A 56157-nucleotide genomic window follows, 5' to 3' on the forward strand; every position below is an offset into this window, starting at 1 on the left:
CGACAGCGTGCGCTGCCTGCTGATCGCCGGCGCCGGGCGCGGTTTCTGCGCCGGGCAGGATCTCAACGATCGCAACGTCAGCGCCGATCAACAGGCGCCGGATCTCGGCCTGTCGGTCGAACGTTTCTACAACCCCCTGATCCGTCGCCTGACCGCCCTGCCGAAGCCGGTGGTGTGCGCGGTCAACGGCGTGGCGGCCGGCGCCGGCGCCGCGCTGGCCCTGGCGTGCGATATCGTCATCGCCGCCGACAATGCCAGCTTCATTCAGTCGTTCTGCCGTCTGGGGCTGGTGCCTGACTCCGGCGGCAGCTGGTTCCTGCCGCGGCTGGCCGGCCACGCCCGCGCGATGGGCATGGCCATGCTGGGTGACAAAATCAGCGCCCAACAGGCGCTGGCGTGGGGCATGATCTGGCAGGTAGTGCCGGCGGATGAATTGACTGACCGCACGCAAACGCTGGCGCGCCATCTGGCTACCCAGCCGACCTACGGCCTGGGGCTGATCAAGAAAGCCCTCTACAGCTCGGCCACCAACAGCCTCGATCAGCAGCTCGATCTGGAGCGCGATCTGCAACGCCTGGGCGGCCGCAGCGACGACTATCGCGAAGGCGTCAGCGCGTTCTTTGCCAAACGCACGCCCAACTTCAGCGGGAAATAGCCATGAACGCGCCCCTTATTAACGGCCAGGTGGCGGTGATCGGCGCCGGCACCATGGGCATCGGCATCGCCCAGGTGGCCGCCGCCGCCGGCCACCCGGTGCGGCTGTTCGATATCGCGCCCGCCGCCGCCCAGCGCGCGATCGACGATCTCGCTCGCCGCCTGCGCCAGCGGGTAGACGGCGGCAAGGCCGACGCCGCGCCCACCGAAGCGCTGCTGGCGCGCCTCGAACGCGCCGACTCGCTCGAGCAGCTGGCCGACTGCACGCTGGTGATTGAAGCGGTGGCGGAAAATTTGGCGATTAAGCAGAGCCTGTTCCGCGATCTGGAGGCGATCTGCTCGCCCACGACGCTGTTCGTAAGCAATACCTCTTCGCTGTCGATCACCGCCATCGCCGGCGCACTGCAACACCCGCAGCGCATGGCCGGGCTGCACTTCTTCAACCCAGCGCCGCTGATGAAACTGGTGGAGATCGTCAGCGGTCTGGAGACCGGTACCGAGACCCTCGCCGCGCTGCAGGCCCTGGCGCAGCGCTGGGGTAAGCAAAGCGTCGTGTGCCGCTCGACGCCCGGATTTATCGTCAACCGCGTGGCGCGGCCGTTCTATGCCGAAACCCTGCGCGCGCTTGAGGAACGGGTGGCCGACGCCGCCACGCTGGACGCGGTATTGCGCGACGCCGGCGGCTTCGCCATGGGCCCGCTGCAGTTGACCGATCTGATCGGCCAGGACGTCAATTACGCCGTGACCGAATCGGTGTATCAGGCCTTCTATCAGGATCCGCGCTTCACGCCCTCACTGGTGCAGCAGGAGCTGGTGGCGGCCGGGCGCCTCGGCCGCAAGTCCGGCCGCGGTTTCTACCGCTACGACGCACCGCGATCCGCCGCCGCGATCGCCTTTGCGCCTCCGGCGCAGGCCGCATTGCCGCAACGCGTTACGCTGCACGGCGACTGGTCTTCGCTGGCCGATTTGGCGGAACTGTTGATCGAAAATGCGGGGGCGATCAAACAACCCGGCCAGACCAGCCCGCACGTCACGATCGACGACGTTACACTGATGTTAACCAATGGTAAAACCGCCAGCCAACTGGCCGACGAACGTGGAACGCCCGTGGTGCTGTTCGATCTCTGTGCCGACTATGCGCACGCTTCCGCCATCGCCATCAGCTGCGCGGCGCAAAACGATGCGCAACACAATGCCAAAGCGATTCGCCTATTGCAGTCCCTTGGCAAGCAGGTCATTCAACTGCCGGACTACCCCGGCCTGCTGACGATGCGCACCCTGGCCATGCTGGCCAACGAAGCGCTCGACGTGGTGAACAAAGGCGTCGCCAGCGCCGAAGATACCGATCTGGCGATGCTGCGCGGCGTCAACTATCCGCGCGGCCCGCTGGCCTGGGGCGCCGCGCTCGGCTGGCGCCACATTCTGGCGACGCTGGAAAACCTGCAACGCTATTACGGCGAAGCGCGCTATCGCCCAATGCCGCTGCTGCGCCGCTACGCTTCCCCCGCCTCTTTCCCAGGAGCCGAACGATGAACGCCAATACGCCGCGCGCGCTGGCTCAGCGCTGCGCCGAACAGATGTTCCAGCAAGATACCTGCGCTCAGGCGATGGGAATGCACATCGACGCCGTCGACGCCGGATACGCTCAGGTCAGCATGACCGTCGGCCCGCAGATGCTCAACGGCCACCAGACCTGCCACGGCGGCCAGCTGTTCAGCCTGGCGGACACCGCCTTCGCCTACGCCTGCAACAGCCAGGGGTTGGCGGCGGTGGCCTCCGGCTGCAGCATCGACTTCGTCCGCCCGGCGCTGGCCGGCGACCGCCTCACCGCCAGCGCGGCGGTGCGCCATCAGGGCAAAGCCACCGGGCTGTATGACGTCGAGATCGTTAACCAACGGGGCAAAACCGTCGCCTGGTTCCGCGGCCGCGCGCACCGCCTCGGCCACAGCATTTTAGGAGATCAGGCATGAATCAGGCATTTATCTGCGACGGCGTGCGCACCCCGATCGGCCGCTATGGCGGCGCGCTGGCCCAGGTGCGCGCCGACGACCTGGCCGCCCTGCCGCTGCGCGTGCTGTTGGAACGCCATCCGCAGGTGGATTGGGCGCAGCTGGACGACGTGATCCTCGGCTGCGCCAACCAGGCCGGGGAAGACAACCGCAACCTGGCGCGCATGGCGCTGCTGCTGGCCGGATTGCCGGTCGGCGTGTCCGGCACCACGGTGAACCGCCTGTGCGGTTCAGGCCTGGATGCGCTGGCGATGGCGGCGCGCAGCATCAAAGCCGGCGACGCCGGGCTGCTGCTGGCGGGCGGCGCGGAATCGATGACCCGTGCGCCGCTGGTGATGGGCAAGGCCGACAGCGCCTTCAGCCGCCAGGCGCAGCTGTACGACACCACCCTCGGCTGGCGCTTCGTCAATCCGCGAATGCAGGCCGAGTTCGGCACCGATTCGATGCCGGAGACCGCCGAAAACGTCGCGGCACAGTTCAACATCAGCCGCGCCGATCAGGACGCCTTTGCGCTGCGCAGCCAGCAGCGCGCCGCCCGGGCGCAGGCGCTGGGCCACCTGGCGCAGGAGATAGCGCCCGTCAGCCTCAGCGGCAAAAAAGGCGCGGTGACGCTGTTTAGCCAGGATGAACACCCACGCCCCGACACTACCCTCGAGCAGCTGCAGGCGCTGAAAACCCCGTTCCGTCAGCCCGGCAGCGTCACCGCCGGCAACGCCTCAGGCCTGAACGACGGTGCGGCGGCGCTGATCGTCGCCTCCGAAGCGATGGCGGCGCGCCAGGGGCTGACGCCGCGCGCGCGCATCGTTGCCACCGCCACCTGCGGCGTAGAGCCGCGGCTGATGGGCATCGGCCCGCTGCCGGCCACCCGCAAGGTGCTGGAAATCGCCGGGCTGAGCCTGGCGCAGATGGACGTTATCGAACTGAACGAAGCGTTCGCCGCCCAGGCGTTGGCGGTGATGCGCCAGCTTGGCCTGCCGGACGATGCCCCGCAGGTCAACCCCAACGGCGGCGCGATCGCTCTGGGGCATCCGCTGGGGATGAGCGGCGCGCGCCTGGCGCTGGCCGCCCTGTTTGAACTGGAACGGCGAGCCGGCCGCTACGCGCTTTGCACCATGTGCATCGGCGTCGGCCAGGGCATCGCCATGATCATTGAGCGTGTCTGACCCCTGAGGCTAACCATGACAATAAATCCACAGCCCCTCGAAACGATCGAATTCGCCTCGCGCGATGAGATTGAAGCGTTGCAGTTGGCGCGTCTGAAGTGGACGCTGCACCACGCCTACGACAATGTGCCGATGTACAAACGCAAATTCGACCAGGCCGGCGTGCACCCCGACGATCTCAAACAGCTGAGCGATCTGGCGCGCTTCCCCTACACCACCAAGCAGGATCTGCGCGACAACTACCCGTTCGACACCTTCGCGGTGCCGATGGAACAGGTGGTGCGCATCCACGCTTCCTCGGGCACCACCGGCCGCCCGACGGTGGTGGGTTACACCCAGCGCGACATCGATAACTGGGCCGATATCGTCGCCCGCTGCCTGCGCGCCGGCGGCGCCACCGCCAAAGACAAGGTGCACGTCGCCTACGGTTACGGCCTGTTCACCGGCGGCCTTGGCGCGCACTACGGCGCGGAGCGGCTCGGCGCGACGGTGATCCCGATGTCCGGCGGCCAGACGGAACGCCAGGCGCAGCTGATCCTCGATTTCAAACCCGACATCATCATGGTGACGCCGTCCTATTGTCTGACGCTGATCGACGAGCTGGAACGCAAGATGGGCGGCGACGCGCGCGGCTGCTCGCTGCGGCTCGGCGTGTTCGGCGCCGAACCCTGGACCGAAGCCCTGCGCCACGAAATCGAAACCCGCATGGGCATCAAGGCGCTGGACATTTACGGCCTGTCGGAAGTGATGGGGCCGGGCGTGGCGATGGAGTGCCTGGAAAGCGGCGGCGGCCCCACCATTTGGGAAGACCACTTCCTGCCGGAGATCATCTGCCCGGAAACCGGCGTCGTCCTGCCGGACGGCGAGCACGGCGAACTGGTGTTCACCACCCTCACCAAAGAGGCGCTGCCGGTGATCCGCTACCGCACCCGCGATCTCACCCGGCTGCTGCCGGGCGACGCACGCCAGATGCGCCGCATGGGCAAAATCACCGGCCGCTCCGACGACATGCTGATCATCCGCGGCGTCAACGTCTTCCCGTCGCAGGTGGAAGAGCAGATCATGCAGTTCGAGCAACTGTCGCCGCACTATCAGCTGCAGGTCAGCCGCAGCGGGCACCTGGACACGCTGGCGGTGCGCGTCGAGCTGAAAGAATCGGCGCTCAGCCTCAGCCACCAGCAGCGTTGCGACATCTGCCACCAGCTGCGCCACCACATCAAATCGATCGTGGGCGTCAGCACCGACGTCAGCATCGCCAACTGCGGCGATATTCCGCGATCGGAAGGCAAAGCGCAGCGCGTGGTCGATTTGCGGCCGCGCTAAGGCGCACGGCGTCACGGATGACGCCGCCCCAAATTAAGCGTAATGTTATGGCTCATCGAATGCTAACCCATGGAAAAATATGGAACATAAACTGGATGAGTTCATTCGCCATGCCGTCGACGCGCAGCCGATCAGCGGCACCTCGCTGATCATTTCGCTGTACGGCGACGCGCTCAGCCACCGCGGCGGCGAAGTGTGGCTCGGCAGCCTGAGCGCGCTGCTGGAGGCCTTCGGCTTCGGCGATCGCTTCGTGCGCACCTCGGTGTTCCGCCTGCAAAAAGAAGGGTGGCTGGCGGTGGAGAAAATAGGCCGCCGCAGCTTCTACCGCTTGACCGAGCAAGGGATGCGCCAGTTCCGCCACGCCGAATCGAAAATCTATTTGCGTGAGCAGCCCGCCTGGGACGGCAAGTGGGAGCTGTTGCTGCTGGAAAGCGCCGAAAAAAACGCGCGCGCGCGGCTGAAAAAAGAGCTGGGCTGGCTCGGGTTCGGGCAAATCGCCAGCAACCTGATGGCCGCTCCTACCCATGCGCAAACCGACGTAACGGCGCTGCTCGGCGAGCTGAACGCCAGCGAGCAGGTGATTTATTTCCGCGCCGATTATCCCTACAACCGCTCCGAGCAAACCCTGCAGAAATTGGTGGCCGACTGCTGGTCGCTGAGCGAGGTGGCGGCCGGCTATCATGAGTTTATCGTCTCCTTCCGGCCGCTGATGGCGCTGCTGCGCGAAGTCGACCCGGCGGCGCTGACGCCGCTGCGCTGTTTCCAGATTAAGCTATTATTGATTCACTTCTTCCGTCGCGTGGTGTTGAAAGATCCGCTGCTGCCGGACGCGCTGCTGCCCGCGCAGTGGGAGGGCCAGATCGCCCGCAATCTGTGCATCAATCTCTATCAGCAGGTCGATCGCGCCGCGACGGAGTACGTCAGCGCGCTGGCGGAAACCACCATCGGCGCCCTGCCCGCGCCGGCCGCCGGCTACTATCGGCGCTTCGGCGGCCTGCCGCGCGACCCTACATATTAAGGAACTCACGCTATGCCTGTGTATCAGATTGACGGCCTGACGCCGGTCGTTGACCCCAGCAGTTACGTGCACCCGACGGCGGTGCTGATCGGCGACGTGATCGTCGGCAAACACGTGTACATCGGCCCGAACGCCAGCCTGCGCGGCGATTTTGGCCGCCTGGTGATCTGCGACGGCGCCAACATTCAGGACAACTGCGTGATGCACGGCTTCCCGCAGCAGGACACGGTGGTGGAAGAAGACGGCCATATCGGGCATGGCGCCATCCTGCACGGCTGCCGCATTCGCCGCAATGCGATGGTGGGCATGAATGCGGTGGTGATGGACGGCGCGGAGATCGGCGAGAACACCATCGTCGGCGCGATGGCGTTCGTCAAAGCCGCGGCGACTCTCGAAGCCAACAAGCTGGTGGTCGGCAGCCCGGCACGCGTGCTGCGCGATCTGACCGAGCAAGAACTGGCCTGGAAGATCGCCGGCACCCGCGAATATCAAGATCTGGTTCAGCGCTGCAAATCCTCGCTGCGCGAAGTGGCGCCGCTGACCGAAATCGAACCGGGCCGCCAGCGCCTGAGCTTCGGCGACCACCTGATCCCGAAAAGCCAGCTGTAATCCCCGGGGCTGAGGCGCGCCTCAGCCCCTCTCCCGCATTACTCCACCTCCGGCGCCTTGAACGGCGACGGCGCCGCCGCGCGGCGGCTTTGGAAGCGGTAGGCCGCCACCAGCAGCAAGGTGAACGGAATACCGAACCACAGCGTCATGCGGAAGAATTCGGTAAACGCGGTCGAGATCATCAGCGCCGCCATCAGCCCGGCGCCCAGCAAGGTGGTATAGGGGAACCCCCACATGCGGAATTTCAGGTGGGTCTGCCGATGCCGGCGGCGGAAGAACAGATGGGTGACGAAAATCATCAGCCAGGTAAAGCAGGCGCCATACACCGAAATGGACATCATGGCGGCGAACGAGGTTTCCGGCGCCACCAGGCTCAGCACGATAGACACCACGATGCCGATGCACGACATCGCCAGCGCATTGACCGGAATGCCGCGCCGGCTGACGCGCCCCAACGCCGCCGGCGCCTGCCCGGCACGCGACAGCGAGAACATCATGCGGGTGGTGATATACAGCTGGCTGTTCATCGCCGACAGCGCCGCCACCAGCACGATAAAGTTGAAAATACCGGCGGCGGCGGGCAGATGGATGACGTTCATCGCCATCAGGAACGGGCTTTCACCGGTGCCGGACTGGCGCCAGGGCACGATGGCCAGCATCAGGGCGATCGACAGCATGTAGAAGATGAACAGCCGCACGAGGGTGCCCTTGAACGCCGCCTTCACCGCAATCACCGGATTTTTCGCCTCGCCGGCGGCCACCGCGATCATTTCAATGCTCAGGTAGCTGAAGATGGACACGATCGTTGCGAACCACATGCCCTTGACGCCAAACGGCATGAAGCCGCCGGCGGTCAGGTTGCGCAGGCCGTAGGCCGGGTTGCCCGAGAACGCCAGCATGCCGAGACCGATCAGAATGAACGCCACGATCGCCGTCACTTTGACGGTGGACAGCGCGTATTCCACCTGGCCGAACGACTTCACGCCGATCACATTGACGACGATCACCGCCGCCGAGAACAGCAGCACCCACGGCCAGGTCGGCGTCGCCGGGAACCAGAACTGCATGTACATGCCGATGGCGGTAACTTCGGTGCCCACCGCCAGCACCACGCAAGACCAGTAGGAATAACGCACCAGAAAACCGAACAGCGGGCCGAGGTAGAATTCGGCATAGTCGCCGAACGAGCCGGGCGTCGGGTGTTCGGAGGTCATTTCCGCCAGGCACCCCATCAACAGCAGCGCAATAACGCCGCCGATCAGGTAGCTCAGCAATACCGCCGGCCCCGCCATCTGAATGGCGTAGGCGCTGCCGAGAAACAGCCCGGTGCCGATGGCGCCGCCGATCGCCAGCATCGACATCTGCCCGGCGGTAAGATGCTTGTTCAACCCGCCCTGACGGCGGGCGATATGCTCAAAATCATTCATCTGTGGCATGGCTGTGTTCCCGAGCGAAGTTAGGCGGTACGGGTGACGTCGAGAATGGCGGCGGTCACGTAGTCGATATTGCCGGGGTTGAGCCCCGGCAGGCACATGCGGCCGGGCGAAAATCATTCTGCCGGTCGTAATAGAGGCCAATGCCTAAATTCACTTTTTGCGGATTGGGATCCTGCAAATAGACACCCATCAGCGATGGAACAGAATCGGCCGCGGAAGGTGCAATCTGTTTAAACATGACGCATCCTTAACTCGTTATTGAATTAATATGAAGACGGACTTAATGAGAAATTAAATCAGGCGATGGCGCTGACGGTAATTTCTATTTTCATTCCCGGCACCACCAATTTTTCGACAATAACCGTGGAGCGATTGGGATAAGGATAATTAAAGTATTTCCGGTAAATATCATCGAGCAATTTAACGTCGTTAACGTCGGTGAGATAAACCATTACCTGCAGCACCTTATCGCTGTGGCTGCCCGCCGCCTTCAGCGTCTGGGCCAGGTTGTCGAAGGTTAACGCAATCTGTCGCTCCGGCGCGCCGGTCTCGATGCTGCCGTCCGCCCGCACCGGGCCGTGGGCGGTAAACAGCATGCCGCCGCCCCGGGTAGCCCAGGAAAAAGGCTGGCCGATCTCCGGCAGCCCGGTCGCTACGATTTCGCGCATGTCAGTGGTTCCCGTGGTGGTCAAGTTGGCGAAGCAGCGCGCCGTCGGCGGCGAACAACGCATCCAGAATGGTGAAATGATTGGCGCCGGGCACCGCGACCAGATCGGCCGGTAGCCCGCCTTGGCGCAGCGCCGCGTGATAGTGCTGCGACTGGCCGATCAGTTCCGGCAGCTCATCAGCGCCGTAATACAACGTGAGCGGCTTACTGCGCGCCGGCGGGTGACGCGCCGGGCTGAGCGTTTCAATCTGCCGCGCGGTCAGCTGCAGCGCCCGGTTGACATAGCTCTCTTGCAGCGGCGCCAGTTCGAACAGGCCGCTGACGGGAAAGACCGCATCCACCAACGCATGCCGCTGCCAAAACGCCGCCAGATGCCCGCCGGCGGAATGGCCGCACAGATGCACCGGATGGGCATAGTGCGGCGGCAGACGGCGCTGAATAGCATCAAGCGCCGCCCCCACCTGGCGACAAATAGCGTCAAGATTAACCGCCGGCGCCAGCGCATATTCCACCAGCACCACGTCAAAACCCAACGCCAACGGCCCGGCGGCGATAAAGGCGAAATCTGCCTTATCGCAGCATTGCCAATAGCCGCCGTGAATAAAAATTAACGTGCCCTGGTGCTGCTTTGCAGAATAAAGCCAATCAAACGTCTCGCGTTCGCTTTCGCCATACGCAATATTCTTTTCATGCTTAGCCTGATGATAAATAGCCGCGCTGCGAGTTTGAAATGAAGTCAAAATAGCGTCTTCATTATCCACCGTGGCGCCGTTGTCATAGCTCCCCGCAAGTTGTTTCATATATTAAACTTCGTTTATTATTTAAGATATGAATTAACTATTAGCACCGGCAACATTATTGTCAAGATGGGCGCATCAGCAATGCGCGCCCGGTAAAATAAAATGAGACAGGCGGCGAAAAAGTTTAACCCATGAAACTTTTCGCGCTTATTTTCCCCGCCCGTCCGGCTGAATTTGCGGCAATGCGCTGAGCCGTTCAAACGCATAATCCCAAAAGGCGCGCACCTTCAGCGGCATGCGCTGCGCCTGCTGCGCCACCAGCTGTACCGGCATCGGCAACGGTTCATGGTCCGCCAGCAGCCGTACCAGCGTGCCGGCGGCCAGATCGTCCGCTACCTGATACGAGAGCAGCCGGGCGATGCCCTTGCCGGCGCGCACCGCCAGCAGCTGCGCCTCCACGTCGTTGAGCAACAGCCGGGGAGCCAAGCGCACGCGCTCGCCGTTTTCCTGCGGGCCGAAGCGCCATTCGCGCAGCGACGGCCGCTGGGTGCCAACGATGGTGGCGTGCTCCGCCAGCTGCGCCGGCGAGCGCGGCTCGCCGCAGCGCGCCAGGTAAGCCGGGCTGGCGACCGTCACCCGGCTGACCTGCCCCAGCCGCCGCGCCACGCGGGAAGAGTCCTGCAGATGACCGATGCGCACCGCGATATCCAATCCTTCGTCGATCAGATCGAGATTGCGATCGTTCAACACCATTTCGATCTGCATCTGCGGATAGTCATCGAGAAACGCCATCACCACTGGCGCCACGTAGCGGCGGCCGAACTGCACCGGCGAGGTGACGCGCAGCAAGCCGCTCAGCTGCGCTTCGGCGGTATCCTGCACCACCGCCTGATAATCCTGCAGCAGCTGTTGCGCGCGCTCCAGCAGCCGCACGCCCGCCTCGGTAGGCGCCAGCCGCCGGGTGGTGCGTTCCACCAGTCGGGTGCCGAACCGCTGTTCCAGCGCGGCGATCGCCCGGGTGATCGCTGGCGCCGAGCGCCGCAGTTTGCGCCCGGCCGCCGCCAGACTGCCCTGCTGCACCACCGCCACGAAGATGGCCAACTCGTCTAACCGATCCATAGACTCTTCCGAAAAATGAAATTATCAATTTCCACATTGCCGGATTCCGTTCATTCGCCGCAAGAGTATGCTGAAAAAAAACAGTGAGGAGAAACGCCATGTCCACCATCACCCTCTACGGCACCCCGCTTTCCGGCCACGTTCACCGCGTGGCGTTGCTGCTGCGCATGCTGGCGCTGCCCTATGAATGGGTAGAAGCCTCGGCGGAGGTACGCCAGAGCGCGGCCTTTCGCCGGCTCAACCCGTTCGGCCAGATCCCGGTCTTGCAGGACGGCGATCTGACGCTGGCCGACAGCAACGCCATTCTGGTCTATCTGGTGAAACGCTATGCGCCGAACAGCCACTGGCTGCCGGAACAGCCGGCGGCGGCGGCGCGAGTGCAAGCCTGGCTTTCCAAAGCCGCCGGTGAAGTGCGCTACGGCCCGGCCTCCTGCCGGCTGATCGCCCAGTTCGCCGTGCCGGAGGATTATCAGGCGGCGCGGGCAATCAGCGATCGTTTTCTGCCGCAGATGGAGCAGCACCTGAGCGAGCGCGGCTATCTGGCCGGCGAACAGGCGACCATCGCCGATCTGGCCTGCTACAGCTATGTGGCGGTCGCGGCCGAAGGCGGCATTTCGCTGGCGCCTTACCCCGCCATACGCCGCTGGGTGGCGAGCATCGCGGCGCTTCCCGGCTTCTTCGCCATGCCGGCCCTGCCGGAACCGGCGGCGAGCTGACGCCATGATCCCGCAACGGTTCCACCCCGATGAGCTGCGCGCGCAAACGCTGGCCGGTTTCGATCGCGTGGGCGGCGGCATCTACCCCGCGATGCCGGATCAGCACCGCGCGTTTTTCGCCGCGTTGCCCTACCTGTTCGTCGCCACGGTGGACGAACAGGGCTGGCCCATCGCCACCCTGTTCAGCGGCCCGCCCGGGTTTTTACGCACGCCGGACGACACGCACCTGCGCATCAGCGCGCCGCGCCGCAGCGACGATCCCGCCCAGGCGCTGTTGCTGCCCGGCAAACCGGTCGGTGCGCTCGGGCTCGACTTCAGCAACCGGCGGCGCAACCGCGCCAACGGCATCGTCGGCCGCACCGACAAAAACCGGGTGGAGATCGTCGTTCACCAAAGCTTCGGCAACTGCCCGCAGTACATTCAGCGCCGCGAACTCTACCCGGTGGAGAGCCGGCCACAGCCGGTTGAGCATTTAGCTTCGCTCGATGCGGCGGCGCAGGCGCTGATCCGCACCGCGGACACCAGCTTCGTCGCCAGCGGCGCGCACCTGGAACTGGCGCAGGGCGGCGTCGATATTTCCCATCGCGGCGGGCGGCCCGGCTTTATCCATCTGGCAGGCGACACGCTGTGGATGCCGGACTTTCGCGGCAACCGCTATATGAATACGCTGGGCAACCTGCTGGCCGAACCGCGGGCGGCGCTGCTGTTCATCGATTTTGAGCGCGGCGACGTGCTGCATCTGCAGGGAAAAACGCAGATCCTCTGGCAGGCGGAAGGACATCCCGGCGTTGAAGGGGCGGAACGCTATTGGCGGTTTGACGTTCACCGCGCCTGGCGCTTTGCGGCGGCGCTGCCGTGGCGGGGACGCGATCTGGAATATTCGCCGGCGACGCTGGCGACCGGGGTGTGGCGCCGCTGAAATGAAAAGCCCCGCTGCGGCGGGGCTGAATCGGAAGATTACAGGCTGTGTTCGGCCGCCGATGCGGCCTGATAAAGCTGACGAAAATAACTCAACCGCGCAAAGAACAGGCGGCTTTGCTGTTCCGACATATTGCCGGCCACCTGCCCGGCGTCAATCTGCCGCCCTTGCCATTCCATCAGGGCGATGCTCGACGCCAAAAAATCCATTTCGCTGCCGTAGGCCGCGAGATGTCTGTCCACTGATTTCATCATTCGCACACTCCTTTTAATCACATCGAAAAGGGTCATATGCCTGCTCTTTCAGTATCGGCCCGGCGGCGGATATTTTTTGTACAGAAGGTGCGCATGAAGAAAACGCTCATCTTGTCGCCACGCTGGCAAACGGCGGCGGCAAAGTTTGCTAGGGTAAAGGGTAGCCGTATGGGATAGACCATTCTGTTGAACTCAGCAAAGGAAGAGAACAATGAGCACCAGCATTAGCGCTACCCTCAAGGATCCCACGCTGTTCCGCGAGGCCAATTACATCGACGGGCAATGGTTGCCGGCCCAAGCAGGCCGTTCGATCGCCATTCATAATCCCGCCAACGGCGAGCTGGTCGGCCACGTGCCGGCCTTCGGCGCCGAAGAAACCGCGCGCGCCATCGCCGCCGCCAAGAAGGCGCAGCCCGCCTGGCGTGCGCTGACCGCCAAAGAACGCGCCGGCAAACTGCGGCGGCTGTTTGAACTGATGATGGAAAATCAGGACGATCTGGCACGCATCATGACGGCGGAACAGGGTAAACCGCTGGCTGAAAGCCGCGGTGAGATCGCCTATGCCGCCTCCTTTATCGAATGGTTCGCCGAGGAAGGCAAGCGGGTCTACGGCGACACCATTCCGCAGCCCCAGGCGGGCCGCCGCATCATCGTGCAGAAAGAGCCGATCGGCGTGTTCGCCGCCATCACCCCGTGGAACTTTCCGGCGGCGATGATCACCCGCAAAGCCGGCCCCGGCTGGGCGGCGGGCTGTACCGGGGTGATCCGCCCCGCCAGCCAGACCCCGTTCTCGGCGCTGGCGATCGCCGTGCTGGCGGAGCGCGCCGGGCTGCCCGCCGGGGTGTGCAACGTGATCACCGGCCCCAGTAAAGGCATCGGCGGCGAGCTCACCGCCAACCCGGACGTGCGTAAACTCTCCTTCACCGGCAGCACCGAAGTCGGCGCGCAGCTGCTGGCCCAGTGTGCGCCCACCATCAAGAAAACCAGTATGGAGCTGGGCGGCAACGCGCCGTTTATCGTGTTCGACGACGCCGATCTGGACGCCGCCGTGGCCGGCGCGGTCGCCTCGAAATACCGCAACGCCGGCCAGACCTGCGTCTGCACCAACCGTTTTCTGGTGCAGGACGGCGTGTACGACGCCTTCGCCGCCAAACTGAAAGCCGCCGTCGCCAAGCTGAAAGTCGGCAACGGCCTGGATGACGGCGTCACCATCGGCCCGTTGATTAACCCGGACGCGGTGGAGAAAGTGCGCGAGCATATCGCCGACGCCGTCGAGCACGGCGCCTCGGTGCTGCTGGGCGGCAAGCCTGCCGCGCTGGGCGGCAATTTCTTCACCCCGACCATCCTGACCGACGTGCCGCGCACGGCGAAAATCTTCCGCGAGGAGACGTTCGGCCCGGTGGCGCCCCTGATCCGCTTCAACCAGGAAGCGGAAGCCATCGAACTGGCCAACGACACGCCGTTCGGCCTGGCCGCTTACTTCTACAGCCGCGACATCGGCCGGGTGATGCGCGTGGCCGAAGCGCTGGAGTACGGCATCGTCGGCATCAACGAAGGGCTGATTTCCACCGAGGTGGCGCCGTTCGGCGGCATGAAGCACTCCGGTTTGGGCCGCGAAGGCTCAAAATACGGCATCGAGGACTATCTCGAGATCAAATACCTGTGCCTTGGTGGTTTGGGCGCTTGATGCGATCGGCCTCCGCGTCTGCGGGGGCCCTGTCTGGCGGATCCGGAAAGCCTTTGCTACCTTTAGGCCTCTCGTTCGAACGGTTAAAAGGAATTTCCAGTATGCAACCTCTCGTGGTACAGCTGCCCGGCTTTTACGTCGCCGGCCAAACGGTCAGAACCACCAATCAGGACGAAACCCGGCCCGAGACGGCAAAAATCCCGGCGCTGTGGTCAGACTTTTTCGCCACCTCACCCACCACGCCGGTCTATGGGGTCTACTCCAACTACGCCTCCGACGCCGGCGGGCCGTTTGACGTCACCGTCGGCAGCGCGGCAGAGAGCGGTTTGCACATCCAACCCGGCCGCTATCTGGTGTTCCAGGCCCGTGGCGCCATGCCGGCGGCGGTTATCGCAGGCTGGCAAGCCATCTGGGCCTACTTCGAGCAACACCCGGAAATCGAACGCCGCTTCCTGACCGACTTCGAAGCCTATACCGGCCCCGAGGCGGTCGATATCCATATCGGCTGCCGCTAACGTAACAGTGAGATCGACGATGATCACCTTCTCCCCCGCCATTCCGATCCTGCGCATTTTTGCGGTCGATAAGGCCAAAGAGTTTTATTTGGACTTTCTCTGCTTCACGCTGGAGTGGGAGCACCGTTTCAGCGAAGATCTGCCGCTGTACATGCAGGTGACCCGCGCCGGATTGACGCTGCACCTGAGCGAACACTATGGCGACAGCACGCCCGGCGCCGCTATTTTCATCCCGGTACACGATATCGACGCGCTGCACCGGGAGCTCACGGCCAAAAACTACCGCTATGCCCGGCCGGGGTTGGAGGTTGTCGACTGGGGCAAAGAGCTGAACCTGACCGATCCGTTCGGCAACCGCCTGCGGTTTTGCGAGCAGAGTGGATCGGAATGAATGTGATAACGTTCATGAGTCCATTTTACCGTTCCACCGGATGAAAATACTATTTTCAATCTCGTAAAATTGAAAAACGCTCATTACATTCATTTAGTCAAAAATATTCACCGCTGTGCTTAAAAAAAGTTACTTTCGGCAGGAAATGGGCTTTGCTATAAATTCCCCATCCGATGTAAGCACCTCGTTATAACAACATCGTGATCTCCCTTAAACATTGCCGGAGTGCACTTATGAAAAGTCACATTTTAATATCCACAATAGTCCTTCTGACGTCCGTTTCCGCATTTTCCAAAGATCAAAATACGGCTTCTGCTAAAGTAGAGCAGCTGGTGGAAAGTACGTCAGCCTGGGATGGCACACCCTACAAAAGTTATCCATCCGGCCAACCTGATCTAAGAGTCATCAGAATGACGATTCCTGCCAACACGGCACTTCCCTGGCATACACACCCCTATCCAAACGCAGGTTATGTTTTAAAAGGCCAGCTTACTATCGAAGACAGAGACTCTGGTAAAAAACAAACGTTTAAAACTGGTGAGGCCTTTCCTGAAACGGTCGGAGGCGTACATCGTGGTATCAGTGGGAATACCGAGACAGTGCTGATATTGACTTATTCTGCAGTCAAGGGTGTTCCGACATTTACATCAGAGCCAGGCGAAGTGGATGAGTATTGATAACTGAAACTGAGCCGCATGCTTTTTCAATTTAGATATCCAATGCCACTTTGCATTAAATACCCTGTTAGTTAAAATCCCTTGCATGGACAGCCCAGCTTTAGAAGGGCTGTCCCGCCAAACGCCCTCCTAATTCACCGATATAATGGCATTAAGAATAAGGTCTAGCAGAACACACCTGATACAAAGTCAGAGACCAGCATTGATGCGTCATCACTCTTTCTCCATACAAAAAATAAATCATTCCTTTCAAGCTCAGGAATCTCCATGGCCTGTATTTTACTCTGAGTTGGAAAGCACTTTTCTAAAATACTTTCCGGTACCAAGGAAAACCCCAAACCGGCACTTACGCAGGCGGTGATAACATCATACGACTCCATCTCCAATATCATATTAGGTCTGATTTTTTTACTCGAAAGTAGGTATTCAATCAGGTGTCGATAGCTACAGCTTTTTCTAAATGTATAAAGATCCAGTGTTTCCAAAAAGCCAAGATCGATGGTTGCCGGCAAGGACGGGGGCACAATCAACATTAATCGCTCTCTAAACGCCAACGTGCTGGAAAGCAACGGATGCTCTATGGGACCATCGGTAATGATGAGATCGAGTGCCCCTTCGAGTAACTCTCGCTCCAGATTGAGAGAGTTATCAGACCTGATATGCAATTCTATATTGGGGTATTTCATTCGATGATTGACGATGTATGAAGGCATGTGAGAGGACAGCACCCCCTCCAGAGCACCGACAAGAAAAACACCGTTTGCTGCAGTATTTCTATTGAATAAATGTTCAATATTGACAGCACGCAACAATAAGTCTTTAGCACTGCGGTAAAGTATGCGCCCCTGTGGCGTTATCAATAAGCGGTTCTTTTCTCGATTAAATAGCTTCGCCCCCAACTGCTCTTCAAGCTGTTTCAACCGAATAGTGATATTGGATGGAACACAATTCAGCTTCTTGGCCGCAGCGGCAATGGTTCCATTTTCGACAATTGCACAGAATAAGCTTAACTGATGTAGCTTCATTTTATCACTTGATTCCTTTCTTCTTACTATAAAACAGACTAATAATCTGCAGTTAAAATAAAACTCTCAGAAAACCTGCCGCCTCTAATCGATAAAAACCCCAGACAACGCTATTGTTGCAAGGCAGCAAGGCGTTCGCGAGTCGCCATATCATTAGGAAAATAGACGACCAGGCGCAATAAAGGATTTTGGTTAAGCGTAAAGGTCTCGTAAGAAGTTTCAAGCCGTGTGCCATCCGGATAAAACAACGGCCGATACCCGTTGGTTTTTTCCAGGACGCGATGCTGATTCCAGAGCAGGCGAAACAGATCGCTTCGTTCATAAAGCTCCGCATGCAGTTCAAAAAGATACGTGTCCTGTGGGAAAAGAGCTATCGCAAAACGCAACATAGCCGCCGTATCTTCAGCCTTCTCACGCCAGGTGGCGTAGCGGTTCTTTGCCTCATCATCCAGAAAAACCACTCGCGCCAGATTCAATTCATGTACACTTTCATCTGTGCCGGTAATCAGCTTTCTGGCTAAAAAATTCGGACTTATGATGTCAAGCCGTACATCCAGAAAATAGGCAGGCGTCAACACAAAGGACTCAATATAAAACTGCAGCGTTGCTGCGTCAGAATATATTTCCGTAGAGGAAAGAGGCCGCTCTCGGTTAAACAACAAGTACAAATATTGCCGTTCCGACGCGTCTAACCTGAGTACATCCGCCAGAACGGACAGCGTCTGCAACGAAGGGTTGCTCACTCGCCCCTGCTCCAACTTGGTATAATATTCTACGCTCAACCCCGCCTGCTCGGCCAACTCCTCTCTACGTAATCCTTTGACTCGTCTATTCTTTCCATCATCCAAAATGCCAAAATCAGTGGGTTTCAAGCGACATCTTCGGCTGTAAAAAAAACTGCGAATCTGCTCGATCAACATATTCATACAACATCCTGTTTCGTTGGGTCCGACGTTATCACGGGGCGTGAAATAACGTTATTCATTATTAATTAATAACACCTCATGACCTCTCCCGCCATTTTTATTTTCTGTCATATCGCCGAAGCAGAACGCCCGCCCTCGCTTGGAAACAATTATAACAAACTGGTACTGTCAGAGACTGTTTGGACAACGAGTAAAACGGTAAAGTTATGTCACCCACTGTTTTAACAAGAACACATTTATACACCTGCGGAGATGATCATGTATCAATTTAATCATTACACGGCCAAAGAGTTGGCGCTAGCCTATTTAGCGGGAATTAATCATAAACTGACTCCGGATGAGTTTATATTGGAAGTGAAACGGCAAGAGCAATGCTTCAGCAAAATATTAAACAAACAATATCAATCAGATGTTGTTATAACCAGCTGATAAACATAGCCATACCATTCATCTCTTCATACTTGTAACAAGGTGGCTCTGCCAGAGACTGGTTGGGCGCAATTTTGCGTTGCTATTATCCCTATGGCCCTCATGTTTGAAGGAAATCTGTATGTCTACGTTAAATAAACGAATCCTTTTCATTACCTATAACATCGGTGTGGAAAAAGATGAACTGCTTATCCCATTACGTCGCCTTGCCGCTAAAGGTGCAGAGGTTGTGCACGCGTCGGCGGAAAGCTTACGCGTGCAGACTTTTGTCAACGATACCGATAAAGACGAAATTGTTAATGCCGATCGACTGCTCAGCGATGAAATTAAAACCGCTGATTTCGATGCATTAGTCATCCCGGGCGGGACGGTCAACGCCGATAATATTCGTATCGACACGCACGCCATCAGGTTGGTCAACGAATTCATCACCGCCGGCAAACCCGTAGCGGCGGTTTGCCATGCCCCCTGGCTGCTGGTCGAAGCCGACCGCCTGGCGGGCAAAAAACTGACGTCCTACCATACGATGAAGAAAGACCTGACCAATGCCGGCGCCCGCTGGAGCGACGCCCCCGTGGTCCGTTCGGACGAAAATGGCTGGGTATTGATCACCTCAAGAAACCCAGGGGACCTGGAACCTTTCTCCCTGGCAATCGCAAAAGAATTAGGCTTATAAGGAACACAATGATGAATGAAGCATTCAAAGCGCAACATGCCGGTTCCGAACCCGGTTTTCTTACCAGAAACAACGTGGGTGAATTTAAAACCCAGGACTGGGATGAGAATGCTCGTCTGCAGGTCACTGATTATGTTGTTGAACGCATCACCTTTGATAGCCAAGGGGTGGAAATTGTCGGCAATCTCTTTTCACCGGCAAAATCAGCTTACCGCACCCCCGCAATCGCCGTGATGGGGCCGATCAGTTACGTGAAGGAACAGGCACCGTTGCAATACGCCAGCCGCTTGGTCAAACACGGTTTTACCGTACTGACCTTTGACCCTCGCGGTTTTGGCGAATCGTCAGGTGAACCGCGCGGCTATGACTGGGGCGCCAATAAAACCGAAGATTTGAACGCAGCGGTCGCTTATCTTTCGCAGTTGGACAGTGTGGATGAAGAAAGCATTTACGCGCTTGGGCTGTGCCAAGGCGTCAACTGGACCATTGATGCGGTCAATTCCAATCCGTTAATCCGCGCCACTGCCCTGATCGCAGGGCAGTATTTAGTGCCGGCAACCTGGATGCTCTACCTTCAGTCGCAAGAGGCGATCGACAATCGCGTTGGCATGGCGCTTAAGGCCCGTGAACGCTTTGAGCAAGCCGGTGAAGTAGAATACATCCCGGTGGTCAGCACAGAAGATAAATCGGCTTATCTGACCGCGGAAGCCATATACAATTTCTACGCTCCCTGGGCGCAGCATGACGTTCTGGCCAACCACCGTGGCCGCTGGGAGAATAAAATGACTCGCATGAGCGAAGCGGGGATCTGGGCACGAGACAGCAGTAAAGCGATCGCCGATCTGCAAAAACCCGTGCTAATGATCCACAGTGAACGCGCCGCGAGCGGAGAACAAATCCCGCGACAGCTGTTTGACAGCATTGGCAGCAGCAATAAACAGCTAGTCTGGTTTGGCGGCAGAAACCAACTCCAGTTCTATCAGGATCCGCTCACCGTTGATGCAGCAGTACCGCACGTCGCCAATTTCTTTAACAAGTTTTAATTCCACATCAGGCGTTCGCCGTTATCGAGCGGACGCCCTCACGAGCAGGATTTCACCATGTCCCACCCACGCAAAACAAACCAGGAAACGCTGGCGCCGCTGGCCACCCTTTATCAGGAAACCAAAAGATTACAGCGTAAACGCGGCAACTGGTCATACGTATTCGAAGACGCTGTCGGGCTCTACGACACCGTTAGCAATCTGTGTCCCACCAAGATACTGGAGTTAGGCACGGCCATCGGCTTTACCTCATGCGTTATGGCGCTCGCAGCTCCTCAGGCAGCGATCGACACTATAGATAAAGATGACGTGAACGTTGAACTTGCCCGACACAATACCGCCTGGCTTAGCCTTTCATCGCGGATAACTGTGCACCACGGCGATTTCAACACCGTCATCGATACGTTAGACACAGAATACGATTTTGCCTTCTTCGACGGTTTTGCACCGGAAATCACACTGCTCAAGAAGATACATCATCGTCTCGCATCACAGGGCGTTCTGGCCTGTTCCAATTTATCTCTCTGCAACGATGCCAGAGTCATGGCGTTTTTGACTTCTGCCGAAATCTGGCGCGAACTGCCGCCTATCGAGCAAGCCAACACGCGCATCTTCAGAAAACGCTCCGGATGAAGATCACACGCGGAAATTGCCTGTAGCAGAATTCGCCCGGACAAAATCATCCGCCTTGTCTAGCTAAACGCCGCGGCTTTCTATTCGCATCATTCCCTATTTCCCCCACTGACACTCTTGCCAGAGCGGCATCGTTGAATTCACTGACAAGGATAATTTCATGCAAAAAGTTATTATTCATAAAATGCTGGAGTGGCTCGAAGCCAGCCTGCAGAGTGACCTGACGCTGAATGCTGTTTCTCAGCGCAGTGGTTATTCCAAATGGCACCTGCAGCGAGAGTTCAAGAAAGTCACCGGCAAAGATTTAGGGCATTACATTCGCGTTCGCCGACTGTCAAAAGCCGCACTGGCGCTGCGCTTAACCCGTAACTCTATCTATAATATCGCCAAGCGATACGGATTCGACAGTCAGCAAGCTTTCACTCGTGCTTTCACGCGGCAGTTCGGCCTCTCCCCCAGCCGTTACCGCCAGCACGAAAAATGGGACATGAGCACGCTGCATCCCCCATTGCAAATCGACAGCGGCATAGTGCCGCAAACTGAATTTATGTACCTTACCCACCGGCGTCTAAGCGACCTGGCCAGGCGTTATTCCTCGATTTCATGGCGCGTTCATCCTCCGGCACTCGACGCACCTCATATACGGATGATGTTGTCATGCTTCTGCAGCGAAAAATCCGCTGTAACACCGGGAAGATATGCCGTGTTCCGTTACGCCGGGCCCCACAATAAGCTACTCAATTTCGTCCTCTCGCTGTATGACTCAATTCTGCCCCTCAACAGGTTAAGTCGCAGGGAAGGTTCAGATCTCAAACTGGTTTATGCTGAACAGGCGACAACGAGCGATCCCGGCACTTTTCGCTGCGATTATCTGATCCCGATCATCAGGCTGGGGTAAATCATCGCCGCAACATCGATTGAGTCTCGCCATCGGGCTATTGCCGGTACTCCACCTCGCTGACCGGCTCCAGCCAGGTCACCGGGCTGCCGTTCACCGCTTCGGCAATGGCGATATGGGTCATGGCGGTATCCGGCGTCGCACCGTGCCAGTGTTTGACGCCTGCCGGGATCCAGACGATATCGCCGGGGTGCATTTCCTGCGTGGTCTCGCCCCACATCTGGATCCACCCGCGCCCCTGGGTGACGATCAGCGTCTGGCCGAGCGGATGCGTATGCCAGGCCGTGCGGGCGCCGGGTTCGAAGGTGACGGTCGCGCCGCCCACCCTGGCCGGCGCGTCACCGGCGAACGGCGCGTCGATGCGTACCTGCCCGGTAAAATAATCCGCTGAACCGCGCTGTGATGGGATCGAACCGCTGCGTTGTATTTTCATCTGTCGTGTCCTCCGTGCCGGCTCTCACCGCCGGCGCTGATCGTCATGAGTGAGTGATGCCAAGATAGCGCCATGCTTTTCCGGCGACTAGCGGGTAAAATGCGCAAGGAGCTATGAGCTAAATTCATAAATCTGCGCGACAGTGCGCTCACCTTCCTCTTCGGTGCCGATATGTTGAAAGAAAACTTTAACGATCTGATCGCTTTCCTGATGGTGGCCAGGGAGCGCAGCTTCACCAAAGCGGCGGCGCAGCTTGGGGTTTCCCAATCGGCGCTCAGCCACGCTATTCGCGGGCTGGAAGAACGCCTGGCGCTGCGCTTGCTCACCCGCACCACCCGCAGCGTCGCCCCCACCGAGGCCGGTGAACGGCTGCTCAACAGCATCGGCCCGCGCTTTGCGGAGATTGAAAGCGAGCTGAACGCGCTGGGTGAAATGCGCGATCGGCCCGCCGGCAACATCCGCATCACCGCCGGCGAACACGCGGTGGATGCGGTGCTGTGGCCGGTGTTGCGCACTTTTCTCGTCGATTACCCGGATATCAACGTGGAAATCACCGTCGATAACAGCCTGACCGACATCGTCGCCGGGCGTTTCGACGCCGGCATCCGGCTGGGAGAACAGGTGGCGAAGGACATGGTGGCGGTGCGCATCGGGCCGGACATGCGCATGGTGCCCGTCGCCTCCCCTGACTATTTCGCCCGTTACGGCCTCCCTGCCACGCCGCAAGCGCTGCAAAACCATCGCTGCATCAACATGCGCCTTCCCACCCTCGGCGGGCTGTACGCCTGGGAATTTGCCCGCGATGGCCGGGAGATCAAAGTGCGGGTGGAGGGGCAACTGACCTTCAACAGCCTGCGCCAGCGGATCGACGCCGCGCAGCTCGGCCTGGGCATCGCCTTTGTGCCGGAAGATACCGTCGCCGAGCCGCTGGCCGACGGCCGGCTGCAGATGGCGCTGGACGACTGGTGCCCGCCGTTTCCCGGCTATTACCTCTATTATCCGAGCCGCAGGCAGCACACCACCGCCTTTGCGCTGCTGATTGAGGCGCTGCGGCGCGGGGCTTAACGCCCGACGTTTTTCTGCAGATGCGCCGGGTAGCGATCGCCGATCACGTCGATAGCGGAAAGCGCGCGCTCAATCTCGCCCAGCTCGTCCGCCGCCAACGCGACCGCCGCCGCCGCGAGGTTTTCTTGCAGACGATGGCGCTTGGTGGTTCCCGGGATCGGCACGATCCACGGCTGCTGCGCCAGCAGCCAGGCCAGAGCGATCTGCGCCGGCGTCGCGCCCTTGCGCTGCGCTATCTGTCCCAGCACATCCACCAGCGCCTGGTTGGCTCGTCGCGCCTCGGCGCTGAAGCGTGGCACCTGGTTGCGAAAATCGCCGCTGTCGAAGGTGGTGTCCTCGGTGATGGCGCCGGTGAGAAAGCCCTTGCCGAGCGGGCTGAACGGCACCAGACCGATGCCCAGTTCAGCCAACGTCGGCAAGATTTCACGCTCCGGCTCGCGCCACCACAGCGAATATTCGCTTTGCAGCGCCGTGACCGGCTGCACTGCGTGAGCACGCCGAATGGTTTGCGCTCCGGCTTCCGACAGGCCAAAGTACTTCACTTTCCCTTCGCGAATCAGTTGCTGCACCGTACCGGCCACCTCCTCGATAGGCACCTCGGGATCGACGCGATGTTGATACAGCAGATCGATGGCCTCTACCCGCAGGCGCTTCAGCGAACCCTCCACCGCCCGGCGAATATGCTCCGGACGGCTGTTCAACACCTGTTGCCCCGCCGGCTGCGACAGATCGAAACCAAACTTGGTGGCGATAACGACCCGATCGCGCACCGGCGCCAGCGCTTCGCCCAACAATTCCTCGTTGGTGAACGGACCATAAATCTCGGCGGTATCGAAGAACGTCACGCCTTCGTCGACCGCGGCACGGATCAGCTCGATCGCCTGTCGTTTGTCGGTGGCCGGGCCGTAGCCAAAACTCAGCCCCATGCAGCCCAACCCCAACGCCGAGACTTCCAGCCCTTCGCGCCCCAATTTGCGTGTTTGCATCTTCACTCTCCCGCTGATTGATACCGGCGCCACCTGACGCGGCGCCGCTCCGGTGTGATGACTGTAAAACACGGTTGGCACCATGACTATGGGGCGAAATACGCTTGGGCTTATGAGCCAGGCTCATGAATCAAACGTCATCGTTGAGCGCTTGGCCGATCGCCTCTTCACACAGCAGGATGTTATGGTGATGACAAGCCAGCGGGATGACCCTCAGCCGCTCACAGACCGCGCCTAGCCCATTATCCGCCACCGCCAGCAGCGGCGCCGTAACCGCCTCCGGCAACTGCGGGTTCCTCTCCGTCGCCTTAAACAGCGTCACCTTGGTGGTCTGCAGCCTGCGGCTCAGCCGCCCTTCTGACAGCCGCCGCTCCGCCTGCCCCGCGGCCATGGCGCGTGTCGCCGCCTCGCCTTCGATGCCCAGCACCGGCAGCAGCTGATCCAAGGGCAACTCCGCCGTAGCCTGCCGGTAGAAGCTGTCCAGCAGATACAGTTGCACGTTACGGCAGCCACGCGCCTCCAGGCGGGCGGCAATCTCCAACGCGATAATGCCCCCCAGCGACCAACCGAGAATGCGCACCGGCCCGGCGCCTTGCAGCAGACCGGCGGCGATCATCTCGTTCAGATACCGTTCGGCCAGATCGCCGAGCGAGTCGATGGCGGGTTGATGGTAAAGGTTATGGTTATCGACGCCATAGCAGTTGAATCGCCCCTGCAGCGGCTGGGCGAAAGCGTGGAATGCCTCCGCCCCTACCAGCGCCGGATGGATCATCCATACGACGGGCGCGCCCTCTGCCCAGCGGTTAAGCGGCAAGACCAGGCGGCGTTCGTTGGCGGCCAACAGGTTTTTCAGCGTGCGACTTTGCAACAGCTGCACCACCGGCACCGGCGCGGCCATCAATTCGCCCATGCCGACACACAGGGAAATGGCCTTGATCGAGGTGCCGCCCAGCAGGAAGAAATCGTCCGTCATGCCGACCTGCCCGCACTGCAGCGCCGCCTGCCACAGCGCACACAGCTGCTGTTCAAGCTCGTTCGCGGGAGCGACATAAACCTGCGGTTCGCTCGCAGCAGGCGTAGGCAACGCCTTGCGATCCAGCTTGCCGCTGGAGTTGTGCGGCAACGCTTCCAGCCGCATCAGCGCCGCAGGCAGCATGTACAACGGCAATTGCCCGCTCATAAAGGCCAACAGCGCCGATTCATCCAGCGGCGCCTCGCTGACGTAATACAGCGCCAGGCGCTGCCGATGCGCCTCCGACAGCACGACGGCGCAACAGGATTTGATCGCGCCGAACGCCAGCGCACATTGCTCGACCTCGCCCAGTTCAACGCGGTAGCCGTTGATTTTCACCTGAAAATCCATACGGCCGAGGAACTCCAGGTTGCCGTCCGGCAAATAGCGGCCGGCGTCGCCGGTGCGATAAAGCCGCTCCCCCAGCTCCGGATGGTAGATGAATTTCTCTTCGGTCAGCGACGGATTGCGGTAATAACCGCGCGCCACCCCGATCCCACCGATGTATTGCTCCCCCGGCAAGCAGGGCGGCAGCACGCGCAGATGACGATCCAGCACGTAAAAACGCTGATGGGCCATCGCCTGACCGTAAGGCACGCTGGGCGCCAGGATCGGCGTCTCCGGGATGTCGTACAGGATCGACCAAATGGAGCTCTCGGTCGCGCCCCCGGCGCTGACGACTCGGCACCCCGGCCGCCATTGACGAATGCGCGCCGGCAGTTGGCGGGAGATCACCTCGCCCACCAGCACCACGTTGCGCAGCTGCGGCCACTGCGCCTGCGACGCTGCGGATTCCAACTGCTCTACCAACAGCGTCATCACCGAAGGCGCGGAGTTCCAGAAGGTCACGCCCTGAGTCATCAACAGCCGATGCCAGGCCTCAGGCTGATAGCGTTCGGTTTCGGACGGCATCACGATAGCGCCGCCCACCGACAGCAGGCCGAAAATATCGAACACCGAAATGTCGAAACTCAGCGCGCTGAGCGCCAACCCGCGATCGTCCGCGCCGAGTTCCAGCTGGCGCAAGGTATCGATGATGCTGTTCACCGCGCCGCGATGTTCTATCGCCACCCCTTTCGGCGCGCCGGTAGAGCCGGAGGTGAAAATGACATAGGCCAGCGCGGAAGGCGCCGGCAAGACAGGCTCTCCCGGCGCCGCCGGCGGTAACGCCGTGACGGCCCCCTGCGGATCGATGGTCAACAGCCTGGCCTCGCCGCTGGTCGCCCACTCCCGGCTGCTGAGGATAATTCGGGTCTGCGACTGCGCGACGATATCCAGGCGGCGGCGTTCCGGCCAGGCGCCGTCCAGCGGCAAATAAGCCTTGCCGGCCATCAGAATCGCCAGCACCGCAATGATTTGCGCCCGCCCTTTGTCCACCATCACCGCGATGGTATCGGCGCGCATGTCCGCGTGCTGACGCAGCTGCAGCGACAGCGTTAGCGCGCGCCGATACAGCTCACCGTAGCTCAGTTCGCCCCATTCATCGACGATCGCCAGCCGTTGCGGATGGCGATCGGCCTGACGGATGAAATCATGATGGATGGCGCGCTCAAAATCGTAGGCCGGCGGGCAGGATTGATGGAAGGCGCGTTGCCGCGCCATTTCACTCTCCGAGACCAGCGCCAACTGGCTGACGCGCTGCTCCCCGTGATTGACGATCTGCGTGAGGATGGTCAGATAATACTCGCCCAACAGCGCCAGCGTGGCCGGTGAGAACAATGCGGTGGCATAGTTGAAGATCGCCCTGCCGCCCTGCGGCGCCGGCTGTATGCTCAGCGTCAAATCGAATTTGGCCGCCTGGTAGTGCGCCAGCAGATCCTGCGGCGCCAGCCAGGCCGGCGCATCCCCCACTTCCTCCAGCGCGAACAGCGCCTGGAACAGCGGATGGCGCGACAGATCGCGCGGCACCTGCAGCAGCTCGATCAGCTGATCCAACGGCAAATTCTGATGCCGTTGCGCCTGCAGCACGCCGTCAAAGACCCGGTTTACATAGTCGTTCAGCGACGCCGCATCGTCGATCTGCGAACGCAGCGGCAGCGTGTTGACGAAGAACCCGATCGCCGAGCGGGTCTCCGCCACTGGCCGGTTGGCGACCGGCGTGCCGACCAGAATATCTTGCTGGCCGCTGAAGTAACCGAGCAGCAGGTTAAAGGCCGCGAGATACAGCGCAAACGGCGTGACGCCCTGGCGCCGGGCGAACTGCGTCGCCTGCATCGTCAGGGCCTCCGGCAGCGCGATGACGTGGTTGGCGCCGCGATGATCGAAGCGGGCCGGCCGCACGAAATCGAGCGGCATTTCCAGCGCCTGCCACCCATCCAGCGCTTGTCGCCAATACGCCTTCGCCTCATCCGCCTGAGCGGATTCCAGCCAGCGCCGCTGCCAGACGGCATAGTCGCCATAGTGCAACGGCAACGCCGCCAGCCCGGCCTCTTGCCCTTGCCGCTGCGCCTGATACAGCACGTCCAGCTCCTGCAACAGCACCGGCTGCGACCAGCCGTCAAACGCCAGGTGATGCACCAGAATCAGGCTGTAAGTCACCCACCCGCCATCCGGCTGCGCCACCCGGTAAACGGCTGCCCTGATCGGCAATTCCGCCCCCAGCGCGAACGGCCGGTCGATATCCTGCCGCAGCCTGTCCGGCCAGTGCGCCGCCGCCAGCGTCACGCGCTCCAGCGAAAGCGTCAGTTCACAGGCACGGGCGACGGCGCTTTGGGATGGCATCTGGACAATCAGGCTGTGCAAGACCTGATGCCGGGCGACCACCGCCTGCAAACTGCGCTCGTAAGCCGCCAGGCACACCCCGTCGCCGAGACGGAACAGCATTGGCACGTGGTAGAGATTGCCGCCGCCGTTCAAATTCTCGATAAACCACAGCTGCAGCTGTGAAGAAGAGAGCGGATACTCGCGCTGCCGCAGCGGTGGGATCGACACCGGCGCGGCGCCCTGCTCCTGTTGCGGCAACGCGCGACACAGCGAGCGGATCGTCGGGAAGCGCCCCAGCTCGCTCAGTGTGACCTCGCGCGCCAGCCGCCGGCCGATCTGATAGCAGGCCTGGATAGCCAGAAGAGAGTTGCCCCCCAGCGAGAAGAAATTGTCCTCCACGCCGATATCCTGCCGCTGCAGCAGATCGCGCCACACCGCCAGACAAGCGTTCTCCCATTCGCTCTGCGCCGCGACGAACTCACGCGCCGCCCTTTCCGGCTGCGGCAACGCCTGTCGCGCTATCTTGCCGTTTTCGGTCAGCGGCAGCTGCGCCAGCTGCATCAGCGCCTGCGGCACCATGTAAGGAGGCAGTTGGCGGCTCAAATGCTGAGCCAGCGCCTGAGGGGCGATCGCCTCATCGGCAACGTAATACGCGGCCAGGCAGGGCTGCGGTTGCGTGACGAGCACGCAGCAACAGGCGGTCACGCCCGGATAGGCGAGCGCGGCATGTTCTATCTCCCCCAGTTCGATGCGATAGCCGTTCAGTTTGATCTGCTGATCGAGGCGCCCCATAAACTCCACGTTGCCATCCTCCAGCCATCGGCCCGCATCGCCGGTGCGATACACCCGCTCCTGCAGCTCGTCATGCCAGAAGAAACTCTCGGCGGTGCGTTGCGGATCGCCGTAATACCCGCGCGCCAGGCCTTCCCCCGCCAGATAGATTTCGCCTCGGACACCCGGCGCGGCGGGCCGCCGCCCGGCATCCAGGATATAGCAACGCTGGTGCGGCAACGGTTTGCCGTAAGGAATGCTGACCGACCGAATTTTCTGACCGCGCGGCACCTCGTACAGCATGGTGAAGATCGCCGCCTCCGTAGCGCCGCCGGCGCTGCAAAAACGGCCGTGCGGCGCCCAGGCCAGGCAGCGTTCCGGCAGTGAGGTGGCGATCCAGTCGCCCCCCACCATCACCGCCCGCAGCGCCGGTGCCGGCCCGGCCGTCAACCCCGCCCCGTTCACATAATCCAGCAACAGCTCCATCAGCGCCGGTGCGCTCAGCCATTGAGTCACCCGATGGGTCATCATCAGCTGATACCAGGCCTGCGGATTGGTCCGATCCCGCTCGGCCGGCATTACGACCGCGCCGCCGGCGCTCAACGGGCTGAAAATGTCGAAGATCGCCAGATCGAAGCTCAACGCGCTGAGGGCCAGGCTGCGATCCCGCTCGTTGAGGCCGAAATACCGCCGCACGCCCTCCAGCATATTCACCGCGCTGCGATGTTCGATCGCCACGCCTTTCGGTGTGCCGGTCGATCCCGAGGTGAAAATGATATAGGCCAGGCTGTCGGGCCCGGCATCCAGCGCCGGCAGGCGCTGTTCCGGCAGCGGCAGCTGCGCCGCCAGCCCTGCGGCATTCAGTTCGATCAGATTGATCTCGTCGCAGGCCCAGGGCGCATCGCTGAGCAGCGTATTGATGCCGGCCTGCGCCATCACGTTCAGCCGGCGCTGCGGCGGCCATGCTGCCTCCATCGGCAAAAACGCCTTGCCGCACATCAGCGCCGCCAGCAGGGCTACCGGTTGCCGGCGCCCCTTGTCGGCGATGACGGCAATGGCGTCACCGGTCATCCGCCCTTGCACGCGCAGCTGAGTGGCAAGCGTCAGCGCCGCCGCGTGCAGCTCGCCGTAAGTCATCTCGCCCTGCTCGTCGACAACCGCCACGGCCTGCGGATTGCGCCGCGCATGCTGCACGAAGTCCTGTTGCAGGCTGCGTTCAAACGCATAGCCGAAGGCGGGCGACGCCGGCAGCGCCTGACTCTGCGGTTGCAGACGGATATTTTCCAGCGGCCAGTCGTCGTGGTGCGCCATCTGCTGCAACACGGCGAGATAGTAGCCGGCCAACCGATCCATCGACGCTTTGCTGAACAGCGCCGAAGCGAAGTTGAAGCGCGCGCGCATCTGCTCCCCCTGCGGCGTCAGCGTGAGCGTAAGATCAAACTTGGCGGTGCGTTCATAAGCGCTCAGATCGACCACCGACAGCCAGTCCGGGCGCGCCAGTGCGCCGCCTTCGCTCTCCAGCGCGAACATGACCTGGAACAGCGGATGGCGCGAAAAATCGCGCGGCAGCGCCAGGTCGTCCACCAGCGCTTCCAGCGACAGCGTCTGATGCTGCTGCGCCTGCAGCGTCGTGGCCGCGACCTGCCGCACAAACTCCACGACGCGATGACGCGGGTCGATCTGCCGGCGCAAAGGCAGCGTATTGACGAAGAACCCGATCAGATTCTCCAGTTCAGGGCGGCTGCGGTTGGCCAACGGCGTGCCGACCATGACATCGTTCTGGCCGCTGTAGCGGGACAGCAGCAACATGAACCCCGCCAGCATCACCGCATGCAGCGTCACCCCCTCTCTGCGCGCCAGCGCATCCAGCGCCTTCACCAGCGCCGCCGGCAACGGCACTTCGCTGTTGTCGCCGCGCTCGTCGAAGACCGCCGGCCGCAAAAAGTCCAACGGCAGCGAGAGTTGCTGGCAACCTGCCAGCGCTTGCCGCCAAAAGGCCAATTCTTCCGCCCGGCGCTGCACATTTTCCGGCGCTTGTTGCCAGCGCGCATAGTCGAGGTATTGCAACGCCGGCTCTGTCGCCTCACGCCACGTGCCGCGATAGCGCGCGTCCAGCTCCTGCAGCAGCACCTCAAGCGACCAGCCGTCAAAGACGATGTGATGGAACACCAACAGGCAAACGGTCGTTTCCCGCTCCGCCGCATCGCGGTAACGGTAGCGCGTGGCGCGCAGCGGCAGCTCGCTCGTCAAATCCATCGGCTGGCTGCAGGCTTGCGTCAGCGCGGCGTCAAATTCATCGGCGCTCAGCGTTAGCACAGGCACCGGCAACGCGGTGTCGCTGACCCACTGGCTGGCTTCGCCCCGATCATTCTGGCGAATCAGGCTGCGCAAGATCTGGTGGCGCTCGACGATCGCCTGCAGGCACTCCGCAAAACGTTCGTCATCGATATCCGGCGACAGCCGCAGCAGCACCGGCGACAGATAATGCGTGGCGTTCACCGACAGTTGCTGAACAAACCACAGCCGCGACTGCTGAAGCGACAGCGGCGCCTCCCGCAGCCCGCCGGGGAGGATCGGCAGCTCGTCCGGCGGCGCCTGACGCTGGGCAGCGATGTGCTCGCTCAGCGCGGCCACCGTCGGGTGCTGATTCAACGTTAGCACCGAGATCTTCGCCCCCGGCAGTTTATTCACTTCGTGGCACAGCCTGATCGCCATCATGGAGTTGCCGCCGAGGCGGAAGAAGTTGTCATCCACGCCGACATCGCCCCCCAGCAGCCGATTGAACAGTGCCGACAGGCGAATCTCCAGCGGCGAACACGGCCGGCGAAACGCCGTTTGCGGCTCGATCGGCAACGGTTCCGGCAATGCCCGGTAATCGACCTTGCGGCTCACCGTCAGCGGCAGCGCCGCCAGCGCCCGCATCGCCGAGGGCAACATGTAGTGCGGCAGCTGCGCCGCCAGCCGTTGCAAGATGTCGCCGGCCTCCGGCTCCGCGCCAGGTTGCGGCACATACCAGGCCGCCAGCTGGTCCGTAGTGCCGGGACGCAGACTCACCACCGCCTCGGCCACCCCAGGCAGCGCGCGCAGCTGCATTTCTATCTCGCCCAATTCGATGCGATAGCCGTTGATCTTGATTTGCTGATCGTGCCGTCCGAGGTACTCCAGACTGCCGTCGGCCAAGCGCCGCACTCTGTCGCCGGTGCGGTACAGGCGCCGGTACGGTTCACGCAGTTCAAAAGGATTGGCGGTGAACGCGGCCTCCGTCAACGTCGGCAGGTTCAGGTATCCGCGCGCCAGGCCGACACCGGCCAGGCACAGCTCGCCTTCCGCCCCCAGCGGCAGCAAGTTATCGTGCTCGTCAACCACATAGCAACGCATGTTGGCGATGGCGTGGCCGATATTGCGCGCGCCGTTGCGGCGATAAATATTCAGGCTGGCGCTGACCGAAGCTTCGGTCGGGCCATACATGTTGGCGACCTGCATGCCGCGGGCCAGGTAATGGTCGAGCGCTTCCTGCGCGCTCGCCTCGCCGCCGGTCGCGAGATAGCGCACCGAAGCCGGCAATTCAGGGAAGGTGCCAAGCAGCGCCGGCGGCAGGAAGCAGGCCTCGATGCACCAGGCCGTCATCTGTTCGCACAACAACGCCGGATCTCGTCGCTGCGCTTCGCTCGCGATGAACAGCCGGTGGCCGTTGCCCAGGGCCATGAACACCTCAAAGACGTGCGCGTCAAAGGCCAGCGAGGCGAACTGCAGGCAGTTGAGCGCATCCGGCTCATTGCGCAACAAACGCTGCGTATGGCCAAGCACCATGTTGGCTGCACCCCGGTGTTCGCACAGCGTGCCCTTCGGCCGCCCGCTGGTGCCGGAGGTGTAAATCACGTAGGCCAACTGCCGGGCGTCCACACGCGGCAAGCTCGCGGCATCCGCATCGGCGAGCGGTTCATCCGCCGACAGGCAAAGATCGCCCGGCGCCAATCGCTGCGCCGCGGCCTGCAACGCGCTTTCGGTCAGGACGATCGGGCTGTTTACCTCTTGCAGGATATAATCCAGCCGCTGCGCCGGCGCGGCGGGATCCAGCGGCACATAGGCACCGCCCGCCTTCATGATGGCCAGCATCGCCACCACCGCCTCCACGCTGCGCTGCAGATACAGCGGGATCAGCGTCTCCGGCGGCATGGCCACGCCGCGCAGCCGTTGATACTCCGCCTGCAGCCGCAGCGCCAAACGATCGCTGCGCTGCGCCAACTGGCGGTAGCTGAGCGATCCTTTGGCGTCGGTCACGGCGATGCGTTCCGGGTGACGGCGCGCCTGGCGGGCCAAGCCGTCGAGCAGCGTCGCTTCCGCATCGGCCGTTGCAGGCCCGCTCTCCCAGGCGTCGCGGCAGCGCAAAACCTGTTGCGCCGTCAGCTGCGGCCAAGCGGCAATCGGCGCATCCGGTTCGGTTAACGCGCGCTGCAATAGCCAAAGATACTGCTCCGCCATCTCCGCCATCTGGGTCGCGTCGAACAGATCGGGGCGGTAGCGCAGGCGAAACTCAAAGGCCTGCTCGGTGGGCTGATACTCCAGCAGCAGTTCCGAACCGGCCAGATCGACATTGAACCGGTGATTGACGCCAATGCGACACCCCTCGAGCGCCAGCGGCGCATCTTTCAGGTAAGCCTGGGTAAAGTTGACGTTCAGCTGACGCACCGGACTGAGGCTCAGCATGTCATAAACCGGTAATTGGCTGTGCCGCAGCTTGCCAGCCACCTTGAGCGCTTTGCTGTAGGCCAGCGTCGCGCGGTACAGCTGATTGAACGTGGCTCCCGGGGCGAGGGTCAAGGGAAACACCGCAGTGTTGACCTGTGCGCCGAAGAACAGCGCCTCGCCACCCTCCGGCGCGATGGGATAACCGATATGCACCGTTTCCTGCGCAGATTGTCGGGCGATCAGCAGCGCCCACAGCGTTTTGAAGATCAGGAAAGGATTGGCATACCTGACGCCGGATTTCAGCGCTTGCCACTCAGCGAACGGCAACGCAAAGCGCACTTCGCCGGCGCCGGGCGCTTCGGCCGCTGCGCCGGGGAGATAAGGCAACGCCACGCGCGGGGCGCATTCGGCCAGCATGTCGCCCCAGAATGACGCGGAACCGAACTCGTGTTTCAACGCCGCGATATCCGCCTCATAGCGCCGGTACAATGTGCTGATGTCCGTTTCATCCGCCTGCGGCGGCGTCACCGCCGTGCCGCGATTGTAATAGGCGGAAACGGCGCTGTAGAACTCCTGTCCGGACAGGCCGTCGATCAGGATGTGATGAACGACAATGATCAGGTTATAGCGCTGCGGAGCCTGCTCAATCAGATAGAAGCGGCACAGCGGCCCTTCCCGGAGATCGAACGGCGCATTGATTAACTTACCGACATCGCAATCGGCATCGAGCGTTTCCAGCGCAATTTTTTTCGCCGACCTTACCCAGCGTAATTGCGAGGCGCTGTCATCCAGAACGTGGTGAAACAGAATATAGTCACGGCAAACCCCGTCGATCGCCGCGCGCAGTCGGCCGACGTCCAATTCTCCCTCAATCGTCTGATCCAGCACCAGGTTGTACTCGCAGGAGTGTGGATTGAGCATGTACTCATTCCAAAATGTGTGGGTATAGGGTGAAGCGATGAGCGCGTCCATAAATCAATTCCCTTTTAATATATTCCGTAAATATATAAATAGATACTTATGCATGACATAAATACCGTAAGCGTTATACGATTGAGCTGTTAACTGAAAACCTAAAAAACATAAGAGGGAATATTATTTTATTTTTATAAAAAATAAAGCCACAAAAATACAAATAAATAAATATGATAAAAATCAATCATATATAATATGTTTTTATTTTCCACCAATGAATTAACCACATTGCATTCATTAATAAAATAAATGAGATAAACAAATTAAAAAAACGAATAGGATTATGTTTAATATAAGCCTGGGTAATTTAAAAACGCCCGGCACATCGCTATTGAATAGAGAATTTTCTTAATTGAAAACACGCCTCTTTCGGCTGCGCTATTCCAAAGCATACGATATCGGAATATCCTATACTCTTTGCAGGATGCAGTTTCCTTCCCCTTGAATGCCGGTACAGGGAGTCAAAAATGGCTATTTTCGCCCCCTTGCGGGCAACTCTTTCAGCATTATTGGCAGAATTATCTGATGAATAAAAAACGTCCCGCCTTGACCCCGGCAACCCTGTTATTGCTACAGCCGATCTATATCGGCTCGGCCCTGGCGGCGGAGCAAAAAGACAGCGACACCCTGGTGGTGATGGCGCAACCCACCGGATTGACGGAGCTGGGGTCGCCGGTCTCCGTCAGCGTGATCGACGGCGAAGACCTGCGCAACGCCGCGCCGCAGATTAACCTGTCGGAAAACCTCGGCAGCGTGCCAGGCCTGCAGATCCAAAACCGGCAAAACTATGCGCAGGATCTGCAGCTGTCGATACGCGGGTTCGGTAGCCGCTCGATGTTCGGCGTGCGCGGGGTGCGCATGTACGTCGACGGCATTCCCGCCACCATGCCCGACGGCCAGGGGCAAACCTCCAATATCGACATCAATTCCGTCGAACGCATCGAGGTGCTGCGCGGCCCCTATTCCGCGCTGTACGGCAACGCCTCGGGCGGGGTCATCAATGTTGACACCATTACCGGCACCCAGCCGCCGACGCTGGAGGCCGGCGGCTATTTCGGCAGTGACAACACCTGGCGCTACGGGGTGAAAGCGACCGGCGCCACCGGCGACGGCACCCAGGCCGGCGACGTCAACTACGCCATCTCCGGCACCCGCTTTACTACCCAGGGTTACCGCGATCACAGCGCCGCGCGGAAAAACCTCGGCAACGGCAAGCTCGGCGTGCGGCTGGACGACGTCAGCACCCTGACGCTGATGTTCAACAGCGTCTCAATCGATGCCGGCGATCCGGGCGGCCTGACCGAGGCGGAATGGAAGGAAAACCCGCGCCAGGCGCCGCGCGCGGATCAATACAACACCCGCAAATCGCTCGACCAGACCCAGGCCGGCTTGCGCTATCAGCGCCAGATGAGTGAACGCGACGAACTGACCCTGACCGCCTACCACGGCGAGCGCCACACCACGCAGTACCAATCGATCCCGATGGGGCCGCAGCTCAACCCCACCCACGCCGGCGGGGTGATCGTGCTGGAAAGAAAATATCAGGGCATTGACACTCGCTGGAAGCATGAGGATACTCTCGCATCGTTACCGGTAACACTGATCGGCGGTCTGGATTATGAAACCATGACCGAACGCCGGCAGGGGTTCGAAAACTTTATTCTGCGAGACGGCACAGTGGACTACGGCGAGAAAGGCGACCAGCGGCGCAACGAGAAGAACCGCATCTGGAACCTGGATCCTTACCTGCAAACCTCCTGGCAACTGACGCCGCACTGGACGCTGGATGCCGGCCTGCGCTACAGCACGGTCAGCTTCGACTCGACCGACTATTACATCACGCCGCGCAACGGCGACGACAGCGGCAGCAAGCGTTACCACCAGTGGCTGCCGATGGGCTCGCTCAACTACAAGATCAATCCGGCGTGGAACCTTTATCTCTCCGCCGGCCGCGGCTTTGAAACCCCCACCATCAACGAGCTCTCATACCGCCCCGACGGCCAGGCGGGCCTCAACATCGGCCTGCAGCCGTCTACCAGTGACACCGTCGAGCTGGGCAGCAAGCTGCGCCTCGGCAACGGCCTGGTGAGCGCCGCCCTGTTCCAGACCGAGACCGAAAACGAACTGGTGGTGGCGGAAAGCAGCGGCGGGCGCACCAGCTATGCCAACGCCGGTAAAACCCGGCGGCGCGGCCTCGAGCTGGCGCTGGATCAGGAGTTTGCGCTGGACTGGCGCCTGAATATGGCCTGGACGCTGCTGGACGCCACCTACCGCAGCGATATGTGCGGTAAATCCGGCTGTACCCCCGCCGGCAATCGCCTGCCGGGCATCGCGCGCAATATGGGCTACGCCTCGCTGGCCTGGGCGCCGCCGGAAGGCTGGCACGCCGGCGCGGAGCTGCGCTACATGAGCGACATTCAGGCCAACGACGCCAACAGCGCGCAGGCGCCCTCTTACACCGTGGCCGGCGTAAACGCCGGTTATCGCTTTACCTGGAACCGCTGGGCGCTGGACGTGTTCAGCCGGGTAGACAATGTGTTCGATCGCCGTTACGTCGGTTCGGTGATCGTCAACGAAGGCAACGGCCGCTATTTCGAGCCGGCGCCGGGTCGCAACTGGGGTGGCGGCGCCACCTTGTCTTACCGCTTTGAATAAGGCAAAGCACCTTAAGGTTAAAAAACGGGATGGGTTTTACGTCACCCTAGCGGCTTCCCGCTGAAATATTAGGGATAAACCGCGTGTTTTTTCCGATTTGGCTTAATCTCTAAATCGGGGACTTTCATTTTTGGTAAGGGTATTGCTATGCAAAATAAAGCGTCACTATCGCCGCTTATCGTCATAACGGCGCTATTTGCCGCGCTGAGCGGGCTTTATCTGCTCGGCGGCGGCATTTGGCTGGCCAAGTTGGGCGGTTCGCTGTATTACATCATCGCCGGGCTGGTGCTGCTGGCGACCTCCTGGCTGCTGTTCCGCCGCCGCGCCACCGCGCTGCTGCTGTACGCGGTATTCCTGCTGGGCACCACTATTTGGGCCCTGTGGGAAGTCGGCCCGGACTTCTGGGCACTGACGCCGCGCCTGGACGTCACCTTCTTCTTCGGCCTGTGGCTGGTGCTGCCGTTTATCTACCGTAAGCTGGTCGCCAACGGCAAGTTCGCCTACGGTGCGCTGAGCGCGGCGCTGGCAATCACCGTCATCGCACTGGCCTATGCCGTATTCAACGATCCGCAAGAGATCAACGGCACTCTCGACGCCGCGCAGGTGCAGCCGAAAGACGCCAACGGCGCCGACTGGCCGGCCTATGGCCGCACCCAGGAAGGCACCCGTTACTCGCCGCTGAGCCAGATCAACGACAAAAACGTTGGCCAGCTGCAAGAGGTTTGGCGTTTCCAGACCGGCGATCTGAAGACCGCCAACGATCCGGGTGAGATCACCAACGAAGTCACGCCGATCAAGATCCGCGATACCCTTTACATGTGTACGCCGCACCAGAAGCTGTTCGCGCTGGATGCCGCCACCGGTAAAGAAAAGTGGAAATTTGATCCGCAGCTGAAGTACAACCCGACCTTCCAGCACATCACCTGCCGCGGCGTGTCTTACCACGAAACCGCTGCAGCCGCGGGCGCCGCCGGCGATGCCGCACCGGCGATGTGCGCGCGCCGCATCATTCTGCCGGTCAACGACGGTCGCCTGTTCGCGCTGGACGCCGACACCGGCAAACCGTGCCCGGACTTCGCCAACAACGGCGAGTTGAACCTGCAGAGCAACATGCCGTATGCGACGCCGGGCCACTACGAGCCGACTTCGCCGCCGGTGATCACCGATAAAGTGATCGTCATCGCCGGCGCCGTGACCGACAACTACTCCAACCGCGAGCCTTCCGGCGTCATTCGCGGCTTCGACGTCAACAGCGGCAAGCTGCTGTGGGCCTTCGATCCGGGCGCGAAAGATCCGAACGCCATCCCGGCGGACGAGCATCACTTCGTGCCGAACTCGCCGAACTCCTGGGCGCCGGCCGCCTATGACGCCAAGCTGGATATCGTCTATCTGCCGATGGGCGTTTCCACGCCGGACATCTGGGGCGGCGATCGCACCCCGGAAATGGAGCGCTACGCCAGCGGCCTGCTGGCGCTGAACGCCTCCACCGGCAAGCTGGCCTGGTTCTATCAGACGGTACACCACGACCTGTGGGATATGGACGTGCCGGCGCAGCCGACCCTGGCGGACATTACCGACAAGAGCGGTAAAAAAGTGCCGGTCATCTACGTGCCGACCAAAACCGGCAACATCTTCGTGCTGAACCGCACCAACGGCGAGCTGGTGGTGCCGGCCCCGGAGAAACCGGTACCGCAGGGCCCGGCCAAAGGCGACCGCCTGTCGCCGACCCAGCCGTTCTCCGAGCTGACCTTCCGTCCTGAGAAGAAACTGACCGGTGCGGACATGTGGGGCGCGACCATCTATGACCAGCTGGTCTGCCGCGTGATGTTCCACAGCCTGCGTTACGAAGGCACCTTCACCCCGCCGTCCGAGCAGGGCACGCTGGTGTTCCCGGGTAACCTCGGCATGTTCGAGTGGGGCGGCCTGGCCGTCGATACCGATCGCGAAATCGCCATCGCCAACCCGATCGCGCTGCCGTTCGTGTCCAAGCTGATCCCACGCGGCCCAGGCAACCCGATTGAGCCGCCGGAAGGCGACAAGGGCGGCAGCGGCACCGAGTCCGGCGTACAGCCGCAGTATGGCGTGCCGTTCGGCGTGACCCTGAACCCGTTCCTGTCACCGTTCGGTCTGCCGTGCAAACAGCCGGCCTGGGGTTACATTTCCGCCGTGGATCTGAAAACCAACGACATCGTGTGGAAAAAACGCATCGGCACCGTGCGCGACAGCTCACCGCTGCCGCTGCCGTTCAAAATGGGCATGCCGATGCTGGGCGGCCCGGTGACCACCGCCGGTAACGTGTTCTTCATCGGCGCCACCGCAGACAACTACCTGCGCGCCTTCAGCGTGACCAACGGTGAAAAACTGTGGGAAGCGCGCTTGCCGGCCGGCGGCCAGGCGACGCCGATGACCTATGAGGTCAACGGCAAGCAGTACGTGCTGATCTTCGCCGGCGGCCACGGTTCCTTCGGCACCAAGCTGGGTGACTATCTGGTCGCTTACGCCCTGCCCGACCAGAAGTAACCGCTGCAGTTAATACCGCGCAAAGCACGCCGCAAGGCGTGCTTTTTCTTTTCCCGCCCCGCCGACAGCCCCTCGTAATACCCTTAATTTTTTACTCTCAATATTGATAATGGTTATCATTCGCAATATTATGAGTGCGTGGCCCCGGCAGCGGCCCGAAATCCTTCTCCAGCTTAATGGGCAATACAACGATCGGCCGCCTGCGGGCGGCTTTATTCGGAGGCGCATGGTCGACCATACTCGGAAGCATCGGAAGAAAATTCTGCAAGCGGCGGTGAAGACGCGGCGCGCCGCTCTGCCGCTCGCGGCGAACTCCCCCGCCACTGCGCATTTTATTGGTTTGCCCCATCAGACGGAGGCCGTGCTGGTGCACCTGGTCGGCCATGATGACGCACAAGAGGAGCATGAATGAACCTGCAGCCCTTTACCGCCATGCTGATGTTCGCCTACGTGCTGTTGATGGTGCCGCTGCTCTACATCATCGACAGCCGGCTGAGCGCCAGCAAACTGGTGCGCAAAGCCACACAAAACGTCATCATCATCGTGTTGACGCTACTGTTCTTCAGCGCGATGACGCTGCTGTATTGACGCCGCAGCGGTTCCGGCGCCAAGCCGCGCACCTGAACCGCACCCCTCTCCTCGCGACCGCTCTACGGTTTTCAGGCCCCCTTGCCGCAGCCAGTGGTATAAATCGACGTTGCGTTTGAACCCCAGTTTTCTCATCGCTGCCTGTTTGTGGTTACTGACGGTCTTCACGCTCAACGCCAAATAACGCGCTATCGCCGTCGGCGGCATTTCCCAGGCCAGATAGCGCATCACATCCTGTTCGCGGCGGGTAATTCGCTGCCGCTCGCACCAATAACAGCGGCGCGCTTCGCTATCAGACGTCTGCAACGCCAGCGCCTGTTCCACCCGGCTCAGCACGAGGCCGATCGTATCGTTGCGAAAGATCACACCCGATTCGCTGATGCAGCGCGGCTTGTCGCGCCAACGGGTGTCATCCGGTGCACGCAGAGAAAAATTAATCTGTTTACCGCCCTCCGCGGCACGCAGGCAGAATCGCGCCTGCCAATCCCTTTCCACGGACTGGAACACCATATCCGCCTGCGCCGCCGCGGCGGGATCCAGCAATCGAACCGGAATCGCCCTGCGGGCAAAATAAGACAGCAGCACCCGCTGCAGCCCTTCAATAAAAAAGCGGTCGTTATCGATGAACGCCAGGGACAGACTATTTCCCATCGGTACCTTCTCCATGAAATCTCCCTTTTCGCACCCACATGCACGTCATCCTTTCCGCTTATCAGCGCTAACAAGACCGATGACGGCCTTGCGGTGATACGCGGCCTTAAGCGCGGCCAAGCGGCTACGGCAGCGCCAGAATGGCGACCGACTGCCCAGAGTAATCACCGGCTTTGACCGTTCCGGTCACGCCGAGCGTTGAAGTGACCGGCAACGTGATGCCGCTCGTGTCGGCAGTGAACGGATACCCCTGATTGCCCAACACGCCATTGATGCGCAGCGTGCTGTAGACGCCCGAGTTGTTGCCCAGATCCAAACGGCCGCTGCTGCCGGTGCGGATATACATGACGATATTCATCTTCTGCGAACACACCACCCGCAGACTGCCGCGCGCGGTATTACCCGCCAGTTCAGTGTCCTGCAGCACGCCATGGTTCAAATCGAGCTGCTGCTCATCAATGCCGCACACCCCGACCGGCGGCGGCGCGATGCCGCAGACGCTGCTGGGCATCAGGCGCGCATTGCTCCCCGTTACCGCAGAACCAGAACGCGTGTTGTAAAACAACCCGACGCACTCCTGAGTGATCGACTCCCCCACGTGCGAAGTGCTCCCCTGTATCGGCAACGGATAGATGCTTTGATAAAAACGGCTGAGCTCGCCCATCGTCGCCAATTGAGTAATTTGCGGATAACGCGTCGAGCCGACAACGTAGGCAGACGGTGACACCGAAGATGTGCCCCCGGTGTTGGTGCTGGTATGCCGGTGGTTAATGCCGATAGCGCAATTTGCCTGCTGATAGCAGGGATTGGGCGACAGGTCGTCCATATCCCAGCTTTCAAGCACGAACTTATAGCTAGCGTTGGAGGGAGAGCCGGTGCTTTGGGTGACGTACGAATAGATTTGTGCCGAGCACAGCCCCGGCGCCAGGCCAAGCAGTAGAGACATCCATCTGAAGTGAGCACGCTGCATCGCGTCAGGTCCTTATTCTGTTTTGCCGAATACCGGGCCGGCCCGGCGTTTATTGATAGTCCAGGTTGAAAGTCGCAATGGCGTTGAACGCGCCGCGACCGATGGTCTTCTTCGCCAGCGCCTCCGGTTCGCCCCGCACATAAGCCTGCACGGCGATCACCGTACTGCCGTTCTGCAACGGGTATTTGCCGCCGGCGCTGTTGAGCGGCAATGGCCGCCCTTGCGCGGTTTCCATGCCGATGGCGATCCCGCTGGCCTCGCTGCTCGCCGCCAGCGCCAACAACCCCGGCAACTGCGGATTTTCCTCGCCCTTGAAAGTGATCGACACCGTTTTTCCCAGGCTCAGATCGCATTCGGACAGCCGCAGCTCGAACGGTTGGCTCAACGTGCGCTGATTCAGGTACAGGTATTTGTCGACCACGGTGCCGAAATCCAGTTGGATATCTTCGTCGCCCGGCTGAATGACACAGGGCTCCGCCACCAGCGCGCCGTGCATATACAGATTGTCCGCCGCTCGCACCATGCCGCTCGCGCCCAGTGAAAACAGCAACAGCCCCGCCGTCGCCCAACGGCGTCTTGGCGTCATTTTCATACGTGTTCCCTCCTTCACTGGTAGTCAGCCTGCAGGGTCGCCGTGGCGTCGAACGCCCCTTCCGTCAAGGTTTCCCCCGCCTTGCCGACCGGCACCGCTTCCAGCACCGGCGGCTTGAGCGGATCGATGGGCAGCGAACTGCCCACTTTGAATGGCGCGGCATTTTGGTAAATGCGAATGCCCAGATAACGGTGGTTGGTTTGCACCGCCGCCTCATCGAAAGAGGTCGCCGTGCCGTTCAGGCGCAACATCATGTCCCACTTGCCGATCCCCGGCTCGCAGGTAATGCGATAGCCGATGGTTTGCCGGTAATTCACGCCGTCGACCTTATTGATACCGACGCGATCGCCGAAATTCACATCGATCACGCCATCATCGTTGATGGTGCAGGGCGGCGGCTCGATCAGCGTGCCGCGGAACTGCATATCGACCGTTTTTTCCGCCCAGGCGAAGTGGCACACCACGCCGGCGCACAGCAGCACGCTCGCCGTTAAACGCTGTTTCATGCTCTAGCTCCTGCGTTACTGATAGTCCACTTTCATCGTCGCGCCGGCGGTGAATTCGCCCGCCGTCAGTTTGGCAGTGGCCGATTTCACCGGCACCGCCTCAAGCGTCGGCGTGACGGGATAGGTAAAACTCAACCACTGATTAATCGGCCAGCGGCCGCCCCCGTGAAGCAGCGCGATGCCCAGTCCGTCCTGGCTGGTGCTCAACAATTGACCGTCGAAACCGGCCGCCGCCCCCTGAACCTGCAGTTTGAGAGCGTTGCTGCTCTGCCCGTTGCACGTCAGCGTATAGTTCACCGGCCGCCGATAGTTGTTGCCGTCGATCCGGGTGGTCATCACTTCATCGCCGAAATTCACCTCGATAGGCTGCCCACCGTTGATAACGCAGGGAGGGGAAAGCACGGTGACCCGCACGTTCACCAGGGTGTTCGCCTCAGCCGACAGTTGAACCAGCGCCAACAGCCCCGCCAGCCAGAGCGCCGTTCGGCTTCGTTTCATCATCTGCGCCATCTCGCCGCCTCAGTCATAACTCAGCCTAAAATCCACCGCCGCCCGATAAGCGCCGGCCATCAACGGCGCCGCGGTTCGCTCCGGCGCGACGGTGTAGCTCAAGGTATTCTGCCCCGGCGTCAGCATCAGCGGCTCACCGCGGCTGCCCAGGCGAACGTCGCGGCCGCGGCCGTCCAGCAGGCGCAGCCCCAGACCAGACACGCCCTGCGCTTTCACCAACTGTGGGTTGTCCATATCCGCCGGCGCGCCGAAGCTGACCGTCACCGCCGGTTGGTTCGGCGCCCAGGTCAGCGCGCCGGTGCGCGCATCGCGCTGGCTGGTCGAGGCGCGCAGACAATCTTGCAGACGCAGCTCGAACGCCACCGGCAGCCCGCGATCGCCGGCCTGCCGCAAGCGTGCGGTGCCGGTTTCCCCCAGCCAAATATCCTGCCGCGCGCTGGTCATCTCCAACCGACAGGCACTCTCCGTCAGCGCGCCGCGCACCTGCAACACGCCGTTGGCGCCTTCCACCTGCCAGTTGTCGGCCGCGACGGCTTTCGGCAATAGCAGCGGCAACATCAGCGCCAGGCCGCCCATCGCGGCGTAATAGCGCCATTCGCAGCGCTGCGGCAGGCTGTCCTTTTTCAGTTTTCGTTTCATCCTTTGCACCTGAGTCACTCTCCCGTCGATAACGGCCTGAACAGAGGGTTATGAAGCCGGTTTCTTTTCCGGCACCACTTTGCAACTGCCGCCGCTGCAGCTGAAACTGAGCTGCGGCCGGCCGCCGTAGTCGTTGATATAGGTCAGCACCGGGCTGCCGCCCAGGGCCGCCGCGCTCACGGTCAGCCGCGCATTACTCTTGGGCGCGATCATGAAGGGCTCGAAACCCTGCGCGCCTTCGCCGTGCTTTTTGCTCCCGGCATCGACAATGGTGATGTAATAAGGGGTCGGGTTATTGACCTGATAGCCGTCTCCCTGCCGCGTCAGTGTCAGTTGCTCTTGCCACGGCGTCGCCATGTCGGCGCGGCTCGGCACGATCGCCGTCGGCCGGTAAAACAGCTTGATGCGCGTTTGCAGCGCGATCTGCAGCGTGTTCGGTTTGTCGCTCTTCGGCGGGATCTCGCGCAAATTGAAGTAGTACAGGCTCTCGCGATCCTGCGGCAGCTGTTTGGCCGCCGGCAGCGCCTGAATCTTTATCTGGCTCGGTTTGCCCGGCTCGATGCGCTGCACCGGCGGCAACACCACCAGCGGGCTCTGAATCTTGTTGCCCTGCTCGTCCTCCAGCCAACCCTGCGCCAGATACGGCAGCTGTTTGTTCTGGTTGCTGAGGTTCAGGCTGACCGAGCTCTGGCCGCCGTCAAAGATCACCCGGGTGCGATCGAGCGCGATCGCCGCCGATGCCTGCTGCGACATCGCTGTGCTCAACAGGGCGATCGCCGCCGCGGTCTTCAGGGAAATGTTCTGCATGTTGTCGATTACTCCAGATTCAGAATGATGAATTTATTCAGCCGGGGCGAGCGGCCGGCAAGGCAGCAACAATGTGCGCATCAGCATGTCGGCCGGCAGCGAAGACGGCAGCTGTATTTGGCACTGTGCGGCGCCATTCCAGTGGACCGTCATGGTTTCACCGGCGTTGATGCCGCTCAGGTAGACGCTGCCGCCGTCGTTGACGATGCCGGTTTCCTGTTTGCGGGCGTTCAGCACCGTAGCGCCGAACGGCGGCGTACTGCCGTCCGCCAGTTTGACGATCGCCATTGCCTTCTCACCGGCGATCACATCGAACTTGCGGTAGCCAATCGCCCCTTCCGTCAGGGTGGCCTGCACCACCGATCGGGTGGCCTCGGCGTTGTCTCCCAGCTTGTTCAGATCGATGCTGGCCTTGTTGCGGTAATAGCTGTTGACGTCCGCCACCACAGCCTTGCCGAAGCGGTTGGTGCTCACGGTGCTGCCGTAGCCGCGCACCGGTACCCCGGCTACGCCGTTGGTGTCCAGCAACAGGCGCGTACCGCCCATAACGGTAGAGCGATGCAGCGCGCCGCCTTCCTGCGTGACGGTCATCCCTCCCTGCGCGGACAGGCCAACGGCGCTGTAGCGCCCGGCCTGATAGCTGGCGTTGGCGCTCAGACGCGCCACGTCGCCCTCGTGGTTGTAGTAGCCGTTCAAATTGGCGCCGCTACGCGCGCTGCCGGCGCTCACCTGATAGTTGTTGTGTTCGTCGACGCGGTTGTAGTACCCCACGCGATGAGTGTTGTCGTTGCGATTCACCGTGGTGTTGTAGCTGAGAGTGGCACCATTGCCCCACGGCATTGACAGCGACAGATACATGCCGTCGTCGTTGGTCTCGTTGTAGCGGTTGCGATAAGCCGACAACGACAGGCTTAGGTTTTTGAAGTCGCCGATGTCGAAATAGCGCGACGCCGTCAGGCTGTAACGGTCATTGGCCGGACGATCCCAATAAGTCTGATGGTTGTAGTTGAGGTAGGTGCTCAACCCCCAGTCGCGGAACTGCTTGTTAAAGGTGATGGTGTACATCTCCTTGTTGTTGCCGACCCGATTACCGTAATAACGCGCGTCGAGGTATTCGCTCATGCTCATGTAGTCTTCTTCCGAGAAACGGTAGCCGGCGAAGGTGACCTGGCTGTCCAACTCATCGAAGGTTTTCGAATAGCTCACCCGGTAAGAACCGCCGCTCAGCGTTTTTTCCTGCTGCGGCAGGCGCGCCCGCGATTGGGTAGCGTCGAACGACAGCGCGCCGAACATCATCAGATCGCGCCCCACGCCCAGCGAAAGGGCGTTATAATCGCCGCCCGCCAACGCGCCGCCATACAACGACCAGCCGTTGCTGATGCCCCATGAGAATTCGCCGGTGCCAAACAGCGGCCCGCGAGCGTGGTGTTGCCAGTCGGACGGCTTGCCCGCCGCCAGTTTGAAACGCCACGAGCCCGGGCGGGTCAGATACGGAATGCTGGCGGTGTTCATCTTGAACGCCTGTACGCTGCCGTCCTGTTCTTCCACCCGCACATCCAACTCGCCGGAGATGGCGTCATTGATGTCCTGAATACGGAACGGCCCCGCCGCCACCTGGGTTTCATAAATGACCCGCCCCTGCTGACTGATGGTCACCTTGGCGTTGGTTTTGGCCACGCCGACCACCTCTGGCGCGTAGCCGCGCAGGTTGGGCGGCAGCATATTGTCGTCGGAGACCAGACTCGCGCCTGAAAAACGGAAGCTCTCGAAAATGCCCGAATCCAAATAGTCTTCACCCAGCGTCAGGCGCGAACGCAGCGCGGGGATGGCGCGGTAGGCGTAATAGCGGCTCCACTCCAACTTCTTATCGGTAGGCTGCCCGACACCGGTTTGATGGTTAAGCTGCCCCTGCCAGTCGGCGCGCAGACGCCAGGCGCCGAGGTTGGCGCCGGCGGTACCGTTGCCGCTGACGCTATACTCGCGAGTGCCCTCCTTTTGCTGATGCCGGCTTTGAGCATTGAGGTTATAGTCGAACAACAACCCCGGAATGCCCTCATCCCAGCGCGACGGCGGATCCCAGTCTTCCGAGCTGTACTCCATATAAGCCTGCGGCACGCTCAGATAGAGCGCAGCCGTCGCAAGATCGCCGCGCGACGCCATGCCTTTCAGGCTGGATTCGTCCAGACACTCACCCTGATGCCACCAGCTGAGCGATCGCATCATCTCTTGCTTCAGCCCCAATTGTTCGACCAACGCTTTGGTGATGCAGGCCCGGCTGCCGTCCGGATCGCTGTCCGGCGGATAAAACGATATTTTTTGCTCCGGCAGTTCGTTTTTATTGATATGAACCACCATGCTGTAACTCCCCGGCATAATGTAGCCGCTGCGGGAAAATTGGCTTAGGTCGATATTTTTCCGATCGTTAACATCCAGAATGTCGGTATTAAATTGAATACCGTCTTCAGCGTAAACACGCGTTGATGAACTTCCCAGTGCCAGCGTGATACATAACCCCAAAACCTGAAATCGAAATAGCTTCCCAGCAGGTGATAACATCATATCCCTAACCTTTATCGTATATTTCCGTCGTTGCGGCCCACCGTAAGCCGTAATAAAAACTTCAGTAATAATCCAGCTTGAAGCGCACCGCAGAAAAATAGCTTCCGGCATGCAGCGGTTGCTTATTGGCAACCAGCTTGATGGAATAGTTGAGCGACATGCTTCCTGGTGAAATATCGCCACGCGGCAAAGGCACACCGGGCGCCGCGATATTCCCTTGGCCATCGGATATTTGCAGCGCCACACCCTTCGCGTCTCCGCGCACGCCGAATAACTCGCCATCGGCATCGCCGTCAAAAACAACCTGGAATTGCTTCCAGTTCGGCAAATTGGGCTTTGGCCGTTCAAACGTGCAGTTGATTAATTCGATGGTGAATGGGCGCGTATTGCCCTGTCCATCGCGCGCAATATTTCCCAGCGGCAACACATCCATATCGATAGTCTGATCGCGACTGCCGGCGGCAATGGCGCAAGCGGTATCGATAATGGCTCCTTGCATATTCACTCGCCCCCATCCCTGAACCTTGGGAGCAGCCTGAGTGGCCGGAATAACTAGCATGGTCATCAATATGCAAGGAGACACTAAATGGTAAATAAACCGGTTCATTGAATACCCCTGACAAATACCCTTCATCCTGGGAAAATGCATGCGGGATATCCCGCATGCATAAAAGACGTCACGCCAATGGCGATGAGACTTATTGGTAAGCCAGTTTGAAATCGGCTACGGCGGTGAAATCACCTGGAACCACGGTGGCGGAAGCGCCGTCACCCTGCAGATAAGCCGCGAAGCGCAGCGTGTTGTTGCCGTCGTTCAACGTCTGAGGAGCCGTTGCGGTGCCCAGTTTGATCGGATTGCTCGCCATGTCGGTAATGGCGATGCTGGCACCGCTGGCGGTACCGATGATGCCCAGCAGATCAGGATTTGCGGCAGAAGCCTTGCCGTCAAAAGTGGTGGTGACGGTTTTCAGCGTGGAGGTGTCGCACTGTTCCAGTTTAATATCGAACTGACGCGGCGCTGATTTGCCGCCATTTTTCAGCGCGACATTGGAAATCTGCCCCATTTCTACAGTTTGATCGGCCGATTCAGGCGCAATGGAGCAAGGAGCATCAATAATAGAACCGGTAAAAGTCACTTTGCCATGACCCTGATCGGCGGCATTCGCCAGAGAAGACACGCCAAACGCCAGAACAGTTGCCAGCATGATTTTGTTCAGTTTCATAATTCACTTATTCCTTTAATATTGTGTAAAAAGCGCAGGATTGCTCCCGTTCCTTTAACAGCCATTTATACATTCCAGAATGAATAACGGTATTACTCTTCGCCAAAAAGAAAGACGTCGCAATTGTGAAATCGCGACTGTCAATTCATTACCACCCAATTAGGGTTATAAACGAATAGCTAAACAGGCAAAAGAAAAACACGCTTAAATAAAGATCGTCTAAAGACTTACCCTTCAGAGATATTTAAAATAAGTTCCGTCTTACCCGCTCATTTTGGCCTGGTTATTCTTACAAAAACACTCACACCTTGGAAAGCCATTTTAATCAAAACCAATAAATACAAAATATAAGCCCAAAAACCACGAGACGAATATATTTTTGCGAGACAACAGATCGTAAAAGCAATAACACCAGTCAATTGTATCGAAAAACATATTTTCCACGACATTAACGATCGCCATTTTGCTATTTGCGTTATAATGCGCCGACAAAGAGAAGGAATACTTAACGATCCGAACAGGTGAAAACCAGGCTCGGAAGTACACCATGGAGCAAAACAATGAAATACAGCCAATACACACAGCCGGCCGGGCCCCCGGCAACGGCATTCTCCATCCTGCCCCTTGCACGCCGCCGGGTTATAGCGGCGAAAATATCAGGTTCAGACGGCCGTCCGGGAATAGCTCAGGAGCGTCTTGTCGGCAACCGGCACTATTCTCTGACCCATCTTTTACCGCTATATCAAAACTCACCTGAAGTTTAAGGGAGGCTTACATGGCAAAACGCATCTCAAAACAACAAGAATTGCAGAACCTGCAGCAACATTTACTCACGACGCTACACAACCTATGTCCTTCAGCCATGGAAACGCCGCCGCCGCCCCCCGGCGAATGGCCCACCACGCGCCAATTGGCCGAGTCCAACGACTTGACGATTTATCAGGCGCGCAATTTGCTGCTGAGCCTGGCGGGCAAGGGAAAAGTGCTGGTCACCCAAGGCCCTGTCAATAACTCACTGCGCTGGTATCCTTCGACTCACCACTCCTGACGACGCCATTTTCTTGCCGGCGGCCGTTCAATCGGCGCCGGCAGTTCCCCGATAATACACGGTTAACCTTTCCTCTCTCGCCTCATCCGCGGATATTTCCACAGCCAGCGCCCGCTGACCATGCGCCAATAGAACAAGGCGCCGCGCACCGCCCAATCGAGAAACATCCCCAACCAGACGCCCACCACGCCCATGCCCAGTTCAATGCCCAGCGCGTAGCCCGCCACCACGCGGCAGCCCCACATGCCCAGCATCGTCACCCACATGGCAAAACGGGCGTCGCGCGCGCCTTTCAGCCCGGCAGGCAACACCCAGGAAGCGGCCCAGATCGGCATAAAGGCGGCGTTGAGCCAAATCAGGGTTTTCACCACCGATTTCACGTCATCCTGCGAGGTATAAAACGCGGCGAATACCCCGGCCAGCGGCGCCGTGCCCCAGGCGATGGCGGTTAGCCCAAGGGTAGACAGCCAGAAAATATGACGCAGCTGCCGCTCCGCCTGGCCGATCTCGCCTTTGCCGAGCCGCCGGCCGACGATGATGGTCGAGGCCGATCCCAACGCGTTGCCCGGCAAGTTGATCAACGAAGCGATGGAGAAGGCGATGAAGTTACCGGCGATCACGTTGGTGCCCATGCCGGCGACGAACATCTGCGTCAACAGCTTGCCGCCGTTGAACAATACCGATTCAACGCTGGCGGGAATGCCGATCCCCAGCACTTCCCACAGGATGCTCATCTTCAGCGGCGTGAAATAGCTTTTCAGCGTGATGTGCAGCGCCGGGTTAAAACCGATCGCCAGCACATAGAGAATGGCGATGGCGCCGATATAGCGGGAAATCGTCAGCCCCAGCCCCGCGCCGACGAAGCCCAGCCCGTGCCAACCCAGCATGCCGTAAATCAGGATGCTGCTGATGATGATATTGAGGATATTCATGCCGCCATTGATCAGCAGCGGGATCTTGGTGTTGCCCGCGCCGCGCAGGGCGCCGCTGCCGATCAGCGCAATCGCCGCCGCCGGGTAGCTCCACACCGTGGTCTGCAGGTAAGAGAGCGCCAGCGCTTTCACTTCCGGCGAGGCCGCGCCGGCGATCACATCGATGATCGGTTCGCCCGCCAGATGAATGCCCGCCGCCAACAGCAGCGCCACGCCGGTCATCAAGACCAGCGACTGACGCGCCGCCGCCCGCGCGCGCCTGCGATCCCGCTTGCCGAGGCTGAAGGCCACCACCACGGTGGTGCCGAGATCCACCGCGGCGAAAAAGGCGATGATCACCATGTTGAAGCTGTCCGCCAGCCCCACCCCGGCCATCGCCTCTTTGCCGAGCCAGCTCACCAGAAAGGTGCTCAGCACCCCCATCAGCAGCACGCAGGCGTTCTCCAGGAAGATCGGCACCGCCAGCGGCGTGATCTCGCGCCAGAACAGCACGCGGTAGCTTTTCCGTTTGGCGTACCAGGGCGTATTTTCCACGCGCTGACGCAGGGCGGCATACAGGTTCAAGGTGGGCTCGGTGGATAAAAGTGAAACATCATTTCAAATGATGATCGATAAATCGTTATCCTGCAAAGAATTTTTGGGCGCCCGTGACGAGCGCCCGACAGGCTTGCCGCAACGTTACTCCATGTAGTCTTCCTGATCGGCCTGCGCCGCCGCGATAAAGCGCGCGGTGCTGCGGCTGAGCGTGGCGCATTTATCCGTCAGCAGCTGATTATCCTGTTGCAGAGCCAGATAGCGCGCCTGGGTGAGCGCCGGCAGCTGCCGATACCCTGCCGCATGCGTGTCCCAGCCGCGGTGCTGCGCCGTACGCATCGCGGTGCGCTGCAATTTCACATCGTCCGGCACTTCGCTGCGCCCGCACGCCACGCGCAGGAAATGCCCGCCGGCCAGCATCAGAGCGATGTGATCCAACTGCGCCTGCAGCGGCGGCGCCGGTTTATGCGCCGTCTGCTGACAACCCGCAAGCAGCAGCAACGCCACCGCGCCGCAAAGAGAAGTGCGAAACAGAGTAGACATGGGCGCTCCCGGAAACCTGTGGGTGATGCAATGATCTTAGGTGAGCGGATGCCGGGCGGCAAGGCGGGCTGCACGCTTAGCGCCGGCCGCTGCTGACCTTGGTGGCGCGGGCGGGGTTGCCGGCGACGAACTCCAGCGTGGGGGAATAGTAAAACGGCAGCCAGGCGTTATAGCCGCTCTCCCACTCCCATTTGACCGGGCAGGGCCACAGCATGTCTTCATGCAGGATGTAATAGATCCACCGCCCGGGCGGACGGCGCGGTTTGCGCGTTTTCATAGCGGGTTCGACGGCCTGATGGAATGCGATAGGGTGAACTGCTGCATTTTACCGCGATTTGGGTCGCGGGGACAGCCTGCGTTGCCGTGCGCAATGCCCGCCGAACCTCGCCCGCTGATTCGGCGTAAAGCCCGCCGTTTTACTGATCCAGAACATCTTTCGCATTCACCTTGCTGATATATTGATTGAAAATCATTCCTATTCAGGAGGAAGGGTCATGGTTAAGTCACTGAATGCGGCATTCACGCGCCTTTTTGATCGCCCGGACGCCGGTAAGTTGGCGCTCAGACTGACCTTCGGCGGGTTGATGCTGTTTCACGGCGTGGCGAAAATTCAGCATGGCGTCGGCTGGATCGCCGATGCGTTACAACAACAGGGGCTGCCCGCCTTCATCGCCTATGGCGTGTATGTTGGGGAGATCCTGGCGCCGATACTGATCGTTTTGGGGCTGTTCACCCGCCCCGCCGCGCTGGTTTACGCCCTCACGCTGGTGGTGGCGTTTCTGATGGTGGGCACCGGCAAGGTGTTTACCGTCACCGACGTCGGCGCCTGGGGAATTGAAAACGAACTGGTGTTCTTTATGGGTGGGGTCGTCATCCTGCTGCTGGGCAGCGGGAAATACGCGATCGCGCGCAATGAAGCCTATCGGTAAGCGGCACTATAGAGGAGGTTCCTGATTCGAACCTCCTTTTTGCATGCCTAAGGTTTGGCAAGCAGCGTGTTCGCCATGAAAGACAGTAAGGCGGTCGATTGAGGGTAGGCTGCACGGTTCTCGGTGACCTCGCGATCAAACCGCCAGTTCATGATGTAAACCACAGGCGCATTGGGATATTGGTTAATAAAATCCCAATACAGTTGAATTTGCGCATGCAGTTGCTGGTCGTTCATTCCTAACGATGCCGTGGAAGGCGGTACCAACACCCACTTTTGTCCGGCTGCGCTTATCGGCGCCAGGCGGTTGTAGGTACTCCACATATCCGCCACCGACCAGTTGTAGTTATCCACCCCAACCCAATCGGGCGTGCTTTTTACGTTGGCCGGACACGCGGTCGCAGGCGCGCCCTGCTGTATTTCACGGATCCATTCGGCGTTATTGGCATGCCGGTAGGACAAGATGGTGTAGATGGGGATCGCGACGCCATACTGCTGCATGGCCTGCCGCAGGGTGCAAACATAGCTTGAATATTGGTAAGCGTCGTATTTCCCCGCGGTCTGTAACGCGGGAACGTCGAACGGCTCATCGATAAAATAAATGGCACCGGGCTTATGTTTGGCTTCGGCGATCTTTTTCACCGCCGTCCAAATGGCGTTCCAGGAACCCGCGGCCTGACAACTGCCGTTCGAGTCTGCGCCAGGGCAGATATCGATAAACGGCGATCCCGAGACCGCACCCGAACCAGCCTGAATGTTCACGGCGCAGGTGCCACCGGCGCAAACGGGCAGATTGAGGCTTGCCAACGTGTGCACCACGTTCAGATTGGTCATACTGAAGCCGGTGCCGGTAATCGCCTTAAGCGCCTCTGTGGCGCTGAAAGACGGCGTGGCAGTTTCATAAAAGTCCAGCCAGTCATAGCCGTAATACTTGATATTGGCGTTGGGGCCCGCCGCCAGAGCGTTGGCGCCGATCAGGCACCAGCACAGCAGTGCAAAACGTTTCAGCATACTCTTCTCCTTCAAACCCTCGTCGATGTTAGCCAAAGGTGGGCGGCAAACGGCGCCGACCACCGGAAACACCATCGTGACACCGGCTATCGACGATGGCCTGCCGTCTGTGTTGTGCCGCTGCAGAACGAACGCTGAGTCAGGTTTGAGGAATACGTCGCGTCGGTTTTCTTGCCGAACGGCGAGGAGATGCGGGTAAAAAAAGGATCGTAGAAGAGCCAGGCGGAGACCGGCGGGAATCAAGCCTCATAATATAAACCGCCGGCTATCGGCCATTAACTCTCGGCCAGGCGGTACACCGGGACCTTGCGCGTCGTGCCGGTCAGGGTGTCGAAGATCTCGGTTTCCGCCGTCACGATCGCCATGCCGGTTTTTCTTAACCTGCGCACCTCGGCGGCAATGCGCTGGATGCCGAACCAGAACAATCCATCCAGCGCCGTTACCGGCAGCCCCTGCTCCAGCGCCAGCTTGAGCCGCTCACGCGGCGCTTTGAGCGCCTTGGCGATTTCCCGGTAAGGCAGCGCGTCCACGCCCGACGCCGAGGTTCGATGAATACGGGTCGACAGGCCGTACTGAAAGGCCTCCGGCACGCCGCTCAAATCGCTTTTCAGGCTGTAGACACAGCCGAAACGCTTGCCGTTGAACACCACATTTTTTTGACTTATCGACAGCTCATCGCGCAGGCCGGCGATCAGCTGCGGCGCCCGCACCAGCAATAAGCGAAACGGCAATTCGAAACTGGTCACATAGTCCACGTTGAGCAGCGCAATGCGCAGACGCTCTTCCGCCCCGGCCTGCGTCTCGCGGCACTCGTTCAGCACCTCACGCCACTGGTGCGCAAGCCGCGGGGCCTCATCCAGCGGCGCGAAATGGTATTTCTCGATGTGATAGTCGATTTTCTCGTTCATGTCCGTTGGCCCCCGCGTCAGTCATCTTTGCCAACAGCAAATTACCTTACCCGCAGGCAACAGTACAACACCGCATGACTCACCTGGCGCGGTAAAAAACCGGCGTTAACTCCGGCAGGGGCCCAAAGTTCAAGATTAGTCGTGCAACAGCAGCGATATCTCTTCGGCGGCCGAGCGCAATAAAGGCAAGTGGTGCTGATACAAACGCTCTGCGGAAACCTGGCTGGCATGCACACCGACGTTCAACGCCGCGGCGATACGGCCGTCCGGCGTGGTGAGCGGCACCGCCAGTGAACGCAGGCCAATCTCCAGTTCCTGATCGTTGATGGCATATCCCTGCTGACGCACGCGCGCCAGCTCTTCCCGCAATGCGCTAACGCTCACCAGGGTATGGCTGGTGTAACGCAGTTGCGTCAGCCGCGCCAAATAGTCATTCAACGGCTCATTGGCAAGCCCGCTCAGCAGAACCCGCCCCATCGACGTCGTGCTGGCAGGTAAGCGACTGCCGACGTGCAAATCGATGGTCATGATCCGCGAAGTCGATGCGCGGGCGATATAAAGAATATCATCACCGTCCAATATGGCCATGGAACAGGACTCATTGAGCGTCTGGCTGAGTTGCCTCAACACCGGTTGCGCGGCGTTGGCCAACGGCGAAGCCGCCAGCCAGTTATGGCCCAGCGACAAGACGCGCGGGCGCAGCTCATAATTCTTGCCGTCTTCCGCGTACACAAAGCCCAGCTTACTCAGGGTGTAAAGGCAGCGGCGCACCGCCGCGCGCGGAATGCCGGTACGCTGGCTAATCTGCGATACCGACATCAGCCGCCGCTGCGGCGTAAAAGCCTGCAGAACTTCCAATCCTCGCGCCAAAGAGGCCATAAAGTCGGGATCCCCCTTCCAGGGATCGGTGCTGCTGCGCGTAATTTCCTGTCCTTTTTCCATTCTCGTTACCCCGCTGTCTGCCTGAAATTTCGGTGTGCCGACGATCACAGCCTGCGAACCTTTGTTAAACAATAGCCGATAATCGCACACTTTTTCGATAATCGGTATTGTTTGCCTGAAAGGGACGATCTACTTTTCCCATTGACGATAGACACTCCCCCCGGCGGGCATCGAACAAAAGGAACAACAGATGATCGATAAAAGTGTGGCCACCCTGGAAGATGCCGTGTCCATCATTCCGGACGGCGCGAGCATCATGATTGGCGGCTTTGGCCCCGCGGGACAGCCGCTGGAACTGATCGATGCGCTGATTGAACGCGGTGCCCGCGAGCTGACGGTAATCAGCAATAACGCCGGCAACGGCGACAGCGGCCTCGCGGCGCTGCTCAAGACCGGCTGTGTGCGAAAGATGATTTGCTCCTTCCCGCGCCAGGCCGATTCGTGGGTCTTCGACGATCTTTATCGCCGCGGCGCGATCGAACTGGAACTGGTGCCTCAGGGCAACCTGGCGGCCCGCATGCAGGCCGCCGGCAGCGGGTTGGGCGGCATTTTCACCCCAACCGCCTTTGGCACGCCGCTGGCGCAAGGCAAAGAAACGCGTGAAATCGACGGGCGTCATTACGTGTTTGAAACGCCCTTGAAGGCGGATTTCGCCTTGATAAAGGCCCATCGGGGTGACCGCTGGGGCAATCTGGTTTACCGCAAAGCGGCGCGTAATTTTGGCCCGGTGATGGCGATGGCCGCCGCCACGACGATAGCGCAGGTGGCTGAATTGGTGCCGTTGGGCGCACTGGATCCGGAAAACGTGATAACGCCGGGCATCTTCGTCCAGCGCCTGGTGGCGGTGGCGCGCCCCGCGACCTTTTCCCTCTCTGCCTGAGGAGTAGAACATGCAAAAATTAACCCGCGACCAATTAGCCCAACGGGTGG

General features: G+C 60.4%; 53 protein-coding genes and 1 pseudogene (2 of these 54 running past the window's edge). 27 read left to right on the plus strand and 27 right to left on the minus strand.

Features of this window, described 5'->3' with window-relative positions:
- From paaG to paaY, 7 genes are all read left to right on the plus strand, one after another.
- Positions 1–655, plus strand: partial view of a 2-(1,2-epoxy-1,2-dihydrophenyl)acetyl-CoA isomerase PaaG gene (paaG, locus tag SSARUM2_RS15470; protein ID WP_033653574.1) — the 3' portion only. 137 nt of this gene lie to the left of the window's left edge; the window shows 655 of its 792 coding nt (coding positions 138–792); its start codon lies off the left edge, out of view; the stop codon is at positions 653–655.
- Positions 656–657: 2 nt separating this feature from the next.
- Positions 658–2187, plus strand: a complete 1530-nt coding sequence (locus tag SSARUM2_RS15475; RefSeq protein WP_060452561.1) for a 3-hydroxyacyl-CoA dehydrogenase — start codon at positions 658–660, stop codon at positions 2185–2187.
- Positions 2184–2624, plus strand: a complete 441-nt coding sequence (gene paaI / locus SSARUM2_RS15480; RefSeq protein ID WP_033635105.1) for a hydroxyphenylacetyl-CoA thioesterase PaaI — start codon at positions 2184–2186, stop codon at positions 2622–2624. Before SSARUM2_RS15475 ends, paaI begins: the two co-directional genes overlap by 4 nt.
- The gene (gene pcaF / locus SSARUM2_RS15485) at positions 2621–3826 is read left to right on the plus strand and encodes a 3-oxoadipyl-CoA thiolase (protein WP_060452560.1); all 1206 of its coding nucleotides are present in this window, start codon (positions 2621–2623) and stop codon (positions 3824–3826) included. The genes paaI and pcaF overlap by 4 nt, the downstream gene beginning before the upstream one ends.
- 15 nt (positions 3827–3841) lie before the next feature.
- Positions 3842–5149 (plus strand): phenylacetate--CoA ligase PaaK, encoded by a 1308-nt coding sequence (gene paaK / locus SSARUM2_RS15490; protein ID WP_041035743.1) that lies wholly within the window; start codon positions 3842–3844, stop codon positions 5147–5149.
- 79 nt (positions 5150–5228) lie between these two features.
- Complete coding sequence (gene paaX, locus SSARUM2_RS15495) at positions 5229–6167, plus strand: phenylacetic acid degradation operon negative regulatory protein PaaX (protein ID WP_060452559.1); 939 nt, start codon at positions 5229–5231, stop codon at positions 6165–6167.
- 12 nt (positions 6168–6179) lie between these two features.
- The gene (paaY, locus tag SSARUM2_RS15500) at positions 6180–6776 is read left to right on the plus strand and encodes a phenylacetic acid degradation protein PaaY (protein ID WP_033635110.1); all 597 of its coding nucleotides are present in this window, start codon (positions 6180–6182) and stop codon (positions 6774–6776) included.
- A 38-nt stretch (positions 6777–6814) separates the two neighbouring features.
- Here the strand turns inward: paaY and SSARUM2_RS15505 are convergent, their stop codons facing one another.
- From SSARUM2_RS15505 to SSARUM2_RS15525, 5 genes and pseudogenes are all read right to left on the minus strand, one after another.
- The gene (locus SSARUM2_RS15505; RefSeq protein ID WP_049197280.1) at positions 6815–8212 is read right to left on the minus strand and encodes an amino acid permease; all 1398 of its coding nucleotides are present in this window, start codon (positions 8210–8212) and stop codon (positions 6815–6817) included.
- Positions 8213–8330: 118 nt separating this feature from the next.
- Positions 8331–8450, minus strand: a pseudogene (locus SSARUM2_RS15510) (aromatic amino acid aminotransferase); the annotation flags it as partial.
- 58 nt (positions 8451–8508) lie between these two features.
- Positions 8509–8880: a RidA family protein gene (locus SSARUM2_RS15515; protein ID WP_060452558.1), complete on the minus strand. Its 372-nt coding sequence runs from the start codon at positions 8878–8880 to the stop codon at positions 8509–8511.
- A 1-nt stretch (position 8881) separates the two neighbouring features.
- Positions 8882–9679, minus strand: a complete 798-nt coding sequence (locus SSARUM2_RS15520; protein WP_041035751.1) for an alpha/beta hydrolase — start codon at positions 9677–9679, stop codon at positions 8882–8884.
- Between the two features lie 147 nt (positions 9680–9826).
- Positions 9827–10738 carry a LysR family transcriptional regulator gene (locus tag SSARUM2_RS15525; protein ID WP_033647869.1) on the minus strand — a complete coding sequence of 304 codons (912 nt, stop codon included), beginning with the start codon at positions 10736–10738 and terminating at the stop codon, positions 9827–9829.
- A gap of 98 nt (positions 10739–10836) precedes the next feature.
- Here SSARUM2_RS15525 and SSARUM2_RS15530 point away from each other — a divergent pair, with 98 nt between their 5' ends.
- Both SSARUM2_RS15530 and SSARUM2_RS15535 read left to right on the plus strand, forming a co-directional pair.
- The gene (locus SSARUM2_RS15530) at positions 10837–11454 is read left to right on the plus strand and encodes a glutathione S-transferase (protein WP_033647870.1); all 618 of its coding nucleotides are present in this window, start codon (positions 10837–10839) and stop codon (positions 11452–11454) included.
- A 4-nt stretch (positions 11455–11458) separates the two neighbouring features.
- The gene (locus tag SSARUM2_RS15535) at positions 11459–12373 is read left to right on the plus strand and encodes a pyridoxamine 5'-phosphate oxidase family protein (RefSeq protein WP_047571483.1); all 915 of its coding nucleotides are present in this window, start codon (positions 11459–11461) and stop codon (positions 12371–12373) included.
- Between the two features lie 38 nt (positions 12374–12411).
- Here the strand turns inward: SSARUM2_RS15535 and SSARUM2_RS15540 are convergent, their stop codons facing one another.
- Positions 12412–12627, minus strand: coding sequence for a glycogen synthase (locus tag SSARUM2_RS15540; RefSeq protein ID WP_033635117.1), 216 nt, complete (start codon positions 12625–12627; stop codon positions 12412–12414).
- 211 nt (positions 12628–12838) lie between these two features.
- On the opposite strand from SSARUM2_RS15540, the gene gabD reads away from it, so the two are divergent.
- The 4 genes from gabD to SSARUM2_RS15560 all read left to right on the plus strand — a co-directional run bounded on the left by gabD (position 12839) and on the right by SSARUM2_RS15560 (position 15897).
- The gene (gene gabD / locus SSARUM2_RS15545) at positions 12839–14314 is read left to right on the plus strand and encodes an NADP-dependent succinate-semialdehyde dehydrogenase (protein WP_060430511.1); all 1476 of its coding nucleotides are present in this window, start codon (positions 12839–12841) and stop codon (positions 14312–14314) included.
- A 101-nt stretch (positions 14315–14415) separates the two neighbouring features.
- Positions 14416–14829: an effector binding domain-containing protein gene (locus tag SSARUM2_RS15550; protein ID WP_060438523.1), complete on the plus strand. Its 414-nt coding sequence runs from the start codon at positions 14416–14418 to the stop codon at positions 14827–14829.
- Between the two features lie 22 nt (positions 14830–14851).
- The gene (locus tag SSARUM2_RS15555; RefSeq protein ID WP_172904844.1) at positions 14852–15220 is read left to right on the plus strand and encodes a glyoxalase superfamily protein; all 369 of its coding nucleotides are present in this window, start codon (positions 14852–14854) and stop codon (positions 15218–15220) included.
- A gap of 233 nt (positions 15221–15453) precedes the next feature.
- Positions 15454–15897 carry a cupin domain-containing protein gene (locus SSARUM2_RS15560; RefSeq protein WP_072269740.1) on the plus strand — a complete coding sequence of 148 codons (444 nt, stop codon included), beginning with the start codon at positions 15454–15456 and terminating at the stop codon, positions 15895–15897.
- Between the two features lie 164 nt (positions 15898–16061).
- Here the strand turns inward: SSARUM2_RS15560 and SSARUM2_RS15565 are convergent, their stop codons facing one another.
- Together SSARUM2_RS15565 and SSARUM2_RS15570 are read right to left on the minus strand one after the other, a co-directional pair.
- Positions 16062–16922 (minus strand): LysR family transcriptional regulator, encoded by an 861-nt coding sequence (locus SSARUM2_RS15565; protein WP_060430518.1) that lies wholly within the window; start codon positions 16920–16922, stop codon positions 16062–16064.
- Positions 16923–17032: 110 nt separating this feature from the next.
- The gene (locus tag SSARUM2_RS15570) at positions 17033–17848 is read right to left on the minus strand and encodes a helix-turn-helix transcriptional regulator (protein WP_060430520.1); all 816 of its coding nucleotides are present in this window, start codon (positions 17846–17848) and stop codon (positions 17033–17035) included.
- Positions 17849–18106: 258 nt separating this feature from the next.
- On the opposite strand from SSARUM2_RS15570, the gene SSARUM2_RS15575 reads away from it, so the two are divergent.
- The 5 genes from SSARUM2_RS15575 to SSARUM2_RS15595 all read left to right on the plus strand — a co-directional run bounded on the left by SSARUM2_RS15575 (position 18107) and on the right by SSARUM2_RS15595 (position 21527).
- Positions 18107–18277, plus strand: coding sequence for a hypothetical protein (locus tag SSARUM2_RS15575; RefSeq protein WP_172837482.1), 171 nt, complete (start codon positions 18107–18109; stop codon positions 18275–18277).
- Between the two features lie 121 nt (positions 18278–18398).
- Positions 18399–18953, plus strand: a complete 555-nt coding sequence (locus tag SSARUM2_RS15580; RefSeq protein WP_060430522.1) for a DJ-1/PfpI/YhbO family deglycase/protease — start codon at positions 18399–18401, stop codon at positions 18951–18953.
- Positions 18954–18961: 8 nt separating this feature from the next.
- Positions 18962–19996 carry an alpha/beta fold hydrolase gene (locus SSARUM2_RS15585; RefSeq protein WP_080434114.1) on the plus strand — a complete coding sequence of 345 codons (1035 nt, stop codon included), beginning with the start codon at positions 18962–18964 and terminating at the stop codon, positions 19994–19996.
- 57 nt (positions 19997–20053) lie between these two features.
- Positions 20054–20629 (plus strand): class I SAM-dependent methyltransferase, encoded by a 576-nt coding sequence (locus SSARUM2_RS15590; RefSeq protein ID WP_060430527.1) that lies wholly within the window; start codon positions 20054–20056, stop codon positions 20627–20629.
- A gap of 160 nt (positions 20630–20789) precedes the next feature.
- On the plus strand, positions 20790–21527 hold the full coding sequence (locus tag SSARUM2_RS15595; protein WP_060438522.1) for a helix-turn-helix domain-containing protein: 738 nt from the start codon (positions 20790–20792) through the stop codon (positions 21525–21527).
- A 37-nt stretch (positions 21528–21564) separates the two neighbouring features.
- Here SSARUM2_RS15595 and SSARUM2_RS15600 read toward each other — a convergent pair whose 3' ends face one another.
- On the minus strand, positions 21565–21960 hold the full coding sequence (locus tag SSARUM2_RS15600) for a cupin domain-containing protein (protein WP_060438521.1): 396 nt from the start codon (positions 21958–21960) through the stop codon (positions 21565–21567).
- A 171-nt stretch (positions 21961–22131) separates the two neighbouring features.
- Here SSARUM2_RS15600 and SSARUM2_RS15605 point away from each other — a divergent pair, with 171 nt between their 5' ends.
- A complete protein-coding gene (locus tag SSARUM2_RS15605; protein WP_033653563.1) occupies positions 22132–23025 on the plus strand; it encodes a LysR family transcriptional regulator in 894 nt (297 codons plus the stop codon).
- On the opposite strand, the gene SSARUM2_RS15610 is transcribed toward SSARUM2_RS15605, so the two are convergent.
- Together SSARUM2_RS15610 and SSARUM2_RS15615 are read right to left on the minus strand one after the other, a co-directional pair.
- The gene (locus SSARUM2_RS15610; protein ID WP_060438520.1) at positions 23022–24011 is read right to left on the minus strand and encodes an aldo/keto reductase; all 990 of its coding nucleotides are present in this window, start codon (positions 24009–24011) and stop codon (positions 23022–23024) included. The genes SSARUM2_RS15605 and SSARUM2_RS15610 overlap by 4 nt on opposite strands.
- A gap of 130 nt (positions 24012–24141) precedes the next feature.
- On the minus strand, positions 24142–34158 hold the full coding sequence (locus tag SSARUM2_RS15615) for a non-ribosomal peptide synthetase (RefSeq protein WP_060452557.1): 10017 nt from the start codon (positions 34156–34158) through the stop codon (positions 24142–24144).
- Between the two features lie 528 nt (positions 34159–34686).
- On the opposite strand from SSARUM2_RS15615, the gene pqqU reads away from it, so the two are divergent.
- From pqqU to SSARUM2_RS15635, 4 genes are all read left to right on the plus strand, one after another.
- Entirely contained in the window at positions 34687–36816 is a 2130-nt protein-coding gene (gene pqqU, locus SSARUM2_RS15620; RefSeq protein WP_060452556.1) for a TonB-dependent receptor PqqU, read from the plus strand.
- A gap of 147 nt (positions 36817–36963) precedes the next feature.
- The gene (locus SSARUM2_RS15625) at positions 36964–39336 is read left to right on the plus strand and encodes a glucose/quinate/shikimate family membrane-bound PQQ-dependent dehydrogenase (RefSeq protein ID WP_033647880.1); all 2373 of its coding nucleotides are present in this window, start codon (positions 36964–36966) and stop codon (positions 39334–39336) included.
- A gap of 226 nt (positions 39337–39562) precedes the next feature.
- Positions 39563–39748 carry a hypothetical protein gene (locus SSARUM2_RS15630; protein ID WP_033638531.1) on the plus strand — a complete coding sequence of 62 codons (186 nt, stop codon included), beginning with the start codon at positions 39563–39565 and terminating at the stop codon, positions 39746–39748.
- On the plus strand, positions 39745–39924 hold the full coding sequence (locus SSARUM2_RS15635; protein ID WP_033635123.1) for a hypothetical protein: 180 nt from the start codon (positions 39745–39747) through the stop codon (positions 39922–39924). Before SSARUM2_RS15630 ends, SSARUM2_RS15635 begins: the two co-directional genes overlap by 4 nt.
- Here SSARUM2_RS15635 and SSARUM2_RS15640 read toward each other — a convergent pair.
- From SSARUM2_RS15640 to SSARUM2_RS15685, 10 genes are all read right to left on the minus strand, one after another.
- Positions 39889–40590 carry a LuxR C-terminal-related transcriptional regulator gene (locus SSARUM2_RS15640; protein ID WP_079656596.1) on the minus strand — a complete coding sequence of 234 codons (702 nt, stop codon included), beginning with the start codon at positions 40588–40590 and terminating at the stop codon, positions 39889–39891. The genes SSARUM2_RS15635 and SSARUM2_RS15640 overlap by 36 nt on opposite strands.
- A 109-nt stretch (positions 40591–40699) precedes the next feature.
- A complete protein-coding gene (locus tag SSARUM2_RS15645) occupies positions 40700–41521 on the minus strand; it encodes an adhesin (RefSeq protein ID WP_223181969.1) in 822 nt (273 codons plus the stop codon).
- A 73-nt stretch (positions 41522–41594) separates the two neighbouring features.
- The gene (locus SSARUM2_RS15650; protein WP_033638533.1) at positions 41595–42131 is read right to left on the minus strand and encodes a fimbrial protein; all 537 of its coding nucleotides are present in this window, start codon (positions 42129–42131) and stop codon (positions 41595–41597) included.
- 20 nt (positions 42132–42151) lie between these two features.
- On the minus strand, positions 42152–42643 hold the full coding sequence (locus SSARUM2_RS15655) for a fimbrial protein (protein ID WP_060430539.1): 492 nt from the start codon (positions 42641–42643) through the stop codon (positions 42152–42154).
- 15 nt (positions 42644–42658) lie between these two features.
- Positions 42659–43144, minus strand: a complete 486-nt coding sequence (locus SSARUM2_RS15660) for a fimbrial protein (RefSeq protein ID WP_223182110.1) — start codon at positions 43142–43144, stop codon at positions 42659–42661.
- 18 nt (positions 43145–43162) lie between these two features.
- Complete coding sequence (locus SSARUM2_RS15665) at positions 43163–43792, minus strand: fimbrial protein (RefSeq protein ID WP_194243208.1); 630 nt, start codon at positions 43790–43792, stop codon at positions 43163–43165.
- Between the two features lie 48 nt (positions 43793–43840).
- Positions 43841–44599: a fimbria/pilus periplasmic chaperone gene (locus SSARUM2_RS15670; protein ID WP_033635126.1), complete on the minus strand. Its 759-nt coding sequence runs from the start codon at positions 44597–44599 to the stop codon at positions 43841–43843.
- Positions 44600–44632: 33 nt separating this feature from the next.
- A complete protein-coding gene (locus SSARUM2_RS15675; RefSeq protein ID WP_049197304.1) occupies positions 44633–47158 on the minus strand; it encodes an outer membrane usher protein in 2526 nt (841 codons plus the stop codon).
- A 61-nt stretch (positions 47159–47219) separates the two neighbouring features.
- The gene (locus SSARUM2_RS15680; RefSeq protein ID WP_033647884.1) at positions 47220–47765 is read right to left on the minus strand and encodes a fimbrial protein; all 546 of its coding nucleotides are present in this window, start codon (positions 47763–47765) and stop codon (positions 47220–47222) included.
- Between the two features lie 91 nt (positions 47766–47856).
- The gene (locus SSARUM2_RS15685) at positions 47857–48381 is read right to left on the minus strand and encodes a fimbrial protein (protein ID WP_033653555.1); all 525 of its coding nucleotides are present in this window, start codon (positions 48379–48381) and stop codon (positions 47857–47859) included.
- 775 nt (positions 48382–49156) lie between these two features.
- Between SSARUM2_RS15685 and SSARUM2_RS15690 the strand changes: the two genes are divergently transcribed.
- On the plus strand, positions 49157–49429 hold the full coding sequence (locus SSARUM2_RS15690; RefSeq protein WP_039565339.1) for a hypothetical protein: 273 nt from the start codon (positions 49157–49159) through the stop codon (positions 49427–49429).
- A gap of 62 nt (positions 49430–49491) precedes the next feature.
- On the opposite strand, the gene SSARUM2_RS15695 is transcribed toward SSARUM2_RS15690, so the two are convergent.
- From SSARUM2_RS15695 to SSARUM2_RS15705, 3 genes are all read right to left on the minus strand, one after another.
- Positions 49492–50925, minus strand: coding sequence for an EmmdR/YeeO family multidrug/toxin efflux MATE transporter (locus SSARUM2_RS15695; RefSeq protein WP_033653553.1), 1434 nt, complete (start codon positions 50923–50925; stop codon positions 49492–49494).
- 114 nt (positions 50926–51039) lie between these two features.
- Complete coding sequence (gene gspS, locus SSARUM2_RS15700) at positions 51040–51438, minus strand: type II secretion system pilot lipoprotein GspS (RefSeq protein ID WP_033635132.1); 399 nt, start codon at positions 51436–51438, stop codon at positions 51040–51042.
- A 76-nt stretch (positions 51439–51514) separates the two neighbouring features.
- Positions 51515–51715 carry a hypothetical protein gene (locus SSARUM2_RS15705; RefSeq protein WP_015378375.1) on the minus strand — a complete coding sequence of 67 codons (201 nt, stop codon included), beginning with the start codon at positions 51713–51715 and terminating at the stop codon, positions 51515–51517.
- A gap of 217 nt (positions 51716–51932) precedes the next feature.
- On the opposite strand from SSARUM2_RS15705, the gene SSARUM2_RS15710 reads away from it, so the two are divergent.
- Positions 51933–52367, plus strand: a complete 435-nt coding sequence (locus tag SSARUM2_RS15710) for a DoxX family protein (RefSeq protein ID WP_033635133.1) — start codon at positions 51933–51935, stop codon at positions 52365–52367.
- A 47-nt stretch (positions 52368–52414) separates the two neighbouring features.
- On the opposite strand, the gene SSARUM2_RS15715 is transcribed toward SSARUM2_RS15710, so the two are convergent.
- The 3 genes from SSARUM2_RS15715 to SSARUM2_RS15725 form a co-directional block, all read right to left on the minus strand.
- The gene (locus SSARUM2_RS15715) at positions 52415–53377 is read right to left on the minus strand and encodes a hypothetical protein (protein WP_033635134.1); all 963 of its coding nucleotides are present in this window, start codon (positions 53375–53377) and stop codon (positions 52415–52417) included.
- A 275-nt stretch (positions 53378–53652) separates the two neighbouring features.
- Positions 53653–54285: a helix-turn-helix domain-containing protein gene (locus SSARUM2_RS15720; RefSeq protein WP_049234659.1), complete on the minus strand. Its 633-nt coding sequence runs from the start codon at positions 54283–54285 to the stop codon at positions 53653–53655.
- Between the two features lie 135 nt (positions 54286–54420).
- Entirely contained in the window at positions 54421–55227 is an 807-nt protein-coding gene (locus tag SSARUM2_RS15725; protein ID WP_033635136.1) for an IclR family transcriptional regulator C-terminal domain-containing protein, read from the minus strand.
- A gap of 190 nt (positions 55228–55417) precedes the next feature.
- Here SSARUM2_RS15725 and SSARUM2_RS15730 point away from each other — a divergent pair, with 190 nt between their 5' ends.
- Together SSARUM2_RS15730 and SSARUM2_RS15735 are read left to right on the plus strand one after the other, a co-directional pair.
- Positions 55418–56107 (plus strand): 3-oxoacid CoA-transferase subunit A, encoded by a 690-nt coding sequence (locus SSARUM2_RS15730; RefSeq protein ID WP_033647888.1) that lies wholly within the window; start codon positions 55418–55420, stop codon positions 56105–56107.
- 10 nt (positions 56108–56117) lie between these two features.
- Positions 56118–56157, plus strand: partial view of a 3-oxoacid CoA-transferase subunit B gene (locus tag SSARUM2_RS15735; RefSeq protein WP_033647889.1) — the 5' portion only. It continues 614 nt past the right edge of the window; 40 of the gene's 654 nt are visible here — the first part of the coding sequence; the start codon lies at positions 56118–56120; its stop codon lies beyond the right edge, outside the window.

The sequence above is a fragment of the Serratia sp. K-E0102 genome (assembly GCF_029962625.1).
Classification (GTDB): Bacteria; Pseudomonadota; Gammaproteobacteria; order Enterobacterales; family Enterobacteriaceae; genus Serratia; species Serratia sarumanii.

What these genes read in the sequence shown, in the direction of transcription:
- SSARUM2_RS15540 (WP_033635117.1), bottom strand. Translation starts at nt 12,627, where the DNA reads ATGATGAAATCAGTGGACAGACATCTCGCGGCCTACGGCAGCGAAATG.
- gabD (WP_060430511.1), top strand. Translation starts at nt 12,839, where the DNA reads ATGAGCACCAGCATTAGCGCTACCCTCAAGGATCCCACGCTGTTCCGC.
- SSARUM2_RS15575 (WP_172837482.1), top strand. Translation starts at nt 18,107, where the DNA reads ATGTATCAATTTAATCATTACACGGCCAAAGAGTTGGCGCTAGCCTAT.
- SSARUM2_RS15550 (WP_060438523.1), top strand. Translation starts at nt 14,416, where the DNA reads ATGCAACCTCTCGTGGTACAGCTGCCCGGCTTTTACGTCGCCGGCCAA.
- SSARUM2_RS15520 (WP_041035751.1), bottom strand. Translation starts at nt 9,679, where the DNA reads ATGAAACAACTTGCGGGGAGCTATGACAACGGCGCCACGGTGGATAAT.
- paaI (WP_033635105.1), top strand. Translation starts at nt 2,184, where the DNA reads ATGAACGCCAATACGCCGCGCGCGCTGGCTCAGCGCTGCGCCGAACAG.
- SSARUM2_RS15625 (WP_033647880.1), top strand. Translation starts at nt 36,964, where the DNA reads ATGCAAAATAAAGCGTCACTATCGCCGCTTATCGTCATAACGGCGCTA.
- SSARUM2_RS15590 (WP_060430527.1), top strand. Translation starts at nt 20,054, where the DNA reads ATGTCCCACCCACGCAAAACAAACCAGGAAACGCTGGCGCCGCTGGCC.
- SSARUM2_RS15580 (WP_060430522.1), top strand. Translation starts at nt 18,399, where the DNA reads ATGTCTACGTTAAATAAACGAATCCTTTTCATTACCTATAACATCGGT.
- SSARUM2_RS15515 (WP_060452558.1), bottom strand. Translation starts at nt 8,880, where the DNA reads ATGCGCGAAATCGTAGCGACCGGGCTGCCGGAGATCGGCCAGCCTTTT.
- SSARUM2_RS15665 (WP_194243208.1), bottom strand. Translation starts at nt 43,792, where the DNA reads ATGAAACGAAAACTGAAAAAGGACAGCCTGCCGCAGCGCTGCGAATGG.
- SSARUM2_RS15565 (WP_060430518.1), bottom strand. Translation starts at nt 16,922, where the DNA reads ATGAAGCTACATCAGTTAAGCTTATTCTGTGCAATTGTCGAAAATGGA.
- SSARUM2_RS15505 (WP_049197280.1), bottom strand. Translation starts at nt 8,212, where the DNA reads ATGCCACAGATGAATGATTTTGAGCATATCGCCCGCCGTCAGGGCGGG.
- SSARUM2_RS15645 (WP_223181969.1), bottom strand. Translation starts at nt 41,521, where the DNA reads ATGTCTCTACTGCTTGGCCTGGCGCCGGGGCTGTGCTCGGCACAAATC.
- SSARUM2_RS15615 (WP_060452557.1), bottom strand. Translation starts at nt 34,158, where the DNA reads ATGGACGCGCTCATCGCTTCACCCTATACCCACACATTTTGGAATGAG.
- SSARUM2_RS15660 (WP_223182110.1), bottom strand. Translation starts at nt 43,144, where the DNA reads ATGATGAAACGAAGCCGAACGGCGCTCTGGCTGGCGGGGCTGTTGGCG.
- SSARUM2_RS15650 (WP_033638533.1), bottom strand. Translation starts at nt 42,131, where the DNA reads ATGACGCCAAGACGCCGTTGGGCGACGGCGGGGCTGTTGCTGTTTTCA.
- paaK (WP_041035743.1), top strand. Translation starts at nt 3,842, where the DNA reads ATGACAATAAATCCACAGCCCCTCGAAACGATCGAATTCGCCTCGCGC.
- SSARUM2_RS15710 (WP_033635133.1), top strand. Translation starts at nt 51,933, where the DNA reads ATGGTTAAGTCACTGAATGCGGCATTCACGCGCCTTTTTGATCGCCCG.
- SSARUM2_RS15720 (WP_049234659.1), bottom strand. Translation starts at nt 54,285, where the DNA reads ATGAACGAGAAAATCGACTATCACATCGAGAAATACCATTTCGCGCCG.
- SSARUM2_RS15605 (WP_033653563.1), top strand. Translation starts at nt 22,132, where the DNA reads ATGTTGAAAGAAAACTTTAACGATCTGATCGCTTTCCTGATGGTGGCC.
- paaX (WP_060452559.1), top strand. Translation starts at nt 5,229, where the DNA reads ATGGAACATAAACTGGATGAGTTCATTCGCCATGCCGTCGACGCGCAG.
- SSARUM2_RS15535 (WP_047571483.1), top strand. Translation starts at nt 11,459, where the DNA reads ATGATCCCGCAACGGTTCCACCCCGATGAGCTGCGCGCGCAAACGCTG.
- SSARUM2_RS15640 (WP_079656596.1), bottom strand. Translation starts at nt 40,590, where the DNA reads ATGGAGAAGGTACCGATGGGAAATAGTCTGTCCCTGGCGTTCATCGAT.
- SSARUM2_RS15570 (WP_060430520.1), bottom strand. Translation starts at nt 17,848, where the DNA reads ATGAATATGTTGATCGAGCAGATTCGCAGTTTTTTTTACAGCCGAAGA.
- paaY (WP_033635110.1), top strand. Translation starts at nt 6,180, where the DNA reads ATGCCTGTGTATCAGATTGACGGCCTGACGCCGGTCGTTGACCCCAGC.
- SSARUM2_RS15705 (WP_015378375.1), bottom strand. Translation starts at nt 51,715, where the DNA reads ATGAAAACGCGCAAACCGCGCCGTCCGCCCGGGCGGTGGATCTATTAC.
- SSARUM2_RS15585 (WP_080434114.1), top strand. Translation starts at nt 18,962, where the DNA reads ATGATGAATGAAGCATTCAAAGCGCAACATGCCGGTTCCGAACCCGGT.
- SSARUM2_RS15680 (WP_033647884.1), bottom strand. Translation starts at nt 47,765, where the DNA reads ATGAACCGGTTTATTTACCATTTAGTGTCTCCTTGCATATTGATGACC.
- SSARUM2_RS15530 (WP_033647870.1), top strand. Translation starts at nt 10,837, where the DNA reads ATGTCCACCATCACCCTCTACGGCACCCCGCTTTCCGGCCACGTTCAC.
- SSARUM2_RS15675 (WP_049197304.1), bottom strand. Translation starts at nt 47,158, where the DNA reads ATGATGTTATCACCTGCTGGGAAGCTATTTCGATTTCAGGTTTTGGGG.
- pcaF (WP_060452560.1), top strand. Translation starts at nt 2,621, where the DNA reads ATGAATCAGGCATTTATCTGCGACGGCGTGCGCACCCCGATCGGCCGC.
- SSARUM2_RS15600 (WP_060438521.1), bottom strand. Translation starts at nt 21,960, where the DNA reads ATGAAAATACAACGCAGCGGTTCGATCCCATCACAGCGCGGTTCAGCG.
- SSARUM2_RS15610 (WP_060438520.1), bottom strand. Translation starts at nt 24,011, where the DNA reads ATGCAAACACGCAAATTGGGGCGCGAAGGGCTGGAAGTCTCGGCGTTG.
- SSARUM2_RS15670 (WP_033635126.1), bottom strand. Translation starts at nt 44,599, where the DNA reads ATGCAGAACATTTCCCTGAAGACCGCGGCGGCGATCGCCCTGTTGAGC.
- SSARUM2_RS15725 (WP_033635136.1), bottom strand. Translation starts at nt 55,227, where the DNA reads ATGGAAAAAGGACAGGAAATTACGCGCAGCAGCACCGATCCCTGGAAG.
- SSARUM2_RS15685 (WP_033653555.1), bottom strand. Translation starts at nt 48,381, where the DNA reads ATGAAACTGAACAAAATCATGCTGGCAACTGTTCTGGCGTTTGGCGTG.
- SSARUM2_RS15730 (WP_033647888.1), top strand. Translation starts at nt 55,418, where the DNA reads ATGATCGATAAAAGTGTGGCCACCCTGGAAGATGCCGTGTCCATCATT.
- SSARUM2_RS15630 (WP_033638531.1), top strand. Translation starts at nt 39,563, where the DNA reads ATGGTCGACCATACTCGGAAGCATCGGAAGAAAATTCTGCAAGCGGCG.
- SSARUM2_RS15525 (WP_033647869.1), bottom strand. Translation starts at nt 10,738, where the DNA reads ATGGATCGGTTAGACGAGTTGGCCATCTTCGTGGCGGTGGTGCAGCAG.
- SSARUM2_RS15595 (WP_060438522.1), top strand. Translation starts at nt 20,790, where the DNA reads ATGCAAAAAGTTATTATTCATAAAATGCTGGAGTGGCTCGAAGCCAGC.
- gspS (WP_033635132.1), bottom strand. Translation starts at nt 51,438, where the DNA reads ATGTCTACTCTGTTTCGCACTTCTCTTTGCGGCGCGGTGGCGTTGCTG.
- SSARUM2_RS15715 (WP_033635134.1), bottom strand. Translation starts at nt 53,377, where the DNA reads ATGCTGAAACGTTTTGCACTGCTGTGCTGGTGCCTGATCGGCGCCAAC.
- SSARUM2_RS15635 (WP_033635123.1), top strand. Translation starts at nt 39,745, where the DNA reads ATGAACCTGCAGCCCTTTACCGCCATGCTGATGTTCGCCTACGTGCTG.
- SSARUM2_RS15475 (WP_060452561.1), top strand. Translation starts at nt 658, where the DNA reads ATGAACGCGCCCCTTATTAACGGCCAGGTGGCGGTGATCGGCGCCGGC.
- SSARUM2_RS15690 (WP_039565339.1), top strand. Translation starts at nt 49,157, where the DNA reads ATGGCAAAACGCATCTCAAAACAACAAGAATTGCAGAACCTGCAGCAA.
- SSARUM2_RS15655 (WP_060430539.1), bottom strand. Translation starts at nt 42,643, where the DNA reads ATGAAACAGCGTTTAACGGCGAGCGTGCTGCTGTGCGCCGGCGTGGTG.
- pqqU (WP_060452556.1), top strand. Translation starts at nt 34,687, where the DNA reads ATGAATAAAAAACGTCCCGCCTTGACCCCGGCAACCCTGTTATTGCTA.
- SSARUM2_RS15560 (WP_072269740.1), top strand. Translation starts at nt 15,454, where the DNA reads ATGAAAAGTCACATTTTAATATCCACAATAGTCCTTCTGACGTCCGTT.